Origin of the sequence: Albimonas donghaensis (genome assembly GCF_900106695.1) — a bacterium.
Lineage (GTDB): Bacteria > Pseudomonadota > Alphaproteobacteria > Rhodobacterales > Rhodobacteraceae > Albimonas > Albimonas donghaensis.
Map to the genome: position 1 here is coordinate 963,761 of NZ_FNMZ01000001.1, position 57,671 is coordinate 1,021,431.

Genomic DNA, 57,671 nt, shown 5'->3' on the forward strand with positions numbered 1-57,671 from the left:
GGACGTGTTCGGCGGGTTCCAGACCATGTCGGTGAACTCGCTGACCCCGGCCATCGGCGGGCTGGGCCAGGATCTGGTTACCGACGACCGGCTGCGCGTCGCCTTCGCCGGAATGCGGGCCGAGTACCGCGACCCCTACGGCTCCGGCGAGGGGCGGGTGGAGCTGCGCGCCGGGCTCGACGTGCTCAACGCCAGCCCCAAGGGCAGCCCGGAGCTGAGCCGCCAGGACGGGGACCCGCAATTCTTCTCCCTGCGCGCCGAGCTGTCGCGGACCCAGCCCTTCGACGACCGGCTCAGCTTCTGGGCCAAGGGCTGGGCGCAGGCCGCGGACCGGCCGCTGCTGGCCTCCGAGGAATTCGCCATCGGCGGGCCGGAGCTGGGGCGGGCCTATCATCCGTCGGAACTCAGCGGCGATCTCGGCGCGGGCCTGTCGATGGAGGTGCGCTACGCCGACCAGGCGCATTGGGGCGATGTCGGCGTGCCTTATGAATTCTACGCCTATGGCGACATGGCCGAGGTGCGCAATCTCGACGGCGGCGCGCCGATCCACGCCTCCCTGGTCTCGGCCGGCATCGGCGTGCGCGCGCAGCTTCCCGGGGCGATGTCGCTGAACCTTGAACTGGCGCGTCCGATCAACCGTCCTCTGGCGCATACCCAGCGGCATGACTGGCGGGTGCTGTTCAGCGCCTCGAAGGATTTCTGATCATGCGCGTCCGCCGCCTCCCCCTGATCCGCGCCGCCCTGCGCCCGGCCCTGGCGCGCAGCGCCGCCACCGCGCTGGGGCTGGCCGCGCTGGGCGTGGCCGGCTTCGCGCCGCTGGCGGTCCCCGGTTCCGCCGCCGCCGGCCCCAGGGGCGGGCAGGTGCAGGGCGGCGAGGCGCGGATCGTCACCCGCGGCAACGTCACCACCATCCGCCAGGGCAGCCAGCGGGTGGTGATCGACTGGGCCAGTTTCGACATCGATCCCAACGACGTGGTGCGTTTCCTTCAACCGGGCGGGGACGCGGTCGCGCTCAACCGCATCCTGTCGGGCATGCCCACGCATATCCGCGGCAAGCTGACCGCCAACGGCAATGTGTGGCTGGTGAACCCGTCGGGCGTGATGTTCCACGCAGGCTCGGTCATCGACGTGGGCGGGCTGGTCGCGACCAGCGCTGGCATCGATACGGACGCCTTCATGGCGGGCTCGGGCCGGTTCGACCAGCCGGGCGAGCCGGGCGCGAAGGTTATCAACGAGGGCGAGATCACCTTCGCCGAGGCCGGGCTCGTCGGCCTCGTCGCCCCCCATGCCGAGAACCGCGGGACCATCCGCGGCAAGCTCGGCCGCATCGTCATCGCGGGGCAGGAGAGCCTGTCCGTCGATGTCTCCGGCGAAGGCTTGTTCGAGATCGACCTTCGCGACGCCGCGAAGATCGAGGGCGCGCAGGCCGGCAATTCCGGCGTGATCCTGGCCGAGGGCGGCACGGTCATCATTTCCGCCTCCGCCGCCCGCAACGCGGTGGAATCCGCGGTTTCGGTCTCCGGCGTCGTCGTCGCGTCCTCGGCGCGGGTCGAGGGCGGGGCCATCGTGCTCGACGGCGGCGCCGGGGGGGTGGAGGTCTCGGGCCGGCTGGAGGCGGCGTCCGCCACCGCCGGCGGCGGCTCGGTCGACATTTCCGGCGGGCGCGTGACGCTGACGGACGCCGCGCGCATCGACGTCTCCGGCGCGACCGGCGGCGGGCGGGTCCGGATGGGCGGCGACATCGCGGCGATCAAGGCCGGGACCGCGCCCGACATGGAAGAGGCGACGCGGACCGAGATCGCCGCCGGCGCCCGGATCAAGGCCGACGCGACCGAGGCCGGGCAGGGCGGCGAGGTCACCGCCTGGTCCAGCGAGGCGACGGCGGTCAGCGGCGCGATCAGCGCGCGCGGCGGCCCGCAGGGCGGCGATGGCGGCTTCGTGGAACTGTCGTCGCGCCTCGGGCTCGGTTTCGCGGGGACGGTGGATCTCGGAGCCGCGGACGGGCGGCGCGGGCTGCTGCTGCTCGACCCGCAGGACGTGTTCATCCGCAACGGCGGCGACCCGATCCTGGGCGATATCGACGGCGACGCCGCGCCGCTCACCCTGACGCTCGACCCGGGTTCGCTGGAATTCTCCAGCGCCGATATCCGGATCGAGGCGACGCGGGACATCCATGTCGAGGACGCCGTGGTCATGCGCGACCCGAGCGCCTCGCTGACCCTGGCCGCGGGCCGCGACCTGTTCCTCCTCGCCAGTTTCGACATCGCGGGCGATCTCTCCCTGATCGCCGACGCGACGGTGTTCGGGGCCGGCGGGCTGCTCCAGCTTCCCGATGGCGAGGGGCTGATCGACGTCGCGACCGGCGTGCAGCTGTTCGTCCCCGACGGCCGGCTGGAGCTGAGCGCGCCCGAGGGCATCGTCGGCGCCGGCATGACCTCGGCCGGGGCGCTGCGGCTCCATGCGGGAGAGGATCTCACGATCCCCGAGACCACGTTCGCCGGGACGCTGTTCGTGCGCGCCGACGGCGCGGTCGAGCTGGGCGGAGGATCCGTCGGCGCGCTCGACGTCTCGGCCTTCGGGGTCGCGGGCGGGATCACCCAGGCCGGCGCGCTCACGGTCGCCGGGACCAGCCTGCTCTCCGCCACGAGGGACGTGACCCTGGCGCTGGCCAATGATTTCGGCGGGGCGGTTACGGTCACCGCCGACAACGTCTCGCTGCGCGACGTGAACTTCCTGGAGATCACCGATTCCGAAGTCTTCGGAGACCTGACCGCCGCCGCCGGAACCGCCGCGGAGACGGTGCAGGTCACGCGCGACCCCTACCAGGCGGCGCTGCATCTGGATGGGGTCGATGTGGGCTCGGGCGCCGGGTCGCTGGTCGCCACCACCGTTTCGGGCGGCGTGGCGCTGGTCAATATCCGGGCGGGCGACATCTCGGTCGCCGGCGCCTCGGGCGGAGCGGTCGCGGGCGACATGCGGGGCCACGCGATCCTGACCGACGGGCTGAGCATCGCCGCCGCGGGCCTCGCCTCGGGCGTGAACGGCATCATGCTCTCCAACCTGCGCGCGGACGGAGCGGTGAGCCTCGCGGGCGCCCCCAACCTGACCCTGCTGGGCGCGAGCTTCGCCCCCGACTTCGGCGTGGACCTCGGCGACGTGCCGGGCCTGCTGACGCTGGAGCGCACGGTCTTCGCCGGCGACATGTCGATCGCGGTGGACGGGGACGTGGACCTCGCCCTTGTGCGGAGCCCGCCGGGCGGGTCGACCGACGGCGATCTGACCATCGCGGCCGGCGGCGACATCCACAAGCGCACCAGCAACGACATCGACCTGATCGCGGCGGGCTTCGGCGTCGGCGCCTATTTCATCACCCTGTCCCCGACCGAGCGGCTGACGGTCGCCGCGCCCCATGCCGGGACCTATGACCGGCTGCTGCGGGTCGCCGGGGACCTCGACCTCGCCGCCGGGGGCGCCATCCTGGTTCCGGGGATCGAGTTCCAGGCCGACAAGCGCACCACCGTCGGGGGCGAGACCCGCCTGGCGGCGCAGGGCGACGTGGTCGTGGACTTCCTCGGCGACGTGACCCTCGCCGGCCTGTCTTCGGAGCGCGACGCGACCCTGCGGGTCGAAGGCGCGCTGGACCAGACCGGGGCCGTCTACGTCGCCGACCGCCTGGACCTGCTGGTAACGGGCGACGTGTCGCTTGGGCTTTCGGGTAACGATTTCAATACGCTGGGCGGGGAAGTCGGCGGGTCGACCCTGCTCGGGGATGCCGACGGCTTGGTGGTCGAGGATTTCCGGGGCGGGGCGTTGTCGGCGTCGACGGTGTCCGGCGACGTGACCCTGCGCGATCTGGTCGTGGCCGGCGACCTCGCGGCGCAGGGCGACCGCCTGACGCTGTCGCGCGGGCGTGTCGACGGCGCCGCCGACCTCGTGTCGCGCGCCGGCGGGCTGACGGTCACCGACCTCGCGGCGGGCGGGGCGCTGGTCGCGAATTCCGCCGGGACCGCCGACTTCTCCCGGGTGTCGCTGGTCGGTCTGCAGGTGGAGGCGACCGACGACATCGTGGTGATCGACGCCGCGGCGGGCGCGACGGCGCTGGCCTCCTCCGCCGGTTCGGTGTCGGTGGAGAACCTGCGCGCGGGGAGCCTTCTGGCCCTGGCCCATACCGGCTTTTCGGCGCATGGCCTGGTCGCCGACAGCCTCGCCGCGGATGCCGGCGGCGGGGTCGTCCTGGGCGGCGTCGCCACGACGGGGACGCTGGACGTCAGCGCCGGCGGCGACATCCTGAGCCTCGCCGACGGGCCGGACAGGCTCGCGGCCTTCGAAGTGGCCGGCCCTCGCGCGGCCCGGATCGGACTGGAGGTCGACGCGATCCTCGGCGATCCGATCCGGGATCAGGTCACCGCGGAGCTCGCCGCCGTCCCGCCGGTTTCGGTGGGGGCGGAGACGCTGAGCGCCCTGATCCACGCCGGAGGGGACGCGCGTTTCGCCGCTTCCAACGACATCTCCATCCTCTCCGAGGCTCCGGCGGAGGGCGGCCTGTTCAACCGTTTCGCCGGTCTGCTGACGCTTCAGGCGGGCGGGGCCGCGACCATCGAGGCCGCCGGCGCCGTCGATGTCGCGGGCGCGGTCGCCGGCGACCTTTCCCTGCGCGCCAACGCGGACGGAGCGGTCGTGGCGGGCGGCGCGCCGGGCATCGCCCAGCATGACGCGCTGTCGGTGGGCGGACATGCGGATTTCATCCTCGGCGCCGGCGCGGACCCCGTGGCGGCGCAGCGGGGCGACGTGTCTCTGGATCGCGCCGGCAACGCTTTCGGCACGGTCAGCGTGATCGCGGGATCGGCCGCCCTTCGCGACGCCGACGGCTTCGCGCTGACCGCGTCGGATCTGTCCGGCCGCCTGACCCTGGGCGGCGGCGGCGTGGCGCAGGCCGGGGATATGAGCCTGTCGACGACCGAGGCCGCGGGCGGCGCCGAGATCCTGGCCGCGGGCGCCCTGAGCCTTTCCGACCTGACGCTCGGCGCGGCCTCGACGCTGGAGGCGGGCGGCGCCCTGAGCGCCTCGGACCTGGATCTGGGCGCCGGGGCGCTGACCCTGATCGCCGGCGCCGGGCTTTCGGCCGATCATGTGACCGCCGGGGCCACGCGGGCGACCGGCGGAACCGGGCTCTCCCTCGCCGCCTCCGCACTGGGCGACGCCACGCTGACCGCGACCACCGGCGCGGCGCGGCTCGACGGCCTGACCGCCGGGGCGCTCAGCGCGACCTCGGGCGACGCGATGACCGTGACCGCGCTCGATGTCGGCGCCGCGGCGCTGACCGCGGGGGCCGGACTGGACGTCTCCGCCCTGACCGCGGACGCCCTGTCGGCGACGGCGGGGGGCGCGTTGAGCGTCTCCACCGCTCAGGTCGCGGGCGATGCGACGTTGCAGGCCGACAAGGCGGTGTCGCTGGCCGATTCCGCTTACGCGGGGGCGCTGGTCGCGGCATCGGGCGCCGGTTTCGGGATGGATGTCGCGGCGCTGTCGGCCGGCGCCGCGGATCTCGCGTCCGGGGACGCGCTGGGCGTGGACGGCGTGGACATCGCGGGCGGGCTCTCCGCCCGTTCCGTCGGCGCGATGACCCTGAGCGCCGTCGCCTCGGGCGCCGCGACGCTCGTCTCGGGCGCGGGGCTTTCCGCAACGGGCCTGGATGTCGGCGCGCTGATCGCGACGGCGGCCGGGGGGCTCTCCCTCGGGACCGCGTCGATCGACGGCGCCGCGGCGCTGTCGGCGGGAGGCGACGCGGCGCTGGCCGATGTCTCGACGACCGACGGGCTGACCGCCGAGGCCGGCGGCGCGCTGACGGCGACGCGGATCACCTCCGGGACCACCCGCCTGGTCGCGGGCGCGGGTCTGGTCGGGTCCGACCTCGACACCGGCCCCCTGACCGCGACGGCATCGGGCGACCTCGCCATCGACCGCGCGGCCGTGGCGGGCGACGCTGCGCTTTCCGGAGCGGCGGTTTCGCTGGCCAACGTCGCGGCGACCGGCGGGCTCTCCGCCACGTCGGTCGACGCGCTTTTCGCCACCTCGATCAACGCGGGCGCCACCTCGCTCTCGGCCGGCGGAGGGCTGACGGCCGCCGGTCTCGACACGGGCCCCCTGACCGCGACGGGATCGGGCGACCTCACCGTCGACGGCGCGGCGGTGGCGGGCGACGCGAGCTTGACGGCAGGGGGCGACGTCACCTCCTCGCGGATGGCGGTCGCGGGCCGCCTCGCGGCCGACTCCGGCGGCGCGTTGGCGGGCGACGACCTGACCTTCGCCGCCTTCGACGGGCGCGCCGGCGGCGCGGCAACGCTCTCCAACCTCGCCGGCGGCGCGCTGGGGCTGGAGGCGGGCTCCGCCGTGCTCTCGGCCTCGGACCTCGGCGATGCGACGATCGTCTCACGGGCCGGCGTCGCCGCCGACGGCGTGACCGTGAGCGCCCTGACCGCCGGCGCGGAGGATGACATCCGCCTGAGCGACGTCATGGCCGCGGGCGACGTCGCGCTCGACGCGGGCGGCGGGCTGGACGTCGCCGACACGTCCTTCGCGTCACTGACCGGCGCCGCGGCCGGCGCCGCCGGGCTGGCCCGCCTGACCGGCGGTGACCTCGACGTCACCGCGCAGAGCGTCTCCCTGGCCGACTCCGCCCTGGACGCCGTCGCGCTCGTCTCACGCGCCGGCGTGATCGCGCAGACGCTCGACCTCGCCGCGCTGGATGCGACCGCGTCGGGCGCCGTCGACCTCGGGTCCGTCGCCGCTTCGGGCGCCATCGCGGTGGAGACCGGCGGCGCGCTGTCGGCGGATGGGGTGAGCTTCGCCTCGCTGTCCGGCGCGGCGGGCGGACAGGCGGTTCTCTCGGCGCTGTCGGGCGGCGATCTGGAGATCGAGGCGCGGTCGATCTCCCTGGCCGATTCCACATTCGAGGCCGGCATGCTCACGGCGCGCGAGAGGATCGCGGTCGCACGCGTCGGCATGACCTCCCTGTCGGCGGATGCGGGCGGGGCGGCTTCCCTGGCCGATGCGACGGCTTCCGGAGCCGTGGAGGCGCAGGCCGGCGGCGATCTGGACGCCGCGCGCGTCGCGTTCGCGAAGTTCAGCGGAACGGCGGCCGGAGACGCGCGTCTCACCGCGCTGACCGGCGGCGATCTGGCGGTGACGGCGCGCGGCGTCTCGCTGTCGGACGCATCGCTGGGCGCCGCGACCGTCGCCGCTTCCGAAGCGGTCGTCGCCAGCGGGTTGACCCTCGACTCGCTCGCCGCGACCGCAGGCGCCGCTGCCGACCTGGAAACCATCGCCGCCACCGGCGCAATCGACGTGACCGCGGGCGGAGACCTGGATGCGCGCGCCCTGTCCTTCGCGGGGCTGACCGCGACGGCGGCGGGCGACGCCGTGCTGAACGGGCTGGCGGGCGGAGACCTCGACCTCTCCGCGCGGAACGCGACGCTCACCAGCTCGACGCTTGGGGCGGCCACGCTCGCCGCGTCCGAAACCGTCGTCGCCGGCGGATTGACGCTCGCATCCCTCGCGGCGACCGCAGGCGGGGGGGCCGATCTCGACGACATCGCCGCCACCGGCGCCATCGACGTGACCGCGGGCGGAGCCGTGGACGCGCGCGCCCTGTCCTTCGCCGGGCTGACCGCCGCCGCCGGCGGCGCGGCCACGCTCACCTTGCTGACCGGCGGAGATCTCGACGTCGCGGCGCAGAGCGTGGACCTGACCGCCTCCACCCTCGGCGCGGTTTCGCTTTTCGCCCGCGACGGGATCGAGGCCGAGGGGCTGGAGCTGGCCTCCCTGTCCCTTGTCGCGATCGGCGCCGCGCGGCTTGCGAACATCGACAGCCCCGGCGCCCTGCATGTCGAGACCGGAGGGGCCTTCGACGCAGGGACCCTCGCCTTCGCCAGCCTCGTGGCGCAGGCCGGCGGCGCGGCGACCATGACCGCCCTGAGCGGCGGCACGCTCGACGTGACGGCCGAGCGGATCGCGCTCCGGGCCTCCCTGCTGGATGACGCGCGGCTCGTCACCGCCCCCGTCGATCCCGAGACCCCGGCCTTCGCGGCGCTGGTCGTCGCGCCGGGCGCGGGCGACGTGACCCTCGAGGCGGTCGACGCGGCCGGCGACATCGCGGTCGCGGCCGAGGGCGATGTCCACGCCGACACCGTCGGTTTCGCCTCGTTCACCGCCACCGCCGGAGGCGACGCCGCGATGACCGCGCTGAGCGGGGGCGACCTGGACGTGACGGCCGGCGAGGTGTCGCTGAGCGCCTCGACGCTCGGCGCGGTCGCGGCCACGGCCCGCGGCGGCTTCTCGGGCGACGGCCTGCAGGTCGCGCGTCTGAGGGCGGCTGCGGGCGGGGACATCGACCTCGCCGACACCGCCGCCGCCGCCGCCATCGGGCTCGACGCCGGCGGCGCGCTGGACGGCGCGGCGCTGAGCTTCGCCAGCCTCGATGCGGCGGCTTCCGGGGACGCGACGCTGACCGGCCTGTCCGGGGGCGACCTCGAGGCGACGGGCCGCAACCTCTCGCTGACCGCAAGCGGTTTCGGCGCGGGCGTGATCGGCGCGGCCGATTCCGTGGTCGCGGAGGACCTGACCTTCGCCTCCCTCGACATCGCGGCAGGGGGCGACGCGGCGCTGGCGCGGCTGGCGGGCGGCGCGCTGGATGCGGCGGCGGGCGGGGACCTCACGGCCGGGGCCTCCGGCTTCGACGGCGCGGCCTTCGCGGCCGGCGGCGCCATGGGGCTGAGCGGCATCGCCGTCGCGGATGACCTCTCCGCCTCCGCCGGCGGGGCCCTGACCGGCGCCGATATCGATGCGGGCGGCGACGCCGCCTTCGCCGCCGGGGGGGCGCTGAATGCGGCGCGCCTGACCGTCGCGGGCGCGCTCACGACCGATGCGGGAGGCGACCTCGATCTCTCCGACAGCGGCTTCGGCACGGCCTCCGGCGCCGTCGGCGGGGACATGCGCCTGGCGCGGCTGAGCGGCGGCGCGGTCGATCTCGACGGCGCCGGCGACCTGGACGGGGCCGAACTGACCCTCGCCGGCGGGGGGCAGAGCGCCGCCGGCGCGATCACCCTCGCCTCCAGCGCGCTGGGCGACATCGCGTTGGAGGCCGGCGGCGCGCTCGACCTCTCGATGCTGGAGATCGGCGAGGGCACGGCCTCCGTCGGCGGCGCGGCGCGGCTCTCGGGGGTCGCGGTGGGCGATTTCGCCCTGGTCGCGGCGGGCGACGTGACGGCCGAGGATCTGTCCGGCGGCGACCTCGCCCTGACCTCCGCGTCGGGCGCGGTCCGCGCGACCCGCGCCGCGCTGCCAGAGGGCCGGCTGGCGCTGACCGCCGCGCTGGGCGTGGATCTCGAAACCGCGCAGGTCGGGGCGGCGGATGTGTCGGCGGGCGGCGGCGCGCGGATCGTCGACGTCTCCGGCGGCGGGCTGACGGCGACGGCGGGCGGCGCGCTGACCGCCTCGGACCTGACATTCGACGCCGCCGGCCTGACCGCGGGCGAGGGCGCCACGCTGACCCGCGCCACGTTCCGGACGCTGTCCCTGGCCGCGGGCGGGGACACCGCGGCGACGGATATCCGCTTCGACAGCGCCACGCTCGACGCCGGCGGACGCCTGACGCTGGACCAGCTCACCGGCGGCGCTCTGACCGCGACCTCCGACGGGGCGCTGGCCGCCGCCGGTCTCGCCCTTTCCTCCGCCCGCCTCGCCGCGGGAACCGACGCCATGCTGAACGCGAGTGGGATCGGCGCGCTGACGCTCACCGCCGGCGCCTCCGCTTCGGTGACGCGGACCGGGTTCGACAGCGCCTCGCTCGTGTCGGGCGCCGGCATGACGCTGGCCGATCTCGAAGGCGACGCGCTGGCCGCGTCAGCGGGTGGGACGCTCTCCGCCGCCGATATCGCGACGCCGGAGGCCCGCTTCGCCGCCGGCGACGACGCGACCCTGACCGGGATCGCCGCCGGGGCGCTGGCGCTCGACGCCGGGGGCGACGCCGCGGTCTCCGAGGTGAGTTTCGAGACCGCCGCGCTGGTCGCCGGCGGCGCGCTGGCGATGACCGGGCTGGAGGGGACAGGCCTCGACGCCGCCGCCGGCCAGGCGTTGAGCGGCGCGGACATCACCGCCGCGCGGGCCGGTTTCGTGGCCGGAACCACCGCCGACCTCACGCGGATCGCCGCCGCGGACCTGACGCTGAGCGCGGGCGGCGCGGGCTCGCTGCGCGACAGCCGCTTCGACGACGCCGCGCTGACGGCCGGGGCCGGTCTGACCCTGGCCGGCCTTGCCGGCGACGCCCTGTCCGCGCAGGCCGGCGGCGCGCTGTCGCTGAGCGACGCCGCGATCGGCCGGGTCGACGCCCGTTCGGTCGGCCCGGCGAGCCTCGCCCGGGTGACGGCGCAGGACCTCGACCTCGCCGCCGAGGGCGATGCGGCCCTGTCGAACGCGCAGTTCGGCACGGCCCGGGTCGCCGCCGGAGGCGGGCTGGCGATGGATGCCGTGTCGGCGGATCTGCTGGTCGCCTCCGCGGGGCGCGACGCCGCCCTCGCCGGGGTCGATGCCGCGACGGCCGAGCTGACCGCCGGGCGGGACGTGACGCTAAGGCAGGGGGACTACGGGCGCCTGTCGCTGAACGCGGGCCGCAACGCCGCCGCGACGGGCGCGCGCATCGACCGGGCGGACATGCGGGCCGGAGGGGGGCTCGCGCTGACCGGGGTCGTGGCGGGAACCCTGCGGGCCGAGGCCGGGACCGCCGCGCTGCGCGATGTCGTGATCGCCGACGCCGACCTGCTCGCCCGCGGCGATGCGCAGGTATCGAGGTCCCGTTTCGACACCCTGACCGCGGAGGCCGAAAGCGGCGACGCGGCGATCGAGACCACGACCTTCTCGACCGCGACGCTCACGGCGGGCGGCGCCATGAGCCTCGCGGGGCTGGAGGGCGGCGTCCTCTCCGCCGGGTCGGGCGGCGGCCTGGACGGGACGGAGATCGTGGTGGGCGAAGCCGCGGTGACGGCGGGCGCCGACGCGGCCCTGACCCGGATCATGGCCGACAGTCTGGCCGCCGAGGCGGGCGGGGATCTGGCCGTCGCGGACCTGGACGCCGTGACCGCCGGGCTGACCTCCGGCGGGACGGCGAGGCTCGACCGGGTGCAGGCCGACACGCTGAGCCTGACGGCCGGGCAGGGCGCGAGCGGCGCGGACCTCACCGTCGCGCGCGCGACGGTGGTCGCCGGCGCCGGCCTGAGCCTGGCCAACGCGACGCTGGACGAGGCGGAGCTTCAGGCGGGCGAGGGGCTGTCGGTCAACGCCGCGTCCGGCCGGGACTGGACGCTCGCCTCGGGCGGGAACATGGCGATGACGGCTCTGACCGTTGGCCTGCTGGCCGCCGAGGCGGGCGGGGATCTGGCCGTCGCGGACCTGGACGCCGGGACCGCCGGGCTGACCTCCGGCGGGACGGCGAGGCTCGACCGGGTGCAGGCCGACACGCTGAGCCTGACGGCCGGGCAGGGCGCGAGCGGCGCGGACCTGACCGTCGCGCGCGCCACGATGGTCGCCGGCGCCGGCCTGAGCCTGGCCAACGCGACGCTGGACGAGGCGGAGCTTCAGGCGGGCGAGGGGCTGTCGGTCAACGCCGTGTCCGGCCGGGACTGGACGCTCGCTTCGGGCGGGAACATGGCGATGACGGCTCTGACCGTTGACCTGCTGGCCGCCGAGGCGGGCGGGGATCTGGCGGTCGCGGACCTGGACGCCGGAACCGCCGGGCTGACCTCCGGCGGGACGGCGAGGCTCGACCGGGTGCAGGCCGACACGCTGAGCCTGACGGCCGGGCAGGGCGCGAGCGGCGCGGACCTGACCGTCGCGCGCGCCACGATGGTCGCCGGCGCCGGCCTCGCGATCGAGCGCGCGGCGCTGGAGACAGCCGGCCTTCAGGCCGGCGGCGAAATCGACATCCGCGACGGCGCCGGCGCAGCCTGGACCGTCGATGCCGGCGGCCGCGCCCTCATCGCCGGGCTCGCGCTGGACACGCTGACGGCGGAGAGCGGCGACGCCCTGTCCCTTGCGGACGCCCGGATCGGGAGCGCGACCCTGACGAGCGCCGGTGACGCGCGCCTCGACCGGGTGGAGACCGGGCGGCTCGACCTCGCCGCCGCCGGCGCCATCGCGGGCGCGGATATCGGGCTCGGCTCGGGCGCGCTGGCCGCCGGCGCGGGCATCGACCTCGGCCGCATCGCCGCCGAGGGGGCGCTGAGCCTCGACGGTCAACGCGTGACACTCACGGACCTTGCGGCCGGCAGGCTCGACGTGTCGGCCGCCGGCGCGCTGAGCCTCGACCGGGCGGCGGTGGCCGGGGACGCCGCGTTCGCCTCCGGCGCCGCCGCGACGCTGGCCCGCGCCCGCATCGGCGGCGCGCTCGACCTAGCCGCCACCGGGGACGCGACGCTCTCGGACGTCGCCGCCGCGACCGCCTCCCTCGACACGCTGGCCGCGCTGACCCTCGGCCAGGTGAGCGTGACCGGCGACCTCACCGCCCGCGCGCGCGGCGGGGACATGGCGCTTGGCCCGCTCGCGGTGGGGGGCGACCTGCGCGCCCGCGCCGGGGCCGGGGACATCCTCTCCCGCGATGGCGCAGCCGCCACCGAGGCCTTTGCGGTCGCCGCGCCGACCCCGGCGACGCTGCCGGGCGACCCGGCGCCGGGCTTCGTCGACCAGACCCAGCCCCCGCAGGTCTTCGCCGAGCTGATCCGGGTGGACGGCGCGGCCTGGTTCGACGCTTCGGGCGCGGTCCTGCTGCCGGGCGGCGCGCGCCTGGGCAATGATTTCCTCAGCGGCGTCAGCATCTTCGCGGGCGACGTCGCGGCGATCTCCGACATCAACGACCTCATCATCGGGGCCGGCGCCGCCACGCTGCCGGGCCGGGGCGAGGTCACGCGCAGCGGCATCCTCGGCTTCGACAAGACGGCCCCCGGCTCGGTCCGCATCGACGCCGGCGGCGCGGTGGTCGAGGCCGCGGGCGCCCGCATCGTCTCCACCGGCGACCTGCTGGTCACCGCCGGCGGCGACATCGACCTGGGCCGGAGCGGCAACCGCATCGACGGCGCCGCGGGGCTCTTCGGCGCGAACGTCACCCTGGCCGAGACCGGGAACATCCTTCTGGGGCCGGTCTCGGCCTCCGGCGACCTCACCGTGCTGGCGGGGGCCGAGGGCGCGCCGGCCTCCGTCACCCAGACCCGCGGGGTGGAGACCGTCGCCCTGCGGATGCAGGACGGGCGCGCCGCGCGGGGGACCGCGAGCCGCTCCGGCGTGCTCGACATCCGCGGCGACGCGGCCTTCGCCACCGGCGCTCCGACCCGACGCACGGTCGAGGATCTGGGGCTCGGGCTGGACCTGGGCCGCCCCGACAACGTCTTCGGCGGCGCGGTCTCGGCGCAGCGCTTCTTCGGCGACGTCCTGATCGCGGAGGAGGCCACCCGCGCCACGCTCGGCCGCGACGCCGACGATGACGGCGTGCTGACGATCCGCGGGCTGGAGGCGGCGGGCGACATCACCATCCGCACCTCCGACGACCTGGTGCTGGCCGGCCGCATGACCGCGTTGACCGACGACATGGACGGCGAACGCGTCGCCGCGCCCGGCGCCGCCACCGATGCGGACTGGCGCGCGCAGGGCGCGCTCGACATCGCCGACGACGACCTGCGCCTGTTCATCGCCGACGGCAAGCTGCTGACCCTCGACACCACCGCGGGGGGCGTCGACGCCGCCGGCGGCATGATCCGCGTCGACCGCGCGGTGGACGGGGCCAACACGCTCTCCACCGCGCGCGAGGCCGAAGCCGTCGCGGCCCGCGGGGGCGCGGGCGCGATCCTTCTCGACGCCGGCGCCAGGGGCGACATACGGGTGCGCGACTGGCTGGGCGCCGGCGGCCCGCTGGGTGAGATCCGGGTGGCCGAGGCGATGGATGTCAGCTTCGGCCAGACTTTCGCCGGCTTCGACGCCGATCCGGGCGACGACCGCAACCGCTTCCTGATGGGCGGGCCGGGCGAAGAACGCGACGTGATCACCGCCTCGGGCCTGGTCATCGACGCCCATGGCGAGGTCACCGTCCACGCCCCCGCCGGCATCATCGCGGTGTGGGAGGGCGACGACGACTATTACGGGGTCAACGCCGCCTACGTGACCTATGGCGAGACCATCGAGCCCGACAGCCTAGAGCTCTACGGCTATATCGGCGAAAGCGGGCAGAAGGCCGCCGGCCTGTTCCCGGTGGGCCCCGAGGGGTCGCAGTTCAAGACCAACGGCTGCGTGGTCGGCGACGTGCAGGATTGCACGGGCATCACGCCGCCGCGGGTGCTGACCCTGGTGCGCCTGCAACGCGCGCAGATCCTGAACGTGGAGGAGGACGACCTGCTGGAACTGTTCGTGTCCTATGGCAATGAGGAGCTGTGGGGCATTCCGCAGACCAACTTCTCCGATGTCGATCTCGAGCGCGCCCGCGAGGAGGCCAACCGCCAGGCCTCCGGCGACGCGGCTCCGGCCGTCCCCTCCTTCGTCAGCTCCGAGCCCGACCGATGATCGGCGCGCGCCTCCATCGTGTCGGGCGTATCGCGCGCGCCGGGCGCGCCGGCATCGCCGGGCTCGCGCTCATGGGTCTTGCGGGATGCGAGGGCGCGTTCCCCACCGACGACCGGGCCGAGGCCACGGGCGAGGCGGATGTCTGCCGCCAGGTCTCCAGCGCCCTGCTGCGCGGCCAGCGCAACAGCTTCGGCCTGAATTTCCGCGCCGCCGAGGACGCCTTCGCCGAGCTTCTGTCGCTCTATGCGCTCGAAGACGTGACCGGCCAGTGCCCCGAGGCGCCCTCCCAGGCCTTCGTGCTGATGAACCAGGCGCTGGCCCATTCCAGCCAGGAACGCTTCGTCACCGCCGACGGGCTGTTCGACCGGGCCGCCGAACTGTTGCAGGGCGAGGAAGCCGGGCGCGACGACTATGAGCGCGACGCGGCCCTGCTGATCGCCTATCGCGCGCAGGATCAGCTCAACCGGTCCGTGCTCGAAGGCGCGCGCGCCTTCGTGGAGCAGGCGGCGAGCGGGCTCGACGACGTGTCGGGCGGCGTGGCGCGTTTCTCCTTCGGCCCGGGCGCGAGCCGCGCGGGGCAGGGGATCGACCTCGCCGGCTCCGGGCTGATCCAGTCCTCCGGCGACGAGCAGTTGCAGGTGATCGAGGAAGCCTCGAACCAGCACACGCTCGCCCATGTGCGGCTGCTGGAGGGGGACGCCGCGGGGGCGGAGCAGGCGATCAACACCGCGCTCGACCTGATCGCGCTGGTGCCGCGGGCCGCCGCCGCCTACCGGCCGCGCTTCCTGTCCCAGCGGGCGCTGATCAAGCTGGAGCGGCAGGACTACGAGGCCGCGCGCCGCGACGCCGCCGAGGCCGCCGACGCCTTCGCCGCGCTGATGCCCGACACCCCGCTGGAGGCCCGCGCGCGGCTGCGCGAGGGGCGCGCGCTGGTGGCGCTCGGCCGGGCGGATGAGGCGCTTTCGACCTTCGAGCGCGGCTTCCTCGTCTACGAGGAGAACCCGGTGGTGGTGGAGTATGGCTCGCTCTGGCCGTTCTTCTCCCTCGCGCTCAACACCGTCGCGCAACAGCCTGCGCGGGAACGGGAAATGGGCGCGCGCATCTTCCGTGCGGCGCAGCTCGTGCGCCAGTCTATCACCGCGCAGACCGTTTCCGGCGCCGCCGCGCTGCTGGGCGAGGGCGACGGCGAGAAAGCCCGCGCCGTGCGCGCCTGGCGCGATGCGAACGAGCGCTACGCGACCCTCAAGGCGCTCCAGGTCCTGCAATTGCGCGACCCGCTCAGCCAGGCCGACCAGGCCCGTTCGCTCGCCGAGGGCGTCTCCCAGGCCCAGGAGGAGGTCGAGCGTCTGCGCGCCGCCCGCGACCGCATCGCCCCCGAATATCAGTCCGCCATCGCCAGCCCCGTGACCCTCGACGCGCTGCAATCGGTGCTGGGCGAGGGCGAGGCCATGGTCCAGGTGCTGATCGGCTGGCCGCGCAGCCTGATCCTGATCATCGACCGCGAGCAGATCACCTACAACGCCATCCCGGTGACCGACAGCCAGGTCAACGTGCTGATCGGTCTGCTGCGCCGAGGGATCGAGACCGACCGCGAGGGCAGGGTGCCCGACTACCGCGCCGACGTCGCCTTCCAGGTGTTCAACCTGCTGTTTTCCTCGCAGCGCGAACGGCTTATGAGCTTCGATCGACTTATTTTCTCAACCTCCGGCGCGCTGCAATCGCTGCCGCTGGAGCTGCTCGCCACCGCGCCGCCGGACAACGCCTGGCGCGCCGGCGACTATACCGGCGTGCCGTTCCTCGGCGCGCAGAAGGCGGTCAGCTACGTGCCGAGCCCGCGCAACCTGGTGGATATCCGCGCCCGCGCCGGGACCTCGGACGCCGCCGGCGCGGTCGCCTCCTTCGCCGATTTCCGCGCCGGGGTGGACCCGGACAAGGTGCTGCGCGTCTCGCGCCTGCCGCAGACCTGCCGGCGTCTGGCGGAGGCCGTGGACCGGGTCGGAGAGCTTCCGGGCACCGCCGCCGAGGGCCAGGTGATCGGCGACATCTTCGGCGCCGACGCGCGCCTCGCCACCGCCCAGGCCTTCAACGAGGACGCGGTGAAGGAGGAGGGCGCCGACGGCACGCTCGCCGACTACAAGGTCCTGCACTTCGCCACTCACGGCATCCTCTGGCCGACGCCGGACTGCTTCACCGATCCCGCGCTGACCGTGACCGCAACGGCGTCGGAGGACAGCGACGGGCTGCTGACGGCCTCCGAGATCCGTCTGATGACGCTGGACGCGCAGCTTGTGGTGCTCTCGGCCTGCAACACGGCGTCGGGCTACCTGACCAGCGCCTCGAACTCGATCAACGGCGCGCGGCAGGCGGCGGGGCTGTCGGGCGCGGGGGGCGAGAGCCTGTCGGGCCTTGCGCGCGCCTTCTTCGCCGCGGGGGCGCGCGCCGTGCTGGCGACGCACTGGCCGGTGGCGGACAAGGAGACGACGGCGCTGATGGGGCGGTTCTTCCGGCTGATCAAGGACGGCGACATGGATTTCGCCACCGCGCTGCGTCTCAGCCAGGCGGAGCTGCGCGAGCGGGTCTCGACCTCGCATCCGGTTTTCTGGGGGCCGTTCGTGCTGATCGGCGACGCGGCCCAGACGCTCTGAGCCGGAGCATGCGATTTCTGCGGAGCCCGTGGGCGGGGGCGAGCCTGCGGGGGGTGTCTCAAGCCTTCGTGTCGTGGGGATGCGTCATTCGTGTAATCAATATTATGTAAAATATTTAGATCGGGACAGATCGCAATCCGACCCAACTGGCCCCGGCAACCCGTTGATCCAAAGACGAATTCCCCCGCTGAGACGCGCTCGGCGCCTCAGAGTTCCGTCGCCGTCTCAGCGACGTCCGGAAACCGCTTGAAGAACTTCCCGAAATTCTCCGGATCGCCGCGGAGCGCGACGCGCATCCCGGCCTCCGTGCTCTCCTGCCGGTCGACGGTCATGTGGGCGTGCAGCCAGGCCAGCGCCGCGCCGTCCTCGGACGGCACCAGCAGCACGCGCGCCACTTCATGCGCCCCCAGCCGCGCGTCCACCGCGTCGAGCAGCGCCGGCACGCCCTCGCCGGTCAGCGCCGAGACGCCGACGGTCTGGGAACTGCGCCCGGTCTGGTTCAGCAAGGCCAGCCGCGCGTCGTCATGCAGAAGGTCCAGCTTGTTGCGGACCTCCAGCATCGCGCCGCGGCGTTCGTCGCCGACCCCCAGCGCCTCCAGCACATTGGCCACGTCGGCATCCTGCGCGTCCGCGTCGGGATGGGACATGTCGCGCACATGCAGGATCAGGTCGGCCTCCAGCACCTCCTCCAGCGTGGCGCGGAAGGCGGCGACCAGCTGCGTCGGCAGGTCCGAGATGAAGCCCACCGTGTCCGACAGGATCACCCGCCGCCCCGAAGGCAGCCGGACCTCGCGCATGGTGGGATCGAGCGTGGCGAAAAGCATGTCCTCCGCCATCACCTGCGCCTCGGTCAGCCGGTTGAACAGGGTCGACTTGCCGGCGTTGGTATAGCCGACCAGCGCCACGATCGGATACGGGATCTTGCGCCTTGCGCCGCGATGCAGCTCCCGCGTTTTCACAACGGTTTCAAGGCGTCGCTCGATCTTCTTGATGCGCTCGGACAGGGCCCGGCGGTCCGCCTCGATCTGCGTCTCGCCCGGCCCGCCGACGAAACCCAGGCCGCCGCGCTGCCGCTCCAGGTGGGTCCAGGAGCGCACCAGCCGGGTCTTGGCGTAATTCAGATGCGCCAGTTCGACCTGCAGCACGCCTTCGCGGGTCCGGGCCCGTTCCCCGAAGATCTCCAGGATCAGGCCGGTGCGGTCGAGGATCTTGACCTTCCAGGCCTTCTCCAGGTTGCGCTGCTGGACGGGCGTGACCGGGCCGTCGATGACGACCAGCTCGATCTCGCCCTCCTTGAAGCGCTCGCCCAGCTCCTCGACCTTGCCGGAGCCGAACAGATGCCCGGGATGCGCCTTGGGCAGCGGCACGACATCCGATCCCGCCACCTCCAGCTCGATGGCGGCCGCCAGCCCCACGGCCTCTTCCAGAGACCGTGCGGCGGGCCGCGCGTCGTCGCGGCGGGGAGACTTGATGTCGGGGTGCAGTACGTGGGTTCGGGTCATCCCCGATGCGTTACGCCTGCTCTTCGGGCTCGTAAAGGGAGATCGGCTGCGACGGCATCACGGTCGAGATGGCGTGCTTGTAGACCAGCTGGCTCTGACCATCCCGGCGCAGAAGCACGCAGAAATTGTCGAACCAGGTGATGACGCCCTGAAGCTTCACGCCGTTGACGAGGAAGATCGTCACCGGAACCTTGTTCTTGCGGATGTGATTCAGGAAGGCGTCCTGGAGGTTCTGCTTGTCGGCCGGCATTTTTTCGCTCCCTCTCTGGGGCTCAGTCTTATGGGGTCGGACGCCTGAGGCGCCTCTTGGGTCCGTCGCCCCCGAAAACACCGGAGACGGCGCAGAATGACCCCTTTATCGCGGATCAAGGGCTTTGCTGCAACTGCGAAATGAGCCCCGCCCCGCGACGGATCGGTTCACGAAACCGTCAGAACCCGCTGCGTCACCCCCGCGCGCCTAACGCCGCCAATAGGCCGGATTGCACAGCGCCACGGCGGCCAGCACCTCGATCCGGCCCAGCACCATGGCCACGATCATGATCGCGCGCGCGGTTTCCGAGGCGCCGGCATAGGTGAAGCCGGTGGCCAGCGGGAACAGCGGCCCGGTATTGGACAATGAAGCCACCGCCGCCGCCATCGCCGCGTCGAAGGTCATGCCCGACAGCGTCAGCGCCAGCAGCGCCAGCGCCAGCGCCACCATGTAGAGCATCACGTAGACCCAGGCGTTGACGATGGCGCGCCGCGACAGCCGCCCGCCCTGGGTGCGCGCCAGATCCATGCGCGAGGGATGCGGCAGGCGCACCAGCTCTCCGATCCCGTGGCGATAGAGCGCGTAGGCCCGGAACAGCTTCACGCCCCCCGCCGTCGTCGCCACGCCGCCGCCCAGCGTGGCCAGCCCCATCAGCATCATCGCCGGGGCCTCGACCTGGGTCCAGGACGCGGCCGCCGACCAGTCCGACGACAGGAAACCCGAGGTGGACAGCACGCCCACCGAGGTCACGAACCCGCCCCACAGCGCGCGCAGGGCGAAGACCGGCTCGCGGGTCGCGGCGCCGAACCCGCCTTCGACCCAGATGCCGTGCAGGAACAGCCACAGCGTCGACAGCCCGACGGCGATGGCCATCAGCTGGATCTCCGGGTCATGCCGCGCGCCCTTCCAGTCCCGCGCCGCCTCCGGTCCCGCCGAAGGTCCGCGCCGGCCATAGGTCAGACGCGAGGCGGCGAGCACCAGCACCACCACCGCCACCGCCTCCGCCGCGCGGTTGCCCTGCCCCGCCAGCCCCCCGGTCAGCGGCGAAATGCCGGAGGTCGAGACCAGGCTCATCGCATGGCACAGGGCCGCGAAGCTCGGCGTGCCGGCGGCGGCCAGCGCGGCGGCGGCCGCCGCGGTCAGCCCGCCATAGACCGGGAAAAGCTGGCGCGCCGCGCGCAGGGTGCGCCGACCGCCCTGCCCCAGCGCCAGAATTCGCCCCGACGCCCCGACCGTCGCGCCCCCCGGCAGGTCCAGCAGCTCTCGCGGGGCCAGGATCGCCACCGCCGCCACCAGCGTCGCGAAGCCGCCGAACCAGCCCAGCATCGCCCGCCACAGATGCAGCGAGGGCGGCGTCCACTCGGCCGAGATCAGCACGCTGGCCCCGGTGGTGGTCATGCAGGACACCGCCTCGAAATAGGCGCCGAACCAGCCGATCTCCGGAACCACCAGGTAGATCGGCGCGGCCGCGAAGGCGGGGGCCGCCGCGAAGACCCCCAGCAGGGTCAGCAGCTCGGCCCGCGCATGGACCCCGATCTGGCCCTTGCGCGCCGCCATCCCCAGCGCCGCGCCGCTGAGCATCACGAACAGCCCGGCGTAGATGAACAGGCGCGACGCCCGCCAGTCCCGCGTCAGCGCCGCCTCCAGCGCCGGCACGAACATCGCCGCGCCCAGCCCGAAGATCACGATGAGGAATATGGGGAACCCGCCCAGCCGCATCGGCCCGGCCCGCGCTCAGAAGAAGTCGACCGAGACGCGGAAGAGCTGCTCCACCTCCCGAACCACGTCTCGCCGCGCGAAGACCACCACCCGGTCGCCCTCCCGGATCACCAGGTCGCCATGGGGCATCTTCAGCCCCTCGCGGCCCAGAACGGCTCCGGCGATGGCGCCTTCCGGAAAGGCCGCGTCGCGCAGCGCCTTCCCGGCGATGGGAGAGGTCGCGAGCACCTGCGCCTCGATCACCTCGCCCTCGGCGTCGCCGACCGCATGCACCGCCCGCACCCGGCCCCGGCGCACATGGCGCAGGATCGAGGACACGGTCGTGGCTCGCGGCACCAGCAGCGCGTCGATCCCGAGGCTCTCCGAAAGCTCGGTCCAGGTCGGGTCGTTGGCCAGCGCGATCGCCACCCGGCAGCCGGCGCGCTTGCCCCGCGCCGCGGCCAGAAGGTTGGTCTTGTCGTCGTCGGTCAGGCTGAGGATGGCGTCGGCGTCGCGCACATTCGCCTCCTCCAGCAGCACCGGATCGAGCCCGTCGCCCAGCAGCACGATGGTCCGTTCCAGCGCCTCCGCCGCGGCCTCCGCGCGCTCCCGGTTGCGGTCGATCAGCTTGACCCGCGGCCGGTCGGCCCGCGCCTCCAGCATCCGCGCCACCTGGCGGCCGACATTGCCGCCGCCCACGATCACCACGCGCCCGATCTTCCGGCCCTCGCGCCCGAACAGGCTGAGCGTGCGGGTCACGTCCTCGGCGGCGGCGATGAAATACACGTCGTCGCCCGGCAGAAGCTGATCCTGCGGCGAGGCCACATGCAGCGAGCCCCCCCGCCGATAGGCCACCACGATCGCCTTGAGGGTCGAGAACAGCTCCGACAACTGCCGCAGCGGCGTGTTGATCACCGGGCAGTCGTCCAGCAGCCGCGTGCCCACCAGCCGCGCCCGGTGGTCGAGAAAGTCCTCGATGTCGAAGGCCTCGGGGTTGGCCAGCCGGCGCATGGCGACGCGGGCGACCTCCAGCTCCGGGCTGATGATCACGTCGATCGGCATGTGATCGCGCCGGAACAGGTCCGCCCATTGCGGCGCGAGGTAGGATTGCGCGCGGATGCGGGCGATCTTCTGGGGCACGGCGAAGACCGAATGCGCCACCTGGCAGGCCACCATGTTGACCTCGTCGGCGAAGGTCGCCGCGATCAGCATGTCCGCGTCCTGCGCGCCCGCCCGCTCCAGCACGTCGGGATGCGAGGCGAAGCCGACCACGCCGTTGACGTCGAAGCTGTCGGTCACGCGCCGCACCAGGCCCGAGTCCTGGTCGATGATGGTCACGTCGTTCCGCTCGCGGCTCAGATGCCGGGCGATCTGGGAGCCGACCTGGCCCGCGCCGCAGATGATGATCTTCATGGGCCCTCGGGCGAGACGCCGCGCGCAAGGATCGCGCGGCCGTGGTCGGGCGGAGACTGCACCCGCCCGGCCTCCGCTGTCAAACCTCCGCGTGGTCGCTGATCGCCGCCTCGGGCCACAGGTCGGGATCCAGCGGGCGCAGCGGGATCAGCCGCGACTCCTCCAGCGCCGCCGTGCGATGGCCCAGCCCCGCGAGGCAGCCGGGATCCTCGGCCATCCGCATGAAGGCCCCGAGGCTCGACTGGCGCACGACCATCACCAGGTCCCAGCGTTCGGTTCCGGGCCCGATCAGCGGCGCGCCGCCCTCGCCCAGCAGGCTGATCGCGCCGCCCGTCGCCTCCAGGAAAGGTCTTGCATGGGCCATGTAGCGCGCATAGGCCGCGCGGCCCGACACCGGATGACCGGGGTCGAGGTCCGGGGCGGCGGAGTAATCCGCGACGTCGCGCAGGCGCAGCAGGTTGAGCATGTCCACCGGACCGTCGAGCCCGCGGCGCATCAGGGCGGCGCCGGCCTCCTCCGTGGGGGCGATATGGCGGCCCGGCGCCGCCGGAAAACCGAGCCGCATCGCGTAGGCGCGGATGTCGGCGGGCCAGGGCGCGGCATGCTCGGCCAGGGCCGCGCGGTCGCCTGCGAACAGCGCGCGCGACGCTTCCTCGAACCCCGGCAGGTCGCCCGCCAGCGCCGCCATGGCGCTGTAGGCGGCGGCCTGCGCGGCGCGCGGGTCGGGCGCGCCCCCGGTCTCGCGCCGGGCCGCGTCCACCAGCCCGCGCAGCTCCGCCGAGGCCCCGCGGCCCCGGCTCGCCAGCCAGTCCCATTGCGTCGGGGTCAGCGTGATCTCGCGCGCCGTCACGCCCAGCCGGGGCCGCCCCCTGCCCCGTTTCGCGGGTTCCGGCGGCTGACCGGGCGCAAGACGCGCGAGCACGTCCTCCGGCCCGCCCCGCAGGTCGAGGTCGATGACCGCGCCGCTCGCGTCCGCGAAGACCAGCGCCGGGGTCTCCGGGTCCGCCTCCTGCGCCGCGCGCACCGCCAGCGCCACCTGGCCCAGCGGCCCCGCCGCGATCCTGCGCCCCGCCGCGAAGGCGGTGGCCGGGGTGGTCGCGTCGGGGCGGGCGGGGGTCTGCGCGGTCATGGCGATGGCTCCGGTGCGGCGGTGCGGTCGAAAGGGGATTGACCATGGCCCACGCACCCTGTCAATAACACCCGGATAAAATAAGGAGCCCTCCGATGACCGCCCCCTGCCCGCCCTCCGCCGAAGCCCGTCGCGCCGCCGTCGCGGCGTGGAAGGAGCGCAAGCCCCTCGCCGGGGTCTACGCCGTGCATTGCCGTCCGGAGGGCGCGGACCAGCCCTCCGCCTGGGTCGCGTCCTCCCCCGACCTGCCGGCGCTGGAGAACCGTTTCGCCTTCACGCTTCGCATGAACAACGCGCCGCATCCCTCTATGAATGCGGCGTTTCGGGCTCATGGCGCCGATGCGTTTTCGATGGAGATTCTCGAAACCCTGCCCGCGGATGCGGAGGACATCGCCCGTCCGCGCCTGCTCAAGGACATGCGCGACGCCTGGGCCGAAAAGCTGGGCGCCAAGCGGATCTGAAGCGCGCCCTCTCCCCCGCAAGGCGGAGAGGGCGCCGCCGGTTCAGTGGATCTTGCGCGCCCGGGCCTTGCCCTCGAACGGGTTCTCGCCCTTGCGCCACAGCAGCCGGATCGGCGTGCCCTCCAGCTTGAAGTCACGCCGCAAGCCGTTGATGAGAAAGCGCTTGTAGCTGTCCGGAAGCTCCTCGGGGCGGGAGCAGAAGACGATGAAGGTCGGCGGCCGCGTCTTGGCCTGGGTCATGTAGCGCAGCCGGATCCGGCGGCCCCCCGGCGCGGGCGGCGGATGGTTCACCGTCATTTCGTAGAGCCAGCGGTTGAGCTTGGCCGTGGTCACCCGCATCTGCCACTTGTCGCGGGCGCGCAGCACCGCCGCGCGCAGCTTCTCCAGCCCCTCGCCCCGCAACGCCGAGACCGGCACCAGCGGCGCCCCCTTCAACTGCGGCAGCAGGCGCTCGAACTCCGCGCGCATCAGCTTCAGCGCGCCCGGCTCGCTCACCAGGTCCCACTTGTTGATCGCCACGACCACCGCGCGCCCCTCGCGCTCGGCCAGGTCCGCAAGCCGCAGGTCCTGGGTCTCGAACGGCTTGTCCGCGTCCAGCAGCAGCACCACCACCTCGGCGAATTTCACCGCCCGCAGCCCGTCGGAGACCGACATCTTCTCCAGCTTCTCGGAGATCCGGGCCTTCTTGCGCATCCCCGCCGTGTCGAAGATCCGCATCGGCGTGCCGTCCCAGTCGGTCCGCACCGAGATCGCGTCCCGCGTGATCCCCGCCTCGGGCCCGGTCAGCAGCCGCTCGTCGCCGATGATGGCGTTGATCAGCGTGGACTTGCCCGCGTTGGGCCGGCCGACCACCGCCACCTGCGCCGGGCGTTCTTCCGAAATCGCGAAGAAGGCGTCGGCGGCGGCGTCGCCGTCCAGTTCCTCGCCCAGCTCGATATCGGTGGTCACCACGTCGGTCCGCGCCTCTTCGGGCAGCGGCTGGTTCAGCTCCTCGCGCAGCGCGTCCAGCGCGGTGTAGAGGTCGCCCATCCCCTCGCCATGCTCGGCCGAGATCGGGATCGGCTGGCCCAGCCCCAGCCTCCAGGCGTCCATCGACGCGTCCGCGCCCTGCCGGCCCTCGGCTTTGTTGACCGCCAGCAGCACTTTCGCGCCCTTCTTGCGCAGGATGTCGGCGAAGACCTCGTCCTGCGGCAGGATCCCGGCGCGGGCGTCGACCACGAACAGGCTGGCGTCGGCCATGTCCACCGCACGCTCGGTCAGCGCGCGCATCCGGCCCGGAAGGCTGGCGGCGTCGGCTTCCTCCAGCCCGGCGGTGTCGATGATGGTGAAGGTCAGGTCGCCCAGCCGCGCCGCGCCTTCGCGCAGGTCGCGGGTGACGCCGGGCTGGTCGTCGACCAGCGCCAGGCGCTTGCCGACCAGCCGGTTGAACAGGGTCGACTTGCCCACATTGGGCCGCCCCACGATGGCGAGCGTGAACATTCCGCGTCTCCCCGGCCCCGCGGGCCGGTCCAGTCGGGAAGGCGCGTCGCGCGGCTCCCCTGAAAAAACGAACGGCCGGCCCGCGAGACGCGGCCCGGCCCCAACATCATGCCTTCCCCGTCAGCGGTAGGCCAGCAGGTCTCCGTCGACGGTGTGCACGTAGAGCGTCCCGCCCGCCGCCGCCACCCCGGTGCGCGAGCCTCCGGGCATCTCGATCACCGCGCCCGGCGCGCCGGTCTGCGGGTCGAAGGCCATCAGCCGGCCGTCCGAGGAGGTGACCAGCACCCGCCCCCCGGCCAGCACCGGGCCGCCGTAGCCGATGGGGATCTCCCGATCCTCGGGGTCCTCCCACGTCTCCAGCGGCGCGCGCCACATGATGTCGCCCGTTCCGATGTCGACCCGCACCACCGAGGGCTCGGAAGTCACCGCGTAAAGCGTGTCCGCGACTTCCCAGACCGGCGACATGGACCCGAAATCCAGCTGCCAGACCCGCCGCCCGTTGCGCCCGTCGAACAGCGCCATGGCGCCGCCGGCATTGGCCGCGACCACCGAAGGGCCGGGGCCGAGCGCGGGGGCGGAGGTCACGTCGGGGAACGCCGCCATCCCCTCCACCTTGCCCGGCGACACCAGCGTCGCCGACCACAGGGTGGCGCCGGATTCGGTGCGCGCCAGCACCAGCTCGCCCGAGCCGTAGGGCAGCGCCACCACGTTCTCCGTGGCCGCGGGGGCCGAGCCGCCTAGATTGCCGGCGCGGTTCAGGCCCGAATCCTTGGTCCAGGCGACCGACCCGTCCTCGGCGTTCAGCGCCACGGCCTTGTTGGCGCGGGTGACGGCGATGACCTTGCCGCCGGCGACCACAGGGGCGGAGTGGATCGGGGCCTGCGCCTGGTGGCGCCAGATCTCCGCGCCGTCCGCGACGTTCAGCGCCGCCACCAGCCCGAACCCGTTGGTGACGTAAAGCCGGTCGCCGACCACGGCGAGCCCGCCGCCGAAGCCGGTGGCCGAGCTCTCCCCGTCCGGCGTGAGATCCACGTCCCAGCGCCGCCGGCCGGAGCCGGCGTCGAAGGCGCGCACCCCGGCCTCGCCGTCGCGCAGGAAAATCACGCCGTCGGCGATCACCGGGCCGGAATCGGTCAGCCGGTCCTCGGCGCCCGGTCCGGCCGACACCCGCCAGGCGAGGCTGGGCGAGGACGGGCCGGCCGGATGACCGCCGGCATGGCCCGCGTCGCCGCCGACCTGCGGCCAGTCGGCCCTGGTCTCGGCGGCGGGGATCGGGCGGGTCTCGCCCGTCACCTCGCCGCCCGGCTGGACCGAGGGGCGGATGGCGATGCGCTCGCCCGGCAGGCGGGGGTCCTCGTCATCCGCGCAACCGGCCAGCGCCGCCGCCGCCGCCAGAACCGCGAGGCTCAGCAGCCGTCCGGGCGCGGGCCGCGATGCGGCGCGGGGGCCGAGGGATTTCCGGGCCGCGATCATTCCGACCCCCCGGCGGCATCCGCGCCGAACAGGGTCATGAACTCCTGCAGCCGCTGGCGCAGGCCGGGGCTCAGCATCGGATCGTCGAGCGCGGTCCGCGCATCCTCGCGCGCGCCCTCGGCGTCGCCGGCCTCCAGCCGCGCCACGGCGCGACGCTCCAGCGCCAGAAGGCGGAACGGGGATTCGGCGCCGACATGGGCGTCCCAGGCGCGGGCGCGCTCGGCGGGCTCCAGGCCCGGCTCGCGCAGCATCACCGCCCGCACGCCGGCCAGCGCCCGATAGATCGGGTCGGCGGCGCCGTCGCTCTCCACCGCCTCATAGGCTTCGGCGGCGGCCTCGGTCTCGCCGGCCTCGGCCAGCGCCGCGGCTTCGGACAGGCGCGCCACCATCGCCGGACCCGCGGCGGCCTCCGCGCTCCCGGCGATGCCGCCGAAGGCCGCGGCGCGCGCGGCGGGGTCCGGGGCCTCGCCGGCGGCGATCAGCTCCGCCCCCACGCGCCGCGCCTCCGCGTCATCGCGCTGGTCGAGCCAGGTGGCGACGCCGGCCGCGACGACCAGCGCCCCGATCCCGCCGATCACCCATGGGCCCCAGCGCTTCCAGACGCGCAGCATGCGGTCGCGGCGCAGCTCCTCGGAGACTTCGTCGATGAAGCTGTCCCTGTCGGTCACGCGCGGCTCCCTGCCTGTTCAGCGTTCTTGCTCGGCTTCCGCGGCCCTCGCGGCCCGCGGCATTTTATACGGCGATCCTGTCGGCATCGCGTCGCAACGCGCCGGAAAACCGCCCATCGCGGCGCGGAAAATCGGCCTGATGGCGACAGGAACCACGTCCGGCTGCGTATACTGGTCACCCGGGGCCGGCGCAAGCTTGCGCCCGGGACGGTCTCGCGCCATGTAGAGCGCGCTTGCCCTTTGCGTAAGGCCGCGGAGTCGCACGACGTCGCGGCGCCTTGTATATCGCCGCGTTCGGGCCCCGCCCGGTATCCGACGACTGACCCCTGGCGCATCCGGTCCCGCCGGCCCGCGCCCCCCGCTCGAAGTGCTGAGAGGCTGCATGCGACTGCTTCCGATGCTGATGGCCCTTGCGGTCGTCGTCGGTCTTTATTTCTGGATCGCTCCGGGCGACGGGGACGCCGCGCGCGCCGCCGCCGACGACGCCGCGACCCCGGCCGCCGCCGCCGGAGCCGACGTCGCCGCCGGAGACGGGGCCGGGGCCGAGGCCGCCCCCCAGACCCGCCCGGTGCGCGTCGTCGCCTTCCGGTCGCAGGCGCAGGACGTCCGCTCCGCCATCATCATGCGCGGACGGACCGAGGCCCACAAACTCGTCGACCTGCGCGCCCAGACCTCCGGCCTGGTGATCTCCGAGCCGCTGCGCGCCGGGGCCGAGGTCGAGGCGGGCGACACGCTCTGCCAGCTCGACCCCGGCACGCGTGAGGCCCAGCTCGCCGAGGCCGAGGCCAGGCTCGCCCAGGCCGAGGCCGATGCGTCCGCCGCCGAGACCCTCGCCCAGCGCGGCCTCACCGCCGAGAACACCGCCAAGGCCCGCCGCGCCGCCCTCAGCGCCGCCCAGGCCGCCCTGCACCAGGTGACGCTCGACATCGACCGGCTGACCATCGCGGCCCCCTTCGACGGGGTGCTGGAGACCGACGCCGCCGAACTCGGCGCCCTGCTCTCCATGGGCGACGTCTGCGCGCGGGTGATCTCGCTCGATCCCATCGACATCGTGGGCTTCGTGCCCGAAATCGACGTCGACCGGGTCAGCGAGGGCCAGGAGGCTTACGCCCGCCTGATTTCGGGGCGCGAGGTGGCGGGCACGGTCAGCTTCGTCTCCCGGTCCGCCGACGACACCACGCGGACCTTCCGGGTGCAGATCTCCGTGGACAATCCCGACGGGACCATCCGCGACGGCCTGACCGCCGACATCGCCATCCCGATGCCCGCCGATCGCGGCCATTTCGCCCCGCAATCCGCCCTGACCCTCAATGACCAGGGGATGCTGGGCGTGCGCGCGGTGGAGGACGGCGTCGCCCGCTTCCACCGGGTCGAGATCCTGCGCGAGGAGGAGGGCGGGCTCTGGCTCACCGGCCTGCCGGAGGAGACGGCGATCATCTATGTCGGCCAGGAATACGCCTCCGACGGCCGTCCCGTGACCCCGACCTGGGAACCCTGGACGGGCGCGTCGCGCGCCGGCGCCGACTAGCGCCCGTCAGCCCGCCGCACCGCCTCCGACCCAGCTTTCGGAAACGTCTGACTCCCATGACCGGATTGCCGCAATGACCGGATTGATCGACTGGGCCGCCGCACGCGCGCGCATGATCTTCGCCTTCATCGTGATGACGGTGGCGGCGGGCGCCTTCGCCTATATCGGCCTGCCCAAGGAGGGCGAGCCGGATATCGACATTCCCATGGTCTTCGTCTCCGCCCCCTTCCCCGGCATCACCGCCGAGGACAGCGAGCGGCTGATGGTCAAGCCGCTCGAACAGGAGCTGTCGGATATCGACGGCCTGGACGAGATGACCGCCTTCGCCTCGGAGGGCTATGCGGGCGTGCTGCTGAAGTTCGAGTTCGGCTGGGACAAGCCCGCCACCCTGGCCCAGGTGCGCGAGGCCGTGGACCGCGCCAAGACCGAATTCCCCGACGGCGGCGAGGAGCCGGAGGTCGAGGAGTTCAACTTCTCCGAATTCCCGATCCTCGTGGTCTCGCTGTCGGGCGACGTGCCCGAGCGCACGCTGCTGCGCTATTCCAAGGATCTCCAGGACCGGATCGAGGGCCTGACCCCGATCCTCGAAGCCGGCCTCGCCGGCCACCGCGAGGAGATGCTCGAAGTCATCGTCGACCCGTTGAAGCTGGAAGCCTACGACATCACGGCGCAGGAGCTGCTGACCGTCGTGGTCAACAACAACCGGCTGGTGGCGGCGGGCGCGGTCGAAAGCGGCTCCGGCCAGTTCGCGCTGAAGCTGCCCGGCAGCTTCGAGACCCCCGCCGACGTCTACGCCCTGCCGGTCAAGGTCAACGGCGACCGGGTCGTGACCATGGCCGACATCGCCGACATCCGCCTGACCTTCGAGGACGCCACCGGCACCGCCCGCTTCAACGGCGACCCGACCATCGCCCTCCAGATCGTCAAGCGGAAGGGCGAGCCGGTGATCGACACCGTGGTCGCGGTCAAGCAGGCCGTGGCGGAGGAGCTCGCGACCTGGCCCGAGCCCCTGCGCGACGCGGTCGACGTCAGCTATTCCATGGACGAATCCAGCCAGGTCGAAGGCATGGTCGCCCAGCTCGAAAGCTCGGTGCTCACCGCCATCGCGCTGGTGATGATCGTGGTGCTGGGCGCGCTGGGCATCCGTTCGGCGCTGCTGGTGGGCTTCGCGATCCCGACCTCCTTCCTGCTGTGCTTCTCGCTGCTGGCCGTGTTCGGCATGTCGATCACCAACATCGTCATGTTCGGCCTGATCCTCGCGGTGGGCATGCTGGTCGACGGCGCCATCGTGGTCGTCGAATACGCCGACCAGCGGATCAATGACGGCGAAGGCCCGATGCGCGCCTATGTGGAGGCCGCCAAGCGCATGTTCTGGCCGGTGGTCTCGTCCACCGCCACCACGCTCTGCGCCTTCCTGCCCATGCTGTTCTGGCCGGGCATTCCGGGACAGTTCATGGGCAACCTGCCGGTGACGCTGATCTTCGTGCTGTCGGCCTCGCTGGTGGTGGCGCTGGTCTACCTGCCGGTGGTCGGCGGCGTCGCCGGGCGGGTCTCGCGCAGCCTCGACCATGGCTCGCAGGCGCTGCAGAGCCGCCTGCCCCGGCTGGTCCGCGCCCTGCTCTTCGTCGTGGTCGCGCTCGCCACCGCCGCGGCGGCCTTCGCGGTCGTGCAGCCCCCGGCGCCCGAGGCCCGCGTCCCCGCCGTCATCGCCGCCGTGGTCCTGTGGCTGCTGCTCGCCGTGGTCTCCGGGTCGTTCCGCGACCATGGCCTGCCCGCCCCCGGCGCCGCCGGCTACCGTCGCACCCCGTTCGGCCGGGTGATGAAGTTCCTCACCGGCAACCCGGTCATGCCTTTCGTCGCCATCGGCGTCGCGGTGTTCGGCGTGGTGTCGGCCTTCGGCTATTACGGGGCCAACAATCTGGGCGTCGAATTCTTCGTGAAGACCGAGCCCGAGCGCGCCGTCGCCTATGTCCGCGCCCGCGGCAATCTCAGCCTGGCCGAGCGCGACCGCCTGCTGCAGGACGTGGAGAACATCGTCATCGACGTGGACGGCGTGGAATCGGTCTTCGCCTTCGCCGGCGAGGGCGGGCTGAACCAGCGCGGCGGCAACGCCCCCAAGGACTCCGTCGGCCGCATCCAGATCGAGCTCGCCCCCTGGGGCACGCGCGGCAATGGCGACGACATTCTGGCCGAAATCGAAAGCCGCATCTCCGCCTATCCCGGCGTCATCTCCGAAGTCGCCCAGTCCGAGGAAGGCCCCCAGCAGGGCAAGCCCATCCAGCTGCGCGTGCGCGGCGACGACTGGGAAGACCTCCTCGCCGCCGCCGCCGAGGCCCGCGCCTTCTTCGACGGGCTCGACGGGCTGGCCGAGATCGAGGACACCCGCCCCCTGCCCGGCATCGACTGGGAGCTGGACGTCGACATCGCCCGCGCCGGACGCTTCGGCGCCGATGTCAGCCAGATCGGGCCCATGGTCTCCATGATCACCCGCGGCGTGCTGCTCGACACCATGCGCCCCGACGACTCGGACGAGGAAATCGACATCCGCGTCCGCTATCCCGCCGAGGACCGGGTGATCTCGACCCTGGACGACATGCGCATCCGCACCTCCAAGGGGCTGATCCCGCTTTCGAATTTCGTCACGCGCTCGCCCTCGCCCAAGCTGGGGGAGATCAACCGCGTCGACGGCCAGCGCTTTTTCGACATCAAGGCCGACGTGCGCGACGGCGTGAACGCCAACGAGCGCATCGGCATGATCCGCGAATGGCTGGAGAGCGAACCCCGCTTGCCCGAGGGCATCGACTGGGCCTTCGTCGGCGACCAGGAGGAGCAGGAGGAAAGCCAGCAGTTCCTGATGAAGGCCTTCGCCGGCGCGCTCGGGCTGATGTTCGTGATCCTGCTGGCGCAGTTCAACTCGGTCTACAACTCGGTGCTGGTGCTGACCGCCGTGGTCATGTCGGTGGCCGGCGTGCTGATGGGCATGATCGTGATGGGCCAGACCTTCTCGATCATCATGACCGGCACCGGCATCGTGGCGCTGGCCGGGATCGTGGTGAACAACAACATCGTGCTGATCGACACCTACCAGGAGTTCAGCAAGCAGATGCCGCGGCTCGAAGCCATCGTGCGCACCGCCGAGCAGCGGATCCGCCCGGTGCTGCTGACCACGATCACCACCATGGCCGGGCTGGCGCCGATGATGTTCGGGATCTCGGTCGACTTCTTCGGCGGCGGCTATTCGGTGGATGCGCCCACCGCGCTGTGGTGGAAGCAGCTCGCCACCGCGGTGGTCTTCGGGCTGGGCACGGCGACGGTGCTGACGCTGGTGGTCACGCCCGCCGCGCTGGCGGCCCGGGTGTGGATCGAGGCCGGGCTGGCCCGCGCCGCCGCCCGCTCGCGCGATGCCACCGCCCTGACCCGTCTGCGCCGCCGGGCCGGCAAGCTCGCCCCCGCGGCGCTGGTCTGGCGATCCGGGGCCGAGCCTGAGGCCGCCGCCGCGGCGCCCGATCCCGTCGCCCAGCCGAACCTCTTTCAGGCCCCGCCCCGCGCAGCGGAATAGACCGCCCCGCGCAGCGGAATAAAGCGCCCCGCGCAGCGGAGTAGACAGCCCCGCGCCGCCGAACAGGCCGGACCCCGAAACGAGAAAGGCCGCCGGGATCGCTCCCGGCGGCCTTTCTCGTTCCCGTCGCGCCCGCGGGCCGGGGCGCCAGGCCTCAGCTCTTGCGACGCCGCCGGGCCAGCGCCAGCCCGCCCAGCGCGGCTGGCAGCAGCAGCCCGGCCGCCGGCAGCGGAACCTCCGAGGTCGCGCCCGCCGCGGCGAACATCAGGTTGTCGAAGCCGACGATGTCGCCGGTGGCCGAATTGACGTCGCGGACCACGAAGGACCGGAAGCCGGTGTCCGAGGTCAGCCCGAGGAACAGCAGGTTGTTGGACTGGAAATTCGCCTCGAAGGTCCCCGCCGATCCAAGCGAGCCGCCGGTCCCGTTCTCACCCGCGAAGGCTTCGATGAAGATGCCGGGCGTGGACGATGCGCTGTCGTACTGGTCGATCACGAAAATTCCCGCCGCGACGACAGGCGCATCGAAAGTGAAGGTCAGCGTGAAGTTGTCGGACCCCGCGACCAGGTGGTTGGAACTCGCGTGAACGCCCTCGCCGGGAAGGGCGCCGGCGTCGTTGCCATCCGCCGGCCCGGCGCCGAACACGACCCCCCCGACCTCGCCTGTGGCGCTCAGCGTCACCCCGATCGAGGTCCCATAGGCGGCGTTCAGCTCCGCCACGCCGTCGCCGGGGTTCACCGCCTCAAAGTCATAGCTGGCGTTGACCACGCCGCCGGCGCCGGTCACCGCCGCGCTCCAGTCGCCGCTGTTGTCCGAGGGGTTGTTCACATAGCTCGTCAAGGCGGCCGCCGGCCCCGCAAGCATGACCACACAGCTTGCCGCTCCGAACGCGGCGCTTCTTGTATTCATGGCGCTCTCCACATGCTGGAGACTACAACATAGCGAGTAAGTTCACTGAATGTCATGTTGATAGTGCGCGGCAGGCGACGGTCAGACCGCCGCCTCCTCCCCCTCCTGCTGGCGGGCCCATAGCTGGGCATATCGCCCGCCCCGCTCCAGCAGCTCGGCGTGCCGGCCGCTCTCGACCACTTCGCCCGCCTCCAGCACCACGATGCGGTCGGCGTCGATCACCGTCGACAGCCGGTGCGCCACCACCAGCGTGGTGCGCCCCGCGCCCAGCCGGCGCAGGCTCTCCTGGATCTCGCGCTCGGTGTCGGTGTCCAGCGCCGAGGTCGCCTCGTCCAGCACCAGGATGGAGGGATTCTTCAGCATCGCCCGCGCGATGGCCACGCGCTGCTTCTCCCCGCCCGACAGCTTCAGGCCCCGTTCCCCCACCACCGTGTCATAGCCCTTGGGCAGGCTCTCGACGAAGCCGTGGATCCGGGCGGCGCGGGCGGCGTCCTCGATCTCGGCCCGGGTCGCGCCCTCGCGCCCGTATCCGATATTGTAGCCGATGGTGTCGTTGAACAGCACCGTGTCCTGCGGAACCACGCCGATGGCCTCGCGCAGGCTGACCTGGGTCACGTCGCGCACGTCCTGCCCGTCGACCAGCACCGCGCCGCCCTGCACGTCGTAGAAGCGGAACAGAAGCCGCCCCAGCGTGGACTTGCCCGAGCCCGTGGCGCCGACCACCGCCACCGTCTCGCCGCCCTCGGCCGCGATGCTCACGCCCTTCAGGATCGGGCGGTCGGGCTCATAGGCGAAGCGCACGTCGCGGAACTCGATCCGCCCCGGGCCGCGCGCCAGCCGGCCGGCGTCGGGCTTGTCGGCGACCTCGGGCGGCTGGTCGAGCAGGCCGAACATCTCCTGCATGTCCACCAGCGCCTGCCGGATCTCCCGGTAGACCGTGCCCAGAAAGCCCAACGGCATGGTGATCTGGATGATGAAGGCGTTGACCATCACGAAATCGCCGACCGACAGCTCGCCCGCCCGCACGCCCTGCGCGGCCATCGCCATCACCGCCACCAGGCCGACCGCGATCACCGCCGCCTGACCCCCATTGAGGAACGCCAGCGAGTTCGCCGTCTTCACCGCCGCGTTCTCGTATCTCGCCATGGAGCGGTCGTAGCGCGTCACCTCCCGCGCCTCGGCCCCGAAATACTTCACCGTCTCGAAGTTCAGCAGGCTGTCCACGGCCTTCTGGTTGGCGTCCTGATCCTCGTTGTTCATGATCCGCCGGATCTTCACCCGCCACTCGGTGACGGCGAAGGTGAACCACACGTAGCCCGCGATCATCGCCAGCACGACGGCGAAATAGCGCCAGTCGAACTCCACCAGGAAGATGATCGCGACCAGCGCCAGCTCCAGGAACAGCGGGAACAGGCTGAACAGCAGGAAGCGCAGCAGGAAGTCCACCGCCTTGACCCCGCGGTCGATGACCCGGCTCAGCGCCCCGGTCTGGCGCTGGATGTGGTAGCGCATGGACAGCGCGTGGACATGGCCGATGGCGGCGCGCGCGAGGCCCCGCAGCGCCCGCTGCCCGACCCGGGCGAAGGCCACGTCGCGCAGCTGCTGAAAGGCCGCGCCCATCAGGCGGGACATCCCGTAGGCCACGACCAGCCCGATCGGCCCGACCAGCAGCGCGAATTCCGCCATGCCGCCCGCGGCCTCGCCCGCCGGCACCTGGTCGGGGGCCAGCGCGTCGACCACGGCCTTGTAGAGGAACGGCGTCATCACCGTCAGCGCCTTGGCCAGCGCCAGCATGACCAGCGCCGCCACCACCCGCCGCTTGGCCCAGCCCTCCCCCTTGGGCCAGAGCCACGGGGCCACGCGCGCCACGATCCGGTAGTCGCCCTGCGCGCCGGCCAGCGTATCGGCGGCGCCCCGGGGCGGGGGAGAGATACGGCGCATGAGGGCTCCTTGGCGGTTCGGCTGGGGATGTCGGCCGGGCGCGAACGGCCCTGGGGGGCATATAGTCCGTCGCGCCGCCCGCGTCTCCCCCCCGCCCGACATGGCGGCCTGCGCCGCGCGTCATGGCGGCGGCGTCGGCCGCAGCGGGGGCCGAAGCCGGGGCTCAATGCGGGGCGAAATTCGGGACGCGCGGAACCTGCGGAGAGGTCAGCGGGCCGGTCGCGCCGGGGGCGCATCGCCCCGAGGCCGGGTCGCGGTCGCCTCCGCGGGGCCGCCGGCGGCGCCCACGGGCAGGTCGAACACCTGGCCCGGATAGATCAGGTCCGGATCGCGGATCCGGTCCCGATTGGCCTGGTAGATCAGCGTGTAGCTCGCGCCCTCGCCGTAACGGGACAGGGCGATGCGCCACAGGTTCGCGCCGGGCTGCACCACCACCCGTCCCTCGGCGAAGGCCTGGGTCACGGCGCCGGCGCTCTCGCGCAGGAAGGGGCTCTCGACCCGGCTCGCCACCTGGCCGCGGTCGTCGATCTCGTCCACCCGCAGGATGTAGCGCCCCGCCCGGTCGAGGGAGGCGAGCTGCACCCGCCACGCCCCGCCCGCCCCGATCAGCGCATCCGCCTGACGGGCGCCGTCCGCATAGACCCGCGCCGTGCGCGCCGGCGTGCCGCGCCCGGTCAGCACCACCTCGCCGGCCTGGCTGTAGGTCACGCTGTCCAGCGTCACGCCCCGCGCGGGGCCGAGCGCGGCGGGGTCCAGCACCGTCACCTCGCCATCCGCCCCGGTCCGGAGCAGCAAGGGCGCCTCCGCCGTCGCCGGGGGCGCGTCCGCGGGCGCCTCGGCCGCGGCGACCCGGCTGTCTTCCGGCGTCTCGGGCGGGGTCGGCGACGTCGCCGGTCCGGCAGCCGTCTCTCCCGCCTGCCCGGCCGCGCGCGGCAGGATCAGCACCGTTTCGGCCGAGGCCAGCGCGGCGGGCGCGGATGCGGGCGCGGCGGGGGCGGAGGAGGTGGCGGGCGCGTCCGGCTTCTCCGGCGCCTCGGCGCTCAGGCTCAGGGACTGCGCTTCGCCCGACGGCGGCGTCGACGCGAAGGCCACGAACTGGCCCGAGCGATCCGCCGTCGCCTCCGCCACCGCCTGACCGTCGAGCAGCACCGTCACCCGCGCTCCGGGCTCGGCCCGACCGGCGATCAGGGCGGCGCCGTCGGGCTCCACCCGCACCACGTCGAAGCTGGGGCCCGCCGGCGCGTCCGTCACCGCGCCCCGTTCGGCATCCGGCGCGGCCGGGGTCGCCGGCGCCGCGCCATCCGCGGCCGGCGGCGAGGCGGGGCCGGTTTGCGGCTCAGCCCGCGGCCCGGTCCGGGACGGCCCGGAGCCGGCATCCGCGTCCTCGCCAGCGTCCGCACCCGGCGCGCCATAGGTGATCGTCCCGCTCGGAACCCGCGTCGCGCCCGTCACCGACCGCGCCTCCGGCAGCGCCGCCGGAGCGCCCCCCTGCGCCACGACCGTCTCCGGCCCCTCCGGCCCCTCCGGCGCCGCGGGGCGAAGCATCCAGCCGAGCGCCCCCGCCGCGGCGATCGCCGCGAAGGCGCCGAACGAGATGATGCGTCCGCTGGCCATGTCCGTTTTTCTCTTGTCACGCCAACCTGTTTGGCGGCTCAACATGCCCTGAACGCCGCCAAAGCGCAATTCATGGCCATTTCGTGACAGTCGGCGCGCGCCGATCCGGGACCCGGTGTCGCGCCCGCGCCGCATTCCCCCGCTCCGCCCCTTCTCAAGCCGGGCCCGCGCCCTTATGCCGGTCTTCCAACCCCGCCCCCGGCCCGTCGCAGGAGATCCGCCATGACCCGCCTCGCCCGCTTCTCCGCCTGCGTCTATTGCGGCTCCCGCGACGGCGCCCGCCCCGAATACGCCCGCGCCGCCGCCCTCATCGGCGAGGGACTGGCCCGGCGCGGCATCCGCCTGGTCTACGGGGCCGGCGACGTCGGGCTGATGGGCGAGGTCGCCCGCGCCGCCCAGCAGGCCGGCGGCCAGACCTTCGGCGTCATCCCCCGCCATCTCGAAACGGTGGAGATCGGCAAGCAGGACCTCACCTCCTACGTGGTCACCGAGACCATGCATGAGCGCAAGAAGGTGATGCTGATGAACGCCGACGTGGTGATCTGCCTGCCCGGCGGCGCCGGCTCGCTGGACGAGCTGTTCGAGGCGCTGACCTGGCGCCAGCTCGGCCTGCATGACAAGCCGGTGTTCCTGCTCAACACCGAGGGCTATTGGGACAAGCTCATCGCCCTTGTCGACCACATGGCGCAGGAGGGGTTCTGCAGCGCCGATTTCGTGCGCTTCATGCAGGTGGAGACAAGCCCGCTGGCCCTGCTCGACCGGATCGAGCAGCTGCGCGGCTGATCCCGCCGCCCCTCCCGCTCCCGCCCCTTCAGCTCCTGCGGCGACGCCGGGCGACGAAGCCCAGCCCGCCCAGACCGCCCAGCCCGACCGCCAGCAGCGGCGCCGCGGCCGGCAGCGGGACCGCCGAGGCGGAGGCCTGGTCGACGGTCCAGCCCAGTTCCGGGGCCGACAGCGCCACGTCATGGATGCGCACGTTGTCCATCAGGCCGGTGACGAACTGCGACCCGCTGTTGTAGCGGGCGCCCACCACCAGGTCCCCGATATTGTCGTCGGCGAGGGTCCCCGTCGTCGCCGCCGAGACCTTCAGGTCGCCGTTCACATAGACCCGCTGCACCGAGCCGTCATAGGTGAACGCCAGATGCATCCAGGTGTCGGCCGCCGGCGGAGCGAAGGACCCGCTGCTGGCGGCGTCGATCGGGGACAGTCCGTCCGCCCAGGTGCTCGCCGCGTTGGTTCCCCAGTCCCCAAGCACCAGGTAGTGGTCGCTATACAGGCTGATGTAGTGGCCCCCGCTGACGTAGCTCGGCCGCTTCACCCAGGTCTCCAGGGTGAAGGTCGACAGGGAGAGCGCGCCGATGTCGACGATCCCGTAATCCCCGCTGCCGTCCAGCGACAAAGCCTGCCCGAACATCCCCGATGCATAGGTGGCGTCGCCCATCAGGGCGAGGTGCTCGCCATTGCCGGAACTGTCGTTCCCGGTCCCCTCGAAGGTGTATTCCACCACCATCGCGGCGGAAGCGGGCGCGGCGTCGGCCCCCGCATCCGCCCGACAGGCCGGGCCCCGCGCATGAAAAGGCCCCGCCCGTTTCCGGGCGGGGCCTCCTTCTCGGATGCGTCGCGCGCGGCTCACATGCGCGAGGCGACGTTCTCCCAGTTCACCAGCTTGTCGAGGAAGTTCGACAGGTAGGCCGGGCGCTTGTTGCGGAAGTCGATGTAGTAGGAGTGCTCCCACACATCGCAGCCCAGCAGCGCGGTCTGGCCGAAGCACAGCGGGTTCACGCCGTTCTCGGTCTTGGTGACCTTCAGCGACCCGTCCTTGTCCTTGACCAGCCAGGCCCAGCCCGAGCCGAACTGCCCGGCGCCGGCGGCGGCGAACTCGTCCTTGAACTTGTCGACCGACCCGAAGGCCTCGGTCAGCGCCTTCTCCAGCTCGCCCGGCATGCCGGTCGGGCCCATCATCTCCCAGAACTGGGTGTGGTTCCAATGCTGGGAGGCGTTGTTGAAGATGCCGGACTGCGCCACCGCATCGGCCTTGTAGGTGCCGACCACGATCTCCTCGACCGACTTGCCGGCCCACTCGGTGCCTTCGATCAGCTTGTTGCCGTTGTCGACATAGGCCTTGTGGTGGATGTCGTGGTGATACTCCAGCGTCTCCTTGGACATGCCGGCGTCGGCCAGCGCGTCATGGGCGTAGGGCAGCGGGGGAAGTTCGAAAGCCATGTGGTTGCTCCCAGTCGAGGCGCGGGGGGCTCCGCGCCGGTTGTCGGAACCCGGAGGGGTCTTGCGCCCTCCGGGCCGCGGCGCCTTCGGCCGCGATCGTATCGGCGGACGGGGCGCGCCGCGTCGCGCGCGGCGGTCCATCCCGTCCTTCGGAAGATGTAGCCCTGCAAGGCGGCGCCTCCAAGGCCAAGACGGCGTGCGAAACCGTCGCCCCCGGATTACCTTGCGTCACATCAGGCGTCGATGCGGCTCCGGGGCGCCGACACGGCGCCGATCAGACGGCGATCAGGGCGGCGGCGACCCGGCGGCCCTCGGCCAGCAGCACGTTGAAGGTCCGGCAGGCGGCCGGCGTCGACATGGGGTCGAGCCCCACGCCCGCCGCCTCCAGCGCCGCGCGGGCCTCACGCGGGGGGAAGCCCACATCCGCGCCCGCGCCCAGCAGCAGCACGTCGATGTCCTCGGCCGCGGCCAGGATCGGGGCCAGCGCCTCCGGCCCCAGCGCCGACAGCTCGGCCACCGGCCAGTCGGCCATGCCGCCGGGCAGCAGCAGCTGGCTGCCCATCCGCTTCGCGCCGCCGATGCGGAAGCCGCCGCCGCCATAGGCCTCGATCGGCGGACGGGCGTCGAAATCGATCTCCAGCATGCGCATCGCGCGTCTCCCGTCGATTGCGTGTGCGCCGGACCCTAGCCCCGGAGCCCGCGCGCGCGAAACCCCCTCGGTCCCGCAACCTCAGTCCGACAACCTCAGTCCCACAGCGGCAGGCCCGACAGCGCGGCGAAGAAGATCAGCCCGAAGGCCAGCCGGCGGAACAGCGTCTCCGGCGCCAGCGGGAACAGGCGCTTGCCCACTTCCACCCCGCACAGGAACAGCGGGGCCAGCACCAGCCCCAGCGCCACCGCCTCGGTCCCGAAGAACCCCGCCCGCCACAGCAGCGCCGCCGAGACGACCGAGGACGCCGCGAACAGCACCACGATATTGGCCCGCATCGCCGCCGGTTCCGCCGAGCGGCCCAGGTAGAACAGCACCACCGGCACGCCCGACAGCCCAGCGATCCCGCCCATCAGCCCCGCGGCCGCCCCCACCGGCGCCCCGATCCAGCGCGGCGCCGCCCCCGTCGCCCGCCAGCCCGAGGCCAGCGCCAGCGCCGCCGCCAGCGCCGCGAGGCACACGAACCAGCGCAGGGTCAGATCGGGCAGCGTCGCCAGCAGCCAGACCCCGACCGGCGTGCCGATCAGCACGCCGCCCAGCATCACCGCCACCTCGCGCCGCGCGCAGCGCCGCAGGCTCTCGCCCAGCAGAGAGAAGGTTCCGAAGGCGTTGAAAACCGTGAGGGTGGCCAGCGCCAGGCCGGCGGGGGCGAAGATCGCGGCGACCGGCATGAACACCAGCGCCACCCCGAAGCCCGAGAACCCCCGCACCACGCCCGCCGTCAGGCAGGCCGCCGCCAGGATCGGAAAGCCCGGCCGCGACACCGCCGCGGCCAGCGCTTCCCATGCCCAGCTCATGCGCGCGTCAGACCTGCGCGCCGCCGAAATTGGTCCCGGCCGGCCCGGTCTTGTCCGGCTTGGACCAGTCCCGCTTCACGCCCAGCCGCAGCACCAGCACCGAGGCGATGAAGATCGACGAATACGTGCCCACCACGATCCCCCAGATCATCGCCAGCGTGAAGCCGCGGATCACCTCGCCCCCCAGCGCCCACAGGGCCACCAGCGCCACCAGCGTGGTGCCCGAGGTCATCAGGGTCCGGCTCAGGGTCTCGTTGATCGACAGGTTCAGCACCTCGGCCAGCGACATCTGCTTGAACTTGCGCAGGTTCTCGCGGATGCGGTCGAAGACGATCACCGTGTCGTTGAGCGAGTAGCCCACGATGGTCAGCAGCGCCGCGATGATCGACAGGTTGAACTCCAGGCTGGTGACCGAGAACACGCCGATGGTCAGCACCACGTCATGGACCAGCGCGATCACCGCGCCCAGCGCGAACTGCCATTCGAAGCGCAGCCAGATGTAGATCAGCATGAAGAACACCGCGAGCCCCACGGCCAGCGCGCCCTGCTGGACCAGCTCGCCCGAGACCTTGGGGCCGACCACCTCGACCCGCCGGGTCTCGATGCCGCCGATGGCCTCCTGCAACGCGGCCTCGACCTGGCCGACGACCTGCATCTGGGCGTTGCCGTCGCCCTCCTGCACGCCGATGCGGATCAGCACGTCCTGCGGCGCGCCGAAGCCCTGCACCGCCACGTCGCCAAGCCCGAGATCGCTGACCGCGGAGCGGATGGCCCCGACATCGGCCGGACCCTCGGTCCGGGCCTCGATCATGATGCCGCCCTTGAAGTCGATGCCGAAATTCAGGCCCTGGAGCGCGGTGACCGCGAGGCTCGCCACGATCAGGACGATGGAGAAGGCGACCGCGATCCTGCGGAAGCCCATGAAGTCGATCTTGGTGTCGTCGGGGATCAGTTTCAGGCGCATGTCCGTCGTCCCTTCCTCAAACCGTCAGGGTCTTGGGCCGCGCGCGCGCGAACCAGACGGCCACCATCAGGCGGGTGACCATGATCGCCGAGAACACCGAGGTCACGATGCCCACGCCCAGCGTCACCGAAAAGCCTTTCACCGGGCCGGAGCCGATGGCGAACAGCAGCACGGCCGCGATGAAGGTGGTGACGTTGGCGTCGATGATGGCGGTGAAGGCGCGCTCATAGCCGGTCTCGATGGCGCGGGCGGGGCCCTTGCCGGCGCGCAGCTCCTCGCGGATGCGCTCGAAGATCAGCACGTTGGCGTCGACCGCCATGCCGATGGTCAGCACGATGCCCGCGATGCCCGGCAGGGTCAGCGTGGCCCCGATCAGCGACAGGATCGCCAGCAGCAGCGCCACGTTGAGGATCAGCGCGATATTGGCGTAGAGCCCGAACATCCCGTAGCTGGCGAACATCACCACCAGCACCGCGCCGAAGGCCACGACCACCGCGATCTCGCCGGCCGCGATGGAATCCGCGCCCAGGTCGGGGCCGACCGTGCGCTGCTCCAGCACCGTGATCTCCGCGGGCAGCGCGCCGGCCCGCAGCAGGATCGACAGATTCGACGCGCTCTCCACCGTGAAGCTGCCCGAGATCTGGCCCGAGCCCCCGGTGATCGCCTCGCGGATGTTGGGCGCGGTGATCACCTCGTCGTCCAGCACGATGGCGAAGGGACGCCCGACATTGGCCGCGGTCACTTCGCCGAAGCGCCGCGCGCCGGCGGCGTCGAAGCGGAAGTTCACCACCGGCTGTCCGGTGCGGCTGTCGAAGCCGGGCTGGGCGTCGGTCAGCCGGTCGCCGGTGATCAGCGCGTCGCGCTCCAGCAGGTAGAACCGCCCCGCATCCTCGGCGTCGGGCATCTTGATCTGGTTGGGCCCCGCCTGCCCCGCCGCGTCGGTCACGCTGTCGACCATGTGAAAGGTCAGCTTGGCGGTCTTCCCGATGATCGCCAGCAGCTCCTCGGCCGAGCCGATGCCCGGCACCTGCACCAGGATCCGGTCCGCGCCCTGGCGCTGGATGGTCGGCTCGCGGGTGCCGGTCTCGTCGATGCGCCGCCGCACGATCTCAAGGCTCTGCGCCATGGTGCGGTCGTCCATCGCCGCGATCGCGCCCTCGGTCAGGCGGATCGAGATGTTGCGCCCCTCCGCGTCGACCTCCAGGTCCGGCCCGCCCGCGCCCAGCAGCCCGCCGCCCACCGGCTGCGCCAGCTCGCGCAGCGCGTCGACGGCGATATCCGCCGCCTCGGCGTCCTCCAGCCGGATCGCCAGCTCCGCCTCGCCGTCCCGCTCGACCCGGCGGAACGGGCCCACCTGGTCGCGCAGCTCGCGCAGCGTGCGCCGCGCCTCGGGCCACAGCGCGTCCAGCCGCTCCGCATGGACATCGTCCACCGCGACCTCGACCAGCAGATGCGCGCCGCCCCTCAGGTCCAGCCCGAGATTGACCAGCGACGAGGGCAGGAACGACGGCCAGGCCTCGGCCTCCGCTTCCGCCTCCGGCCCGGCGGTCCCGGCCTCGATGGCGGCGCGGGCGTCATTGGCGCGCTCGACGGTGGAGTAGAAGGCGTTGGGCGCCGCGAAGACGACCCCGGCCGCGCAGATCAGCAGGACCAGCGCCGTCTTCCAGGCGGGATAGTGGAGCATGGATTTCTCCGTCGCGTCCGCGGCGCGGCGCTCAAGGCCCGGCGCGGGAAGCGGGTGTCACGTGGCCGCGTCCCGCCCCCCGCCGCGCTCCGTCGCCAGCGGCGGGAAGCGCGAGGGGCGGGCCGCGTCGGCGTCGGATCAGCTCTTTTCGGCGGCCGGTTCGGTCTTGGACACGACCTGCGCGATGGTGGAGCGCACCACCTTGACCTTCACGCCCTCGGCGATCTCGACCTCGATCTCCTGGTCGTCGTCCTTGACGCGGGTGACCTTGCCCATCACGCCGCCGCCGGTGACCACCTGGTCGCCGCGGCGCAGGGCGGCGAGCATGTTCTTGTGCTCTTTCGCGCGCTTCTGCTGGGGGCGGATGATGAAGAAGTAGAAGATCACGAAGATCAGGATCAGCGGCACGAAGGAGCCGAGGCCCCCCATGGGACCGCCGGCGGCCGTCTGAGCGTGGGCCGGAGTGATGAACATGCCGCCTCCTTAAGGGGGTCGTTACAGGTCGCGTCCGTCGAGCGCGGGCCGGTCTGAGATGGGGAGCCGGGCCGAGCCCGCAAGGGCGCGCGGACTATAGCCGCGGAGGCGCCGAGCGCAAGGCGGCGCGGCTGCGCATCCCCCGCGCCTCTTCCGCTGGCGCCACGCCCCGTCCCGGTGCAGGATGACCGGGATTTGAACGGGGGGCGGGCATTTGAGCGAGGACGACAGGCCGCAGCCGAAAACCATACTGGAACGCTGGGCCAGTTCCCTGCGCGCCGAGGGGCTGCCCGGCGGTCTCGCCCAGGTCGCCTTCGGCTTGCTGGTCCTCGCCACGATCCTGCTGCTTGGGTTGGTGTTCCGCTTCACCGCGATCGTCTTCGACGCAAAACTCGAACTCGGCCACGAGGGCCTTCGCAATCTCGCCCTCGTGCTCGCCGGTCTCATCGGCCTGCCCTTCCTCGCCTGGCGTTCCTGGACCGCTCACCGGCAAGCGGAGACCGCGCAGACCACCAACATCACCACCCGCATCAACGAAGCCGTGAAGATGCTCGGCGCCGAGAAATCCGTGAAGGGGACCGAGCCGCATCCGATCTGGCGTCGCGCCCCCGACGGAGCCATCGCCCGCGACCCCGACGGCGCTCCCCTGCCCGAGCTGGACGCCGCAGGCGCCCCCCTCACCGAATACCGCTCGACCGAGCGCACCGAGCCCAATCTCGAAGTCCGCCTCGGCGCCCTCTACGCGCTGGAGCGCATCGCCCAGGACAGCCTCCGCGATCACGTCCCGATCATGGAGACCCTCTGCGCCTATATCCGCGAGAACTCCGAGAACCTCGACGAACCCGCCCGCCCCCGCATCGACATCCTGACGGCCCTCACCATCCTCGGCCGCCGCGGCCCGGACCAGCGCGCGCAGGAGGCGAAGCGGACCCCACGCTACCGCCCCGACCTCGGCGGCGCGAAATTCGGGCGCAACGACCTCAGCGGGCTGGCGTTGCAGGGCATGCTTTTCGTCAGGGCGGAGATGGAGTGGGCGATCCTCAGCGAGGCGAGGATGGAGGGGGCGGACCTCAGCTGGGCGAAGATGGAGGGGGCGATCCTCTTCGGGGCGAAGATGGAGGGGGCGATCCTCAGCGAGGCGAGGATGGAGGGGGCGATCCTCAGCGAGGCGAGGATGGAGGGGGCGAACCTCCGCGAGGCGAGGATGGAGGGGGCGAACCTCCGCGAGGCGAAGATGGAGGGGGCGGACCTCCGCGGGGCGGGGATGGAGGGGGCGGCCCTCGGCGAAATTTCGCTATCCTCCCTCGACTGCACCGCGGCTCAGCTTGCCGGGGCGGCGGTGCAGTCGAGGGAGGATAGCGAAGTCTTGCGGATCAGACCTGAACAGGCGGTTGAGATCTTCGCAGATGGTTCGGTGATCCTGCCCGAAGGCGCGGGCTTCGTGCGTCCGGCCCATTGGTGCGCCGAGAAGCTGAACTTCTTCGCCTTCCGCAGCCGTTGGCGCGACTGGCGGGCGCGGAAGAACCTCCCCTGGCCCCCGCCCGGCCGCGCGCTAGCTGACCTGGCCGACCACCCCGCCACCCCCTTCGACTCCCCCGTCCAGCCTCACGAAATCTACGCCCGCTGGACCCCGCCCGCCCAATAACCAACCCTTCCGCTTGGCATACGCCCGGTGCACGCGCGGTGCACGCATGTCACCCCCCATTTCACACGCGCCTTTTCCTCCGCGCCCGGCTGTCGCATAACCCGCCACACCCAAGCGACTCGGCCCCCGGGAGGCTCCCATGCACGACATCCGCCTGATCCGCGAAAACCCCGCCGCCTTCGACGCGGCGCTTTCCCGGCGTGGTGTAGCTTCGGTCTCGAAGTCCCTGCTGGACCTCGATGAATCCCGTCGGGCCGCGATTCTCGCCGCGGAAACCGCGCTGGCCGACCGCAACGCCGCCTCGAAGCAGATCGGCGCCGCCAAGGCCCGCGGCGACAACGCGGAATTCGAGCGGCTCCGCGGTCTCGTCGCCGCCAAGAAGGATGAGATCGCCCGGCTGGAGGAAGAGGCCAAACTGGCCGAAGAAACCCTCCGCAACCAGTTGATGTCGCTGCCCAATATCCCGCTGCCCTCGGTCCCCGACGGCAAGGACGAGGATGACAATGTCGAGATGAGACGTTGGGGCGCCCCCCGCGACTACGACTTTGCGCCCAAAGAACATTTCGACATCGCCGAGCCCATGGGCCTGATGGATTTCGACGCCGCCGGCAAACTCTCCGGCGCCCGCTTCGTGGTCCTCTCCGGCGCCCTCGTCCGCCTGCATCGCGCGCTCGCCCAGCACATGGTCGACACCCATGTCGACCGCCACGACCTGACCGAGGTCTGGACCCCCGTCCTGGTCCGCGACGAGGCCATGCTCGGCACCGGCCAACTGCCTAAATTCGCTGAAGATTCCTATCGCACCGACAATGGCTGGTGGCTGATCCCGACCGCGGAAGTGACCCTCACCAACCTGGTCGCCGAGACCATCCTGCCCGCCGACGCCCTGCCCCGGCGCTACACCGCCCACACCCAGTGCTTCCGTTCCGAGGCCGGCTCGGCGGGCCGCGACACCCGCGGCATGCTCCGCCAGCACCAGTTCGAGAAGGTGGAGATGGTCTCCGTCACCCGCGTCGAGGACGGCGAGGCGGAGCTGGAGCGCATGACCCGCTGCGCTGAGAGCATCCTCGAAGACCTTGAACTGCCTTACAGAACCATGGCGCTCTGCGCCGGCGACATGGGCTTCGGCGCGCGCCGCACCCATGACATCGAGGTCTGGCTGCCCGGTCAGGACCGCTACCGCGAGATCTCGTCCTGCTCGCTTTGCGGAGACTTCCAGGCCCGTCGCATGAACGCCCGCTATCGCCCTGACGCGGAAGCGAAACCGGAGTTCGTGGCCACCCTCAACGGCTCCGGCCTCGCGGTGGGGCGGACCCTGATCGCGGTGATCGAGAATTACCAGCTGGCCGATGGCGGCATCGAGATCCCCGCCGTCCTGCGCCCCCGCATGGGCGGCGCGTCGCGCATCACCGCCGAAGGCAGGCTCGCCTGATCCCGCCCGCCGCCGCGCCGACCAACGCGCGGCGGCGGGCCCTGAATCGAGGCCGGAGACGGCGGGCCGCGACGCCCGCCCCGCTGGACCTCGCGCCCCTGCAAAGCTATGTCTCGCAGGTGCATCATCGGTCCCGGCACGGTCCGGGTCCCATCGGGGGCTCCATGCGAATTCTGATCACCAACGACGACGGCATCACCGCGCCCGGCCTGAAAGCGGCCGAGGACATCGCGCTCGCGATCGCGGGGCCGGAAGGCGAAGTCTGGACGGTTGCGCCCGAGAGCGAACAGTCCGCCGTATCCCATTGCATCTCTTACACGAAGCCCATGCGCGTGACCCAGCTGGGCCCGCGCCGCTTCGCCGTGGACGGCTCACCCGCCGACTGCGTGATCATGGCGCTCGGCCACCTGATGGAACGCGCGAAGCCCGACCTTATCCTGTCCGGCGTCAACCGCGGCTTCAACGTGGCCGAGGACATCTCCTATTCCGGCACCGTCGCCGGGGCCCGCGAAGGCGCGCTGCAGCGCATCCGCTCCATCGCGCTCAGCCAGGCCTATGCGGTCGGCATGGATGAGGGCGACCTGTTCGAGGCCGCCCGCCGCGCCGGTCCCGGCGTCGTGCGCAAGGTGCTCGACATGCCCTGGGATCCGCTGCGGGGCTACGGGATCTTCTACAACGTGAACTTCCCCCCCTGCTCGGGCGACAAGGTGAAGGGCGTGCGCGCTGCGCGCCAGGGTCGGCGGCCCGACAACGCCTTCCGCGCGCAGGAGGAGGTCGCCCCCAACGGCCGCGCCTATTACTGGCTGGCCCATGGCCGCGGCAACGAGCTGTGCGAGGACGACACCGACGCCCGCCTGGGCACGGACGGCTGGGTCACCGTGACCCCGCTGCGCGCCGACGTGACCGCCCATGACGCCATCGACGACGTGGCCCGCGTGCTCGACGCCCCGGCGGAGATCGCCGAGGCATGACCCAGCCCGCGCGGATCGAGGCCGAAGGCACGCCGGAGCAGCGCATGCAGCTGATCTTCGCGCTGCGCAGCCATGGCGTGACCGATCCGCGCGTGCTCGACGCCTTTGAAAAGACCCCCCGCGCCGCCTTCCTCGACCGCTCCTTCAAGGACCGGGCGTGGGAGGATCTGCCCCTGCCGATCGCCTGCGGGCAGACCATCTCCCAGCCCTCGGTGGTCGGGCAGATGACCCAGGCGCTGGCCGTGACCTCGCGCTGCAAGGTGCTGGAGATCGGGGCGGGCTCGGGCTACCAGGCCGCGATCCTGGCCCGGCTGGCGCGGCGGGTCTATTCGCTGGAGCGTCACCGCCCGCTCGCCCGCCAGGCGCGCGAAGTGGTGGAGCGCAGGCTCGGCCTCGCCAATGTGTCGATCATGACCGCGGACGGCGCGCTCGGCCTGCCCGACCAGGCGCCGTTCGACCGCATCCTGCTGACCGCGGCGGCGGAGGACGTGCCCTCGCTGCTGCTCTCCCAGCTTCGGGAGGGTGGGATCATGGTGCTGCCCGTGGGGCAGTCCGACGAGATGCAGCAGTTGCTGCGCATCGAGAAGACGCCCGAGGGGCTGGTCTATTCCGAACTATCGCCGGTCCGCTTCGTCCCCCTGCTGGAGGGCGTGGCGGAGGATATGGACAACTGAGCGGCCCGGCGGATCCGGCCCCGCGAAGGCTGCGATCCGCACCGCCTGCAGAATGCGTAAGGCAGCCATGACCCGACTTTCCATCCTTCCGACCGCCGGCGATCCGAACCGGGCCCGCCCGATCCTCACGCGTGGGCCCCGCGCTTCGGGAACCGCGATGGCGCTTGCGCTGGCGGCCCTGGTCGCGGGCTGCGGCGGAGGCTCCGACAGCTCGCCGCGCAGCGCGCCGACGTCATCGAGCGGCGCGGCCCCGGCCCCCGCGCCGCGCAACCTGGAGACCGAGGCCCCGGATTCCCGCGGCGTGATCGTGCGGCAGGACTATGCCGCGATCATCGCGCGCAGCGGCGACACGGTGCCGGCGATGGCGGCGCGGGTCGGGGTCTCGGCCTCCGAGCTCGCGGCCTATAACGGCCTGCCCACCTCCTACCTGCCCAAGCCGGGCGACGAATTGGTGCTGCCGCCGCGCGACGGCGGCTACGGGTCGTCGGGCGGTTTCTCCGGGGGGCAGGAGGCGACGCTGGATTCGCTCGCCGCGCCGTTGTCGGAGGCCGCGCCCGCCGCCTCCGCCCCGGCCGAGTCCCTGAGCGCCTCCGCCCCGTCCGCCTCCGCCCCGTCCGCCTCCGCCCCGCCCGCCGCCGCCTCGGGCGATGACGGCTGGTCGCCGGCGCTGGTCGCCGGGGCGCTGGACGGGGACGCGACGACGCAGGCCCCGGCATCGGCCGCGGGCGATCCCAACGCGCTCGCCTATCATGACGTGAAATCCGGCGAGACGGTCTATTCCATCGCCCGCACCTATGGGGTGTCGGCGGAATCGCTGGTCACCTGGAACGCGCTGTCCGGACCCAATTACAGCGTCACGCCGGGCCAGGTGCTGGTGATCCCCTCGACGGCCGCGCCGGCCCGGACGGGGCCGACCACGATTTCGGCTCCGGGCACCGTCACCGACGCGCCGCCGCCGCCGAGCGCCGGGGCGCCCCTGCCCCGCGACACGGTCCCCGCGCGGCCGCTGGCTTCGCCGGAGCTGCAACAGTATCAGTCGGACCCGAACGCGCCGATCTCGGCCCCCACGCCGGCGCCCGCCCCGGCGTCCGTCGCCGCGGCCCCCGCTCCCGCCCCGGCCCCGGCCCCGGCGCCTGCCCCTGCGGCCGCCGCGACGCCGGAGCCGGTGTCGGCCACGCCCGCGCCGCCGCCGGGCAAGTTCCTCAAGCCGGTCTCCGGGCGCATCGTTTCGGGCTTCAATCCCGGCACGGGCGCGGGGCGCAACGATGGCGTGGACTTCGCGGCCTCGGCCGGCGACCCGGTGCGCGCGGCGGCCGGCGGCACCGTGGCGCTGGTTTCCAAGTCGTTGGGCGAGTGGGGGAATATCGTGCTGGTCCGGCATTCGGACGAGCTGATGACCGTCTACAGCCGCATGGGCGATGTGACCGTGGTCAAGGGCGCGCCGGTCAAGGCCGGCGACATGCTGGGCAACGTGGCCCCGGGCGACGGCCGCGCCGCCACCCTGCATTTCGAGGTGCGCCGCGGGGCGTTCTCGGAAGACCCGGCCAAGTTCTTCTGAGGGTGAGTGACGCGGCCCCGTCGCGAGGCGGGTTCGCACCCGCCCTACGCGCCGTGGCGCGGGCGGCTCAGCCCAGCTTGACGCCGCGCTTGCCGGCCAGGTCGGTGATGAACTGCCAGGCCACGCGGCCCGAGACGGCGCCTCGGGTCTGGCGCCATTCGATCGCCTCGGCGCGCAGCTCCTCGTCCCCGATCTCGATGCCGTAGGCGTCGCAATAGCCGCGCACCATGGCCAGGTAATCGTCCTGCGAGCCCTGGTGGAAGCCCAGCCACAGACCGAACCGATCCGACAGGCTCACCTTCTCCTCCGTCGCTTCGGAGGGGTTGATGGCGGTCGAGCGCTCGTTCTCGATCATGTCCCGCGGCATCAGGTGGCGGCGGTTGGAGGTGGCGTAGAAGATCACGTTCTCCGGCCGCCCCTCGACGCCGCCGTCCAGCACCGCCTTCAGCGACTTGTAATGCGCGTCGTCCTTGTCGAAGGAGAGGTCGTCGCAGAACAGGATGAAGCGGCGGTCCGCGGCGGCGCGCAGATGGCCCAGCAGCCGGCCGACGGAGGGGATGTCCTCGCGCTGGATCTCGACCAGGATCAGCAGCGTCTCGCGGCCCTCGTTGACCTTCGCATGGGCGGCCTTGACCAGGCTCGACTTGCCCATGCCCCGCGCACCCCAGAGCAGCGCGTTGTTGGCCGACGCGCCGTCGGCGAAACGGGTGGTGTTCTCCAGCAGCGTCTCGCGGGACCGATCGATGCCCACCAGCAGCTCCAGCCCCACCCGGCTGACCTGGGGGACCGGGGTCAGCCGGTCCGGCGAGGCGTGCCAGACGAAAGCGTCGGCGGCGGAGAAGTCCGGGGCCTCCAGCGGCGGCGGGCTCATCCGCTCCAGCGCCGCGACGAGGCGGGTCATCAGGTCTTCGCCGCGGGCGAGCGGGTCCTCGGGCGCGTTCAGGGGGCGGCCGAACCCGGTCACGATTTCGACTCCGCCTCGGCATGGGCTTCGTCGTCCTCCGCCTCCGCCTCCGGCTCGTCGTCGTCCTCATCCTCCTCCTCGGCCTCCTGGCGGGCGCGCTTGCGCTCCGACATGCGGACCAGGAAGATCGAGATCTCGTAGAGCGCGTAGACCGGGATCGCGAGCCCGAGCTGGCTGAGCGGGTCCGGCGGAGTGAGGATGGCGGCGGCGGCGGCGATGGCCACGACCGCGTATTTGCGGGTCCGCGCCAGCCCGTCGCCCGACACCAGCCCGGCGCGCCCCATCAGGGTCAGCAGCACCGGCAGCTGGAAGCAGATGCCGAAGGCCAGCAGGAAGGTCATCATGATGTCCAGGTATTCCCGGACCTTGCCGAGGAATTCCGTGGAGGTCGCGACGCCGTCGTCGATGCCGGTGGTGGTGCCGTAGTCGAGGAAGAACCCGAAGGCCATCGGCGCCACGAAGAAGTAGACGAGGCAGGAGCCGAGGATGAACAGCAGCGGCGTCGCCACCAGGAACGGCCAGAAGGCGTTCTGTTCGTTCTTGTAGAGGCCGGGCGCCACGAATTTCCAGACCTGCATGGCGATGATCGGGAAGGCCAGGAACACGCCGCCGAACATGGCGATGCGCAGGTCGGTGAAGAACTTCTCCTGCAGCGCGGTGTAGATCAGCCGCGGCTCCATCCCCCGGTCGACCAGCGCGTTGTGCAGCGGGCCGGTGAGGATGTCGAAGATCTGCTTGGCGAAGATGAAGCAGATGACCATGGTCACGCCGAGCCCGATCAACGAGTGGATCAGGCGGGTTCGCAGCTCGGTCAGATGCTCGATCAGGGGCGCCTTGCTGGCGTCCATCTCGTCTTCGGTCTCGCTCATCGGCGGGGTCTCACCCTCTCGGACGGGCGCCGGTCGGGCCGGGCCCCGCGTCGCGCGGCGCGCGCGACTGACGTTGCGGGCGCGCGCCGGGCGGCGCCCTCATGCGGAAGGCCGCGCGCCGGGGCGGCGCGGGCCGGGGTCGGAGGGCCGCGGCGCGTCCGGCGCGCGGCCGGGCGGGTCAGGCCGAGCCCTTGGCGTCCGGCGCGCCAGGCGCGGAAGACGGGACCGCAGGAGACGAGACCGCGGGCGACGGGGCCGTCGTCGGCGCGGGCGCAGGCGACGGCGCGGCATCGGCGGCGGCTTTCGCCTTGGCCTCGGCCGCGGCCTTCTCCGCCTCCCACTGCGCGTTGGCGGCGGCGTCCGCGGCGTCGAGCGAGCCCGGCTCCGGCGTCTTCGCCTTGGCCTTGTCGTCGCCGTTGAGGAACGACTCCGCGTATTTGCGCGGCGCGCCCGTCCCGATCTTGCTGTTCCAGTCGGTCATCGACTTCTGCACGTCGCGCAGGTCCTTGAAGTCCGAGCCGTCGGCCGCGTCCTCCATGGTGCGCTGGAAGTCGCGGGCCATGCGCCGCGCCTTGGTAACCACCTGCCCCAGGGTGCGCAGCATCCCGGGCAGGTCCTTGGGACCCACCACGATGAGCGCGAGCGCCCCGAGGATCAGGAGCTCGGACCAGCCGATATCGAACATGAACGTCGCCCTCCGAAGGCCGGATCAGGCGCCTCAGGCGTCCTTCTTCTCACCGTTCGGCGTCACGTCCACGGCGTCCTCGCCGGTGCGCTCGACCTTGCGGGGGGATTCCTCCTCCTCCGCCATGCCCTTCTTGAAGCTCTTGATGCCCTTGGCCACGTCGCCCATGACGCCCGAGATCTTGCCCCGGCCGAAGAGGAGCACGATGAGGACGACGACGATCAGAATCTGCCAGATGCTCGGGGCCATGGCCCTGCCTCCCTTTCGCGTAAAGGCCGCGCGGGGGCGCAGCCGGTCATACGCACATGTATTGGATCGCGCGCCCCGGTTGAAGCCCCGATCGTCGCCTTGGGTTCAGGTCGCGGCGCTGTGACCCGCGGCCGCGCCGCCGGCGGGAAACAGGAAGCAGCGGTCCCGGCGCAGCGACAGCCACAGCCCCGCGCCCTGCTGCGGCAGCCAGGCGCCGGGCACCGTCGCGCGCAGGCGCGAGCCGTCATATTCCATGCGCACCTCGATCAGGCTCTCCGAGCCCATGAACCGCGCCCGCTCGACCCGCCCGCGCGCGGGAAGGCCGTTGGCGATGCTGGGATGGGGGGCGCCGGCGCCGACATCGGCGTCGATCTTCAGGTGCTGGGGACGGATCACGATTTCGACCTCGGCCCCGTCCTCCAGCCCCGGGGTCAGGAAACGGCCGAAGGGCGTCTCGGTCTGGCGGTCGCGGGCGCGGGCGCGGATCACGTTGAGATCCGAGAAGAACGCCGCCGCGCGCAGGTCCGCGGGGTGGTTGTAGATGTGGTAGGGCGCGCCGACCTGCACGATTCGCCCGTCGCGCATCAACGCGATGCGGTCGGCCATGCGCATGGCCTCCTCGGGCTCGTGGGTGACCAGCAGGACGCCTGCGCCCTCGGCCTTCAACAGCGACAGGGATTCGTCGCGCACTTCGTCGCGCAGCCGCTTGTCGAGGCCGGAGAACGGCTCGTCCATCAGCATCACCCTGGGGCGCGGGGCCAGCGCCCGGGCCAGCGCCACCCGCTGCTGCTCCCCGCCCGAAAGCTGGTGCGGGTATTTGGGCCCGTAGCCCTCCAGCCCGACGCGGCTCAGCAGCGCCTCGGCCCGGGACCGCTCCGCGCGGGGGATGCCGAAGCCGACATTCTCGGCCACCGTCAGGTGGGGGAACAGGGCGAAGTCCTGGAAGACCAGCCCGACGCCGCGGGCCTCGGGCGGGGCGTGGCGGGCGGCGTCGGACACGCAGGCGCCGTCCAGCCAGACCTCGCCCCGGTCCTGCCGCTCGACCCCGGCCGCGATGCGCAGCGTGGTGGACTTGCCGCAGCCCGACGGGCCGAGCAGGCACAGAATTTCGCCGGGCGCGACCTCGGCCGAGACGTCGTCGACCACGCGCCGCCCCTCATAGGCGTGTCCCAGTCCGCGCAGCGCCAGCCGCGGGACGGCGTCGCCCGCGGGGCGGTCCGCGACGGGCGCGGCGGAGGGGGCGGAGGAGTTCACCGGCGCGGGGCCTCGGGCTTTGGGGGGTGGGGACGATTATCCGACCAAAAGAGTCAGCAGCGACTAGCAACCGCCGACCTCCGAAGCAAGCGCGGGTCAGACCGGGCGTCGCATGGCGACCCGGCGCGCGGGATCGAAGCCGAGCGCCGCGAGCCGCATGGAGTCGGCCCGGCAGATCTCCGGAATCTCGTCGGCCGGGATCGCTCGAAACCCCATCCGCGCATAGGCCGGGGCGTTCCAGGCGACATCCGTGAAGGTGGTGAGGCAGAGATGCGAGAAGCCCCGCGCCCGGGCGAGCCCTTCGGCATGGGCCAGCAGCGCCCGGGCGAGCCCGCGGCGCTGGAACCGCGGGGCCACGTCGATTTCGGCGACATGCAGGCAGGGAGGCGCGGCGATCAGCCAGGCGAACCCGGCGATGCCGCGCGGCGCTCCGGGGGCGGTCTCGCCCGGCTCGATCACGACAAGCTCCCCCCGCTCCGCCGCCGCGACATGGGCGGCGGCGGGCGCCGCGGGGCGGTCCGCGACCTGCGGATGCGGGCTTGCGCGGAACTGGCGCGCGCATTCGGCCTCGATCGCCGCGCAGGCCGGCGCGTCGTCCGGCCCGCCCTTTCGAATCCGCGGGGGGAGGGTTCCGAGCCCGCTCATCGCCCCGCCCCCGCGTCCCGGCTCACGTGGTCGAGTTGAACGCCCCGCCGTCGAGCAGGATGTTCTGCCCGATCATGAACTTCACGTAGTCCGAGCACATGAAGGCGCAGGTCTGGCCGAAATCCTCCGGCGTGCCGATGGCCTTGGTGGGCAGCGCTTCGGCGCGGCCGGCCTTCACCTCGTCGACGGACTTGCCGGTGGCCTTGGATTCGCTCGCCGCCAGCGCCGCGATGCGATCCGTGTCATGGGCGCCGGGCAGCAGGTTGTTCATGACCACGCCATACTGCGCGACCTGGCGCGAGGTGCCGGCCACATAGCCGGTGAGCCCCGCGCGCGCGGCGTTCGACAGGCCCAGGATCGGGATCGGAGAGCGCACCGAGCCGGAGGTGATGTTGACGATCCGCCCCCACTTCTTCTCGATCATGCCGGGCAGCACCGCCTTGATCAGCGCGATGGGCGTCAGCATGTTGCCGTTCAGCGCCTTCTCCCAGTCGGCCCGGTCCCAGTCGGACCACATGCCCGGGGGCGGGCCGCCGGCATTGTTGACCAGAATGTCCACCGCGCCGCCGGCCATCTCGTTGGCCTGGCCGACCAGCTCGGCCTGGATCGCGTCGGTGGTCACGTCGCCGGGGACGGTCACGACCTGCACCTGGCAGGCGGCGCGGATGGCGTCGGCGGTGGCGGTCAGCGCCTCCTCGCCGCGGGCGTTGAGCACCAGGTTCACGCCGGCCTCGGCCAGCGCCTGCGCCGACCCCCGGCCCAGACCCTTGGAGCTGGCGCACACGATGGCGGTCTTGCCGCGAATTCCGAGATCCATGGGGGCGTCCTCTTGCTGCTTGGGCGTCGCGCGGCCGGCTTCGGCGTCGCGTGGCGCGAACCCTATGGAAGCGGTCGGGGCGCGGCAAGCCGGGCGTGACGGCGCCGGCGCTGCGAAGATCTCTCCCTATCCGGAGGCGCGCCGCCGCCGCGCCAGAACGCCCAGCAGGCCGAGCGCCGCGCCCAGCAGGGTCAGCGAGGCCGGGACCGGGACCTCCGTCGCCCCGCCCGTCACCCCGCCCGTCACCGTGTCCGTCACCGTGCGGGATACGTCCGCCCCCGGGCCCCCGGAGAAGGACGGCGCCCCCTCGCCCCCGCGCTCCAGGTCATCGCCGGAGGTCGCCCCGCTCCCCCCGCCGCTCCCGCCGCCCGATGGCGATGCCCCGAGCGCCGCGGCGCCGTCGTCCGCGAGCCCGGAAGAATAGGGGCCGACTTCCGCCGTCGCGCCGGACGCGAGCGGCGCCTGCGGCGGCCGCCCCGCGCGTTTCGGCCCCGTATCGCCCGCCCCCGTCCCTGCGGGCCATGTCCACGCCCGGCCCGGCGCGGTCAGCGCGAGCGGGGCCACGCAATCGGCGCGCGCCCCGCACACGTCGTCGTCGGACGGCGCCGCCGTGTTCACCAGCGTCAACGGGAAGATCGCGGCGCGCGTCTCGGCGGGCCGCCGCCGCTGCGCGGCGTCGAGCGCGTCGGGGCGCCCGACGCCTTCCGGACCCAGCATGAAGGCCAGGCGCGGGCGACGGGGCGGCGAGGCCGACAGCCCGGTGGGGACGGGCGCCTCGATCCGCTCAGGCCCGGGCAGCGGCGGCGGCGCCCAGTCGGAGGCCGCGAACGCTTCCGCCTCCTCCTCCGCCGCGCCCGGCCATGCCGGCTTGTCGACGCCGACCAAAGCGCCGGCCGCGAGCGTGCCGCCCAGCAAAGTCATCAAGATCGCGCCCTGGCGCATGGCGAAGGTCTCCTGCCCCGCCCCGTCCCTCGCGTTCAGGCCTCTCAAGTTATGTTTAAAAGAGTATTAAACTCCCCCGTTCCGGCCGCCCCCGGCTTGCCGCCGTCTCCGCCCGGCCCTATACCGCGCGCCATGCAGGACCTCGGCCATAACGGGCCCGTGCTCCCCCCGGAGATCGGACGCCGTCGCACCTTCGCGATCATCTCGCATCCCGATGCGGGCAAGACCACCTTGACCGAAAAGCTGCTGCTTTACGGCGGCGCCATCCAGATGGCCGGCCAGGTGCGCGCCAAGGGCGAGGCCCGGCGCACGCGCTCCGACTTCATGAAGATGGAGCAGGAGCGCGGGATCTCCGTCTCCGCCTCCGCGATGTCGTTCGAATGGAACGGGACCTGGTTCAACCTGGTCGACACGCCCGGCCATGACGATTTTTCGGAAGACACCTACCGGGTGCTGACCGCCGTGGATGCCGCCATCATGGTGATCGACGGCGCGAAGGGGGTCGAGTCCCAGACCCGCAAGCTGTTCGAGGTCTGCCGGCTGCGCGACATGCCGATCCTGACCTTCTGCAACAAAATGGACCGGGAAAGCCGCGACACCTTCGAGATCATCGACGAGATCCAGGAGATGCTGGCCATCGACGTGGCCCCCGCCTCCTGGCCCGTCGGCATGGGGCGCGACTTCGTCGGGTCCTATGACCTGCTGCGCAACCGCATGAACGTGATGGACCGGGCGGATCGGAACGTGCGGGGCGAAAGCCTCGAGATTTCCGACATTTCCGACCCGAGGCTCGGGGAGAAGATGAGCCCCGGACAGTTCGAGACCCTGCAGGCCGAGGTCGAGATGGCCCAGGGTCTGCTGCCGAGTTTCGACGCCAAGGCGTTCCGCGAAGGCACGATGAGCCCGATCTGGTTCGGCTCGGCCCTGAACTCCTTCGGGGTGCAGGAGCTGATCCAGGGCCTGTCCGATTTCGCCCCGCCGCCGCAGCCTCGGCCGGCGGAATCCCGTCAGGTTTCTCCTGACGAGTCAAAGGTTTCCGGGTTTGTCTTCAAGGTTCAGGCGAACATGGACCCCAAGCACCGGGACCGGGTCGCCTTCCTGCGGCTGTGCTCGGGTCACTTCAAGCGCGGCATGAAGCTGACCCATGTAAGGTCCGGGAAACCCATGGCGATCTCCAATCCCGTCATGTTCCTCGCCTCCGAGCGCGAGGTGCTGGACGACGCCTGGGCCGGCGACATCATCGGCATCCCCAA

The 57,671-nt window shown here is 72.6% G+C and carries 39 protein-coding genes (2 of these 39 running past the window's edge); 13 read left to right on the forward strand and 26 right to left on the reverse strand.

Annotation, left to right across the window (positions count from 1 at the left end; translation table 11 throughout):
- The 3 genes from BLV24_RS04080 to BLV24_RS04090 form a co-directional block, all read left to right on the forward strand.
- Positions 1-703, forward strand: partial view of a ShlB/FhaC/HecB family hemolysin secretion/activation protein gene (locus BLV24_RS04080; protein WP_176954610.1) — the final stretch only. The gene continues 1,022 nt to the left of window position 1, outside the view; the window shows 703 of its 1,725 coding nt (coding positions 1,023-1,725); its start codon lies beyond the left edge, outside the window; the stop codon is at positions 701-703.
- 2 nt (positions 704-705) lie between these two features.
- The gene (locus BLV24_RS21880) at positions 706-14,595 is read left to right on the forward strand and encodes a two-partner secretion domain-containing protein (protein ID WP_092679829.1); all 13,890 of its coding nucleotides are present in this window, start codon (positions 706-708) and stop codon (positions 14,593-14,595) included.
- Between the two features lie 71 nt (positions 14,596-14,666).
- On the forward strand, positions 14,667-17,240 hold the full coding sequence (locus BLV24_RS04090; RefSeq protein ID WP_143040206.1) for a CHAT domain-containing protein: 2,574 nt from the start codon (positions 14,667-14,669) through the stop codon (positions 17,238-17,240).
- A 206-nt stretch (positions 17,241-17,446) separates the two neighbouring features.
- On the opposite strand, the gene hflX is transcribed toward BLV24_RS04090, so the two are convergent.
- From hflX to BLV24_RS04115, 5 genes are all read right to left on the reverse strand, one after another.
- Positions 17,447-18,742 carry a GTPase HflX gene (gene hflX / locus BLV24_RS04095; protein WP_092679831.1) on the reverse strand — a complete coding sequence of 432 codons (1,296 nt, stop codon included), beginning with the start codon at positions 18,740-18,742 and terminating at the stop codon, positions 17,447-17,449.
- A gap of 10 nt (positions 18,743-18,752) precedes the next feature.
- Positions 18,753-18,992 (reverse strand): RNA chaperone Hfq, encoded by a 240-nt coding sequence (gene hfq / locus BLV24_RS04100; protein WP_092679832.1) that lies wholly within the window; start codon positions 18,990-18,992, stop codon positions 18,753-18,755.
- 207 nt (positions 18,993-19,199) lie between these two features.
- Complete coding sequence (locus tag BLV24_RS04105; RefSeq protein WP_092679833.1) at positions 19,200-20,711, reverse strand: potassium transporter TrkG; 1,512 nt, start codon at positions 20,709-20,711, stop codon at positions 19,200-19,202.
- Positions 20,712-20,726: 15 nt separating this feature from the next.
- Positions 20,727-22,103 carry a Trk system potassium transporter TrkA gene (trkA, locus tag BLV24_RS04110; protein WP_092679834.1) on the reverse strand — a complete coding sequence of 459 codons (1,377 nt, stop codon included), beginning with the start codon at positions 22,101-22,103 and terminating at the stop codon, positions 20,727-20,729.
- A 79-nt stretch (positions 22,104-22,182) separates the two neighbouring features.
- Positions 22,183-23,232, reverse strand: coding sequence for a DUF2239 family protein (locus BLV24_RS04115; RefSeq protein ID WP_092679835.1), 1,050 nt, complete (start codon positions 23,230-23,232; stop codon positions 22,183-22,185).
- Between the two features lie 95 nt (positions 23,233-23,327).
- On the opposite strand from BLV24_RS04115, the gene BLV24_RS04120 reads away from it, so the two are divergent.
- Entirely contained in the window at positions 23,328-23,693 is a 366-nt protein-coding gene (locus BLV24_RS04120) for a GIY-YIG nuclease family protein (RefSeq protein WP_092679836.1), read from the forward strand.
- A 42-nt stretch (positions 23,694-23,735) separates the two neighbouring features.
- Here the strand turns inward: BLV24_RS04120 and der are convergent, their stop codons facing one another.
- From der to BLV24_RS04135, 3 genes are all read right to left on the reverse strand, one after another.
- On the reverse strand, positions 23,736-25,172 hold the full coding sequence (gene der, locus BLV24_RS04125) for a ribosome biogenesis GTPase Der (protein ID WP_092679837.1): 1,437 nt from the start codon (positions 25,170-25,172) through the stop codon (positions 23,736-23,738).
- Positions 25,173-25,292: 120 nt separating this feature from the next.
- Entirely contained in the window at positions 25,293-26,645 is a 1,353-nt protein-coding gene (locus BLV24_RS04130) for a BamB-related PQQ repeat family beta-propellar protein (protein ID WP_092679838.1), read from the reverse strand.
- A complete protein-coding gene (locus BLV24_RS04135) occupies positions 26,642-27,313 on the reverse strand; it encodes a tetratricopeptide repeat protein (protein WP_092679839.1) in 672 nt (223 codons plus the stop codon). The genes BLV24_RS04130 and BLV24_RS04135 overlap by 4 nt, the downstream gene beginning before the upstream one ends.
- A 382-nt stretch (positions 27,314-27,695) precedes the next feature.
- On the opposite strand from BLV24_RS04135, the gene BLV24_RS04140 reads away from it, so the two are divergent.
- Both BLV24_RS04140 and BLV24_RS04145 read left to right on the forward strand, forming a co-directional pair.
- Entirely contained in the window at positions 27,696-28,841 is a 1,146-nt protein-coding gene (locus tag BLV24_RS04140; RefSeq protein WP_092679840.1) for an efflux RND transporter periplasmic adaptor subunit, read from the forward strand.
- A 73-nt stretch (positions 28,842-28,914) separates the two neighbouring features.
- Positions 28,915-32,400 carry an efflux RND transporter permease subunit gene (locus BLV24_RS04145; protein ID WP_092679841.1) on the forward strand — a complete coding sequence of 1,162 codons (3,486 nt, stop codon included), beginning with the start codon at positions 28,915-28,917 and terminating at the stop codon, positions 32,398-32,400.
- Between the two features lie 154 nt (positions 32,401-32,554).
- Here BLV24_RS04145 and BLV24_RS04150 read toward each other — a convergent pair whose 3' ends face one another.
- From BLV24_RS04150 to BLV24_RS04160, 3 genes are all read right to left on the reverse strand, one after another.
- The gene (locus tag BLV24_RS04150) at positions 32,555-33,238 is read right to left on the reverse strand and encodes a VPLPA-CTERM sorting domain-containing protein (RefSeq protein WP_143040207.1); all 684 of its coding nucleotides are present in this window, start codon (positions 33,236-33,238) and stop codon (positions 32,555-32,557) included.
- Between the two features lie 150 nt (positions 33,239-33,388).
- Entirely contained in the window at positions 33,389-35,248 is a 1,860-nt protein-coding gene (locus tag BLV24_RS04155; RefSeq protein WP_092679843.1) for an ABCB family ABC transporter ATP-binding protein/permease, read from the reverse strand.
- Positions 35,249-35,455: 207 nt separating this feature from the next.
- Positions 35,456-36,862: an Ig-like domain-containing protein gene (locus BLV24_RS04160; protein ID WP_092679844.1), complete on the reverse strand. Its 1,407-nt coding sequence runs from the start codon at positions 36,860-36,862 to the stop codon at positions 35,456-35,458.
- A gap of 222 nt (positions 36,863-37,084) precedes the next feature.
- Between BLV24_RS04160 and BLV24_RS04165 the strand changes: the two genes are divergently transcribed.
- Positions 37,085-37,645, forward strand: coding sequence for an LOG family protein (locus BLV24_RS04165; protein WP_092679845.1), 561 nt, complete (start codon positions 37,085-37,087; stop codon positions 37,643-37,645).
- Between the two features lie 28 nt (positions 37,646-37,673).
- On the opposite strand, the gene BLV24_RS04170 is transcribed toward BLV24_RS04165, so the two are convergent.
- From BLV24_RS04170 to yajC, 7 genes are all read right to left on the reverse strand, one after another.
- Complete coding sequence (locus BLV24_RS04170) at positions 37,674-38,366, reverse strand: LamG domain-containing protein (RefSeq protein WP_176954611.1); 693 nt, start codon at positions 38,364-38,366, stop codon at positions 37,674-37,676.
- A gap of 125 nt (positions 38,367-38,491) precedes the next feature.
- Positions 38,492-39,085 (reverse strand): superoxide dismutase, encoded by a 594-nt coding sequence (locus tag BLV24_RS04175; protein ID WP_092679847.1) that lies wholly within the window; start codon positions 39,083-39,085, stop codon positions 38,492-38,494.
- 274 nt (positions 39,086-39,359) lie between these two features.
- On the reverse strand, positions 39,360-39,728 hold the full coding sequence (locus BLV24_RS04180; RefSeq protein WP_342707971.1) for an Mth938-like domain-containing protein: 369 nt from the start codon (positions 39,726-39,728) through the stop codon (positions 39,360-39,362).
- A gap of 101 nt (positions 39,729-39,829) precedes the next feature.
- Positions 39,830-40,591, reverse strand: coding sequence for a sulfite exporter TauE/SafE family protein (locus tag BLV24_RS04185; RefSeq protein ID WP_092679849.1), 762 nt, complete (start codon positions 40,589-40,591; stop codon positions 39,830-39,832).
- Positions 40,592-40,598: 7 nt separating this feature from the next.
- Positions 40,599-41,555, reverse strand: coding sequence for a protein translocase subunit SecF (secF, locus tag BLV24_RS04190; RefSeq protein ID WP_092679850.1), 957 nt, complete (start codon positions 41,553-41,555; stop codon positions 40,599-40,601).
- Between the two features lie 16 nt (positions 41,556-41,571).
- Positions 41,572-43,239, reverse strand: a complete 1,668-nt coding sequence (gene secD, locus BLV24_RS04195; RefSeq protein WP_092679851.1) for a protein translocase subunit SecD — start codon at positions 43,237-43,239, stop codon at positions 41,572-41,574.
- A gap of 138 nt (positions 43,240-43,377) precedes the next feature.
- Positions 43,378-43,713: a preprotein translocase subunit YajC gene (gene yajC, locus BLV24_RS04200; protein WP_092679852.1), complete on the reverse strand. Its 336-nt coding sequence runs from the start codon at positions 43,711-43,713 to the stop codon at positions 43,378-43,380.
- A gap of 214 nt (positions 43,714-43,927) precedes the next feature.
- Here yajC and BLV24_RS04205 point away from each other — a divergent pair, with 214 nt between their 5' ends.
- The 5 genes from BLV24_RS04205 (at position 43,928) to BLV24_RS22760 (ending at position 49,993) form a co-directional block, all read left to right on the forward strand.
- Positions 43,928-45,358: a pentapeptide repeat-containing protein gene (locus BLV24_RS04205; protein WP_092679853.1), complete on the forward strand. Its 1,431-nt coding sequence runs from the start codon at positions 43,928-43,930 to the stop codon at positions 45,356-45,358.
- Positions 45,359-45,497: 139 nt separating this feature from the next.
- Complete coding sequence (gene serS / locus BLV24_RS04210) at positions 45,498-46,790, forward strand: serine--tRNA ligase (RefSeq protein WP_092679854.1); 1,293 nt, start codon at positions 45,498-45,500, stop codon at positions 46,788-46,790.
- Between the two features lie 164 nt (positions 46,791-46,954).
- On the forward strand, positions 46,955-47,761 hold the full coding sequence (surE, locus tag BLV24_RS04215) for a 5'/3'-nucleotidase SurE (protein ID WP_092679855.1): 807 nt from the start codon (positions 46,955-46,957) through the stop codon (positions 47,759-47,761).
- A complete protein-coding gene (locus BLV24_RS04220; RefSeq protein WP_092679856.1) occupies positions 47,758-48,435 on the forward strand; it encodes a protein-L-isoaspartate(D-aspartate) O-methyltransferase in 678 nt (225 codons plus the stop codon). Before surE ends, BLV24_RS04220 begins: the two co-directional genes overlap by 4 nt.
- Before the next feature lie 157 nt (positions 48,436-48,592).
- On the forward strand, positions 48,593-49,993 hold the full coding sequence (locus BLV24_RS22760; RefSeq protein ID WP_176954612.1) for a LysM peptidoglycan-binding domain-containing protein: 1,401 nt from the start codon (positions 48,593-48,595) through the stop codon (positions 49,991-49,993).
- Positions 49,994-50,060: 67 nt separating this feature from the next.
- On the opposite strand, the gene BLV24_RS04230 is transcribed toward BLV24_RS22760, so the two are convergent.
- From BLV24_RS04230 to BLV24_RS04265, 8 genes are all read right to left on the reverse strand, one after another.
- Positions 50,061-50,894 carry an ATP-binding protein gene (locus tag BLV24_RS04230; protein WP_092680263.1) on the reverse strand — a complete coding sequence of 278 codons (834 nt, stop codon included), beginning with the start codon at positions 50,892-50,894 and terminating at the stop codon, positions 50,061-50,063.
- A gap of 59 nt (positions 50,895-50,953) precedes the next feature.
- Entirely contained in the window at positions 50,954-51,826 is an 873-nt protein-coding gene (gene tatC, locus BLV24_RS04235) for a twin-arginine translocase subunit TatC (protein WP_092679858.1), read from the reverse strand.
- A 178-nt stretch (positions 51,827-52,004) separates the two neighbouring features.
- Entirely contained in the window at positions 52,005-52,511 is a 507-nt protein-coding gene (gene tatB / locus BLV24_RS21885) for a Sec-independent protein translocase protein TatB (RefSeq protein WP_176954613.1), read from the reverse strand.
- A gap of 33 nt (positions 52,512-52,544) precedes the next feature.
- Positions 52,545-52,760 (reverse strand): twin-arginine translocase TatA/TatE family subunit, encoded by a 216-nt coding sequence (locus tag BLV24_RS04245; protein ID WP_092679859.1) that lies wholly within the window; start codon positions 52,758-52,760, stop codon positions 52,545-52,547.
- 105 nt (positions 52,761-52,865) lie between these two features.
- Positions 52,866-54,014: an ABC transporter ATP-binding protein gene (locus BLV24_RS04250; RefSeq protein ID WP_245710378.1), complete on the reverse strand. Its 1,149-nt coding sequence runs from the start codon at positions 54,012-54,014 to the stop codon at positions 52,866-52,868.
- 96 nt (positions 54,015-54,110) lie between these two features.
- Positions 54,111-54,659, reverse strand: a complete 549-nt coding sequence (locus BLV24_RS04255) for a GNAT family N-acetyltransferase (RefSeq protein WP_092679860.1) — start codon at positions 54,657-54,659, stop codon at positions 54,111-54,113.
- Between the two features lie 22 nt (positions 54,660-54,681).
- The gene (locus BLV24_RS04260) at positions 54,682-55,476 is read right to left on the reverse strand and encodes an SDR family oxidoreductase (RefSeq protein WP_092679861.1); all 795 of its coding nucleotides are present in this window, start codon (positions 55,474-55,476) and stop codon (positions 54,682-54,684) included.
- A gap of 126 nt (positions 55,477-55,602) precedes the next feature.
- Positions 55,603-56,418 (reverse strand): PEP-CTERM sorting domain-containing protein, encoded by an 816-nt coding sequence (locus tag BLV24_RS04265; RefSeq protein ID WP_092679862.1) that lies wholly within the window; start codon positions 56,416-56,418, stop codon positions 55,603-55,605.
- Between the two features lie 132 nt (positions 56,419-56,550).
- Between BLV24_RS04265 and BLV24_RS04270 the strand changes: the two genes are divergently transcribed.
- Positions 56,551-57,671, forward strand: partial view of a peptide chain release factor 3 gene (locus BLV24_RS04270; RefSeq protein ID WP_092679863.1) — the 5' portion only. The gene runs 487 nt beyond the window's last position; 1,121 of the gene's 1,608 nt are visible here — the first part of the coding sequence; it begins with the start codon at positions 56,551-56,553; its stop codon lies beyond the right edge, outside the window.

Excerpts from the sequence above, each read along its gene's own strand:
- BLV24_RS21880 (WP_092679829.1), top strand. The coding sequence starts at position 706 with ATGCGCGTCCGCCGCCTCCCCCTGATCCGCGCCGCCCTGCGCCCGGCC.
- BLV24_RS04090 (WP_143040206.1), top strand. The coding sequence starts at position 14,667 with ATGGGTCTTGCGGGATGCGAGGGCGCGTTCCCCACCGACGACCGGGCC.
- hflX (WP_092679831.1), bottom strand. The coding sequence starts at position 18,742 with ATGACCCGAACCCACGTACTGCACCCCGACATCAAGTCTCCCCGCCGC.
- hfq (WP_092679832.1), bottom strand. The coding sequence starts at position 18,992 with ATGCCGGCCGACAAGCAGAACCTCCAGGACGCCTTCCTGAATCACATC.
- BLV24_RS04105 (WP_092679833.1), bottom strand. The coding sequence starts at position 20,711 with ATGCGGCTGGGCGGGTTCCCCATATTCCTCATCGTGATCTTCGGGCTG.
- trkA (WP_092679834.1), bottom strand. The coding sequence starts at position 22,103 with ATGAAGATCATCATCTGCGGCGCGGGCCAGGTCGGCTCCCAGATCGCC.
- BLV24_RS04115 (WP_092679835.1), bottom strand. The coding sequence starts at position 23,232 with ATGACCGCGCAGACCCCCGCCCGCCCCGACGCGACCACCCCGGCCACC.
- BLV24_RS04120 (WP_092679836.1), top strand. The coding sequence starts at position 23,328 with ATGACCGCCCCCTGCCCGCCCTCCGCCGAAGCCCGTCGCGCCGCCGTC.
- der (WP_092679837.1), bottom strand. The coding sequence starts at position 25,172 with ATGTTCACGCTCGCCATCGTGGGGCGGCCCAATGTGGGCAAGTCGACC.
- BLV24_RS04130 (WP_092679838.1), bottom strand. The coding sequence starts at position 26,645 with ATGATCGCGGCCCGGAAATCCCTCGGCCCCCGCGCCGCATCGCGGCCC.
- BLV24_RS04140 (WP_092679840.1), top strand. The coding sequence starts at position 27,696 with ATGCGACTGCTTCCGATGCTGATGGCCCTTGCGGTCGTCGTCGGTCTT.
- BLV24_RS04145 (WP_092679841.1), top strand. The coding sequence starts at position 28,915 with ATGACCGGATTGATCGACTGGGCCGCCGCACGCGCGCGCATGATCTTC.
- BLV24_RS04155 (WP_092679843.1), bottom strand. The coding sequence starts at position 35,248 with ATGCGCCGTATCTCTCCCCCGCCCCGGGGCGCCGCCGATACGCTGGCC.
- BLV24_RS04160 (WP_092679844.1), bottom strand. The coding sequence starts at position 36,862 with ATGGCCAGCGGACGCATCATCTCGTTCGGCGCCTTCGCGGCGATCGCC.
- BLV24_RS04165 (WP_092679845.1), top strand. The coding sequence starts at position 37,085 with ATGACCCGCCTCGCCCGCTTCTCCGCCTGCGTCTATTGCGGCTCCCGC.
- BLV24_RS04175 (WP_092679847.1), bottom strand. The coding sequence starts at position 39,085 with ATGGCTTTCGAACTTCCCCCGCTGCCCTACGCCCATGACGCGCTGGCC.
- BLV24_RS04180 (WP_342707971.1), bottom strand. The coding sequence starts at position 39,728 with ATGCTGGAGATCGATTTCGACGCCCGTCCGCCGATCGAGGCCTATGGC.
- BLV24_RS04185 (WP_092679849.1), bottom strand. The coding sequence starts at position 40,591 with ATGAGCTGGGCATGGGAAGCGCTGGCCGCGGCGGTGTCGCGGCCGGGC.
- secF (WP_092679850.1), bottom strand. The coding sequence starts at position 41,555 with ATGCGCCTGAAACTGATCCCCGACGACACCAAGATCGACTTCATGGGC.
- secD (WP_092679851.1), bottom strand. The coding sequence starts at position 43,239 with ATGCTCCACTATCCCGCCTGGAAGACGGCGCTGGTCCTGCTGATCTGC.
- yajC (WP_092679852.1), bottom strand. The coding sequence starts at position 43,713 with ATGTTCATCACTCCGGCCCACGCTCAGACGGCCGCCGGCGGTCCCATG.
- serS (WP_092679854.1), top strand. The coding sequence starts at position 45,498 with ATGCACGACATCCGCCTGATCCGCGAAAACCCCGCCGCCTTCGACGCG.
- surE (WP_092679855.1), top strand. The coding sequence starts at position 46,955 with ATGCGAATTCTGATCACCAACGACGACGGCATCACCGCGCCCGGCCTG.
- BLV24_RS04220 (WP_092679856.1), top strand. The coding sequence starts at position 47,758 with ATGACCCAGCCCGCGCGGATCGAGGCCGAAGGCACGCCGGAGCAGCGC.
- BLV24_RS22760 (WP_176954612.1), top strand. The coding sequence starts at position 48,593 with ATGGCGCTTGCGCTGGCGGCCCTGGTCGCGGGCTGCGGCGGAGGCTCC.
- BLV24_RS04230 (WP_092680263.1), bottom strand. The coding sequence starts at position 50,894 with ATGACCCGCCTCGTCGCGGCGCTGGAGCGGATGAGCCCGCCGCCGCTG.
- tatC (WP_092679858.1), bottom strand. The coding sequence starts at position 51,826 with ATGAGCGAGACCGAAGACGAGATGGACGCCAGCAAGGCGCCCCTGATC.
- tatB (WP_176954613.1), bottom strand. The coding sequence starts at position 52,511 with ATGTTCGATATCGGCTGGTCCGAGCTCCTGATCCTCGGGGCGCTCGCG.
- BLV24_RS04245 (WP_092679859.1), bottom strand. The coding sequence starts at position 52,760 with ATGGCCCCGAGCATCTGGCAGATTCTGATCGTCGTCGTCCTCATCGTG.
- BLV24_RS04255 (WP_092679860.1), bottom strand. The coding sequence starts at position 54,659 with ATGAGCGGGCTCGGAACCCTCCCCCCGCGGATTCGAAAGGGCGGGCCG.
- BLV24_RS04260 (WP_092679861.1), bottom strand. The coding sequence starts at position 55,476 with ATGGATCTCGGAATTCGCGGCAAGACCGCCATCGTGTGCGCCAGCTCC.
- BLV24_RS04265 (WP_092679862.1), bottom strand. The coding sequence starts at position 56,418 with ATGCGCCAGGGCGCGATCTTGATGACTTTGCTGGGCGGCACGCTCGCG.